General features: G+C 36.8%; 51 protein-coding genes and 1 tRNA gene (1 of these 52 running past the window's edge). 24 read left to right on the top strand and 28 right to left on the bottom strand.

Going from position 1 to position 57,671, the window contains the following annotated elements:
* The 7 genes from HW347_RS20210 to HW347_RS20180 form a co-directional block, all read left to right on the top strand.
* On the top strand, window positions 1-139 hold the 3' end of the coding sequence (locus HW347_RS20210) for a Crp/Fnr family transcriptional regulator (protein ID WP_214613531.1). The gene continues 425 nt to the left of window position 1, outside the view; only the last 139 of its 564 coding nucleotides appear in the window; its start codon lies off the left edge, out of view; it ends in the stop codon at window positions 137-139.
* A gap of 66 nt (window positions 140-205) precedes the next feature.
* Complete coding sequence (locus HW347_RS20205; protein ID WP_155595044.1) at window positions 206-532, top strand: DMT family transporter; 327 nt, start codon at window positions 206-208, stop codon at window positions 530-532.
* A gap of 221 nt (window positions 533-753) precedes the next feature.
* The gene (locus tag HW347_RS20200; RefSeq protein ID WP_214613530.1) at window positions 754-2,214 is read left to right on the top strand and encodes a sulfatase; all 1,461 of its coding nucleotides are present in this window, start codon (window positions 754-756) and stop codon (window positions 2,212-2,214) included.
* 229 nt (window positions 2,215-2,443) lie between these two features.
* On the top strand, window positions 2,444-2,824 hold the full coding sequence (locus tag HW347_RS20195) for a hypothetical protein (protein ID WP_214613529.1): 381 nt from the start codon (window positions 2,444-2,446) through the stop codon (window positions 2,822-2,824).
* Window positions 2,808-3,587: a tetratricopeptide repeat protein gene (locus HW347_RS20190; RefSeq protein ID WP_214613528.1), complete on the top strand. Its 780-nt coding sequence runs from the start codon at window positions 2,808-2,810 to the stop codon at window positions 3,585-3,587. The genes HW347_RS20195 and HW347_RS20190 overlap by 17 nt, the downstream gene beginning before the upstream one ends.
* Before the next feature lie 179 nt (window positions 3,588-3,766).
* A complete protein-coding gene (locus tag HW347_RS20185; RefSeq protein WP_214613527.1) occupies window positions 3,767-4,609 on the top strand; it encodes an alpha/beta fold hydrolase in 843 nt (280 codons plus the stop codon).
* A 54-nt stretch (window positions 4,610-4,663) separates the two neighbouring features.
* The gene (locus HW347_RS20180) at window positions 4,664-4,840 is read left to right on the top strand and encodes a putative signal transducing protein (protein ID WP_214613526.1); all 177 of its coding nucleotides are present in this window, start codon (window positions 4,664-4,666) and stop codon (window positions 4,838-4,840) included.
* Between the two features lie 205 nt (window positions 4,841-5,045).
* Here HW347_RS20180 and HW347_RS20175 read toward each other — a convergent pair whose 3' ends face one another.
* Window positions 5,046-5,771 (bottom strand): energy transducer TonB, encoded by a 726-nt coding sequence (locus tag HW347_RS20175; protein WP_155595047.1) that lies wholly within the window; start codon window positions 5,769-5,771, stop codon window positions 5,046-5,048.
* A gap of 453 nt (window positions 5,772-6,224) precedes the next feature.
* Here HW347_RS20175 and HW347_RS20170 point away from each other — a divergent pair, with 453 nt between their 5' ends.
* Both HW347_RS20170 and HW347_RS20165 read left to right on the top strand, forming a co-directional pair.
* Window positions 6,225-6,842: a chloramphenicol acetyltransferase gene (locus HW347_RS20170; protein WP_214613525.1), complete on the top strand. Its 618-nt coding sequence runs from the start codon at window positions 6,225-6,227 to the stop codon at window positions 6,840-6,842.
* A gap of 89 nt (window positions 6,843-6,931) precedes the next feature.
* Window positions 6,932-8,362, top strand: coding sequence for a sulfatase (locus tag HW347_RS20165; protein ID WP_214613524.1), 1,431 nt, complete (start codon window positions 6,932-6,934; stop codon window positions 8,360-8,362).
* Window positions 8,363-8,497: 135 nt separating this feature from the next.
* Here HW347_RS20165 and HW347_RS20160 read toward each other — a convergent pair whose 3' ends face one another.
* Window positions 8,498-10,147, bottom strand: a complete 1,650-nt coding sequence (locus HW347_RS20160; protein ID WP_214613523.1) for a RagB/SusD family nutrient uptake outer membrane protein — start codon at window positions 10,145-10,147, stop codon at window positions 8,498-8,500.
* Window positions 10,148-10,157: 10 nt separating this feature from the next.
* A complete protein-coding gene (locus tag HW347_RS20155) occupies window positions 10,158-13,142 on the bottom strand; it encodes a SusC/RagA family TonB-linked outer membrane protein (protein ID WP_214613522.1) in 2,985 nt (994 codons plus the stop codon).
* A gap of 322 nt (window positions 13,143-13,464) precedes the next feature.
* Here HW347_RS20155 and HW347_RS20150 point away from each other — a divergent pair, with 322 nt between their 5' ends.
* The 4 genes from HW347_RS20150 (at window position 13,465) to HW347_RS20135 (ending at window position 15,217) form a co-directional block, all read left to right on the top strand.
* Complete coding sequence (locus HW347_RS20150; RefSeq protein WP_214613521.1) at window positions 13,465-13,677, top strand: hypervirulence associated TUDOR domain-containing protein; 213 nt, start codon at window positions 13,465-13,467, stop codon at window positions 13,675-13,677.
* A 58-nt stretch (window positions 13,678-13,735) separates the two neighbouring features.
* Complete coding sequence (locus HW347_RS20145) at window positions 13,736-14,311, top strand: pentapeptide repeat-containing protein (RefSeq protein WP_214613520.1); 576 nt, start codon at window positions 13,736-13,738, stop codon at window positions 14,309-14,311.
* Between the two features lie 62 nt (window positions 14,312-14,373).
* Complete coding sequence (locus tag HW347_RS20140) at window positions 14,374-14,862, top strand: DUF6265 family protein (RefSeq protein WP_214613519.1); 489 nt, start codon at window positions 14,374-14,376, stop codon at window positions 14,860-14,862.
* Window positions 14,863-14,866: 4 nt separating this feature from the next.
* A complete protein-coding gene (locus HW347_RS20135) occupies window positions 14,867-15,217 on the top strand; it encodes a hypothetical protein (protein WP_194532872.1) in 351 nt (116 codons plus the stop codon).
* Between the two features lie 86 nt (window positions 15,218-15,303).
* Here the strand turns inward: HW347_RS20135 and HW347_RS20130 are convergent, their stop codons facing one another.
* On the bottom strand, window positions 15,304-15,771 hold the full coding sequence (locus tag HW347_RS20130; RefSeq protein WP_155595056.1) for a CBS domain-containing protein: 468 nt from the start codon (window positions 15,769-15,771) through the stop codon (window positions 15,304-15,306).
* Window positions 15,772-15,977: 206 nt separating this feature from the next.
* On the opposite strand from HW347_RS20130, the gene HW347_RS20125 reads away from it, so the two are divergent.
* From HW347_RS20125 to HW347_RS20110, 4 genes are all read left to right on the top strand, one after another.
* A complete protein-coding gene (locus tag HW347_RS20125) occupies window positions 15,978-18,263 on the top strand; it encodes a M28 family peptidase (RefSeq protein ID WP_214613518.1) in 2,286 nt (761 codons plus the stop codon).
* Window positions 18,256-19,059, top strand: a complete 804-nt coding sequence (locus HW347_RS20120; protein WP_214613517.1) for an NAD(P)H-binding protein — start codon at window positions 18,256-18,258, stop codon at window positions 19,057-19,059. Before HW347_RS20125 ends, HW347_RS20120 begins: the two co-directional genes overlap by 8 nt.
* Before the next feature lie 117 nt (window positions 19,060-19,176).
* Window positions 19,177-19,548, top strand: coding sequence for a hypothetical protein (locus HW347_RS20115; RefSeq protein WP_214613516.1), 372 nt, complete (start codon window positions 19,177-19,179; stop codon window positions 19,546-19,548).
* A 155-nt stretch (window positions 19,549-19,703) separates the two neighbouring features.
* Window positions 19,704-20,441, top strand: coding sequence for a hypothetical protein (locus tag HW347_RS20110; RefSeq protein WP_214613515.1), 738 nt, complete (start codon window positions 19,704-19,706; stop codon window positions 20,439-20,441).
* Window positions 20,442-20,522: 81 nt separating this feature from the next.
* Here HW347_RS20110 and HW347_RS20105 read toward each other — a convergent pair whose 3' ends face one another.
* On the bottom strand, window positions 20,523-21,017 hold the full coding sequence (locus HW347_RS20105) for a hypothetical protein (RefSeq protein WP_214613514.1): 495 nt from the start codon (window positions 21,015-21,017) through the stop codon (window positions 20,523-20,525).
* Between the two features lie 64 nt (window positions 21,018-21,081).
* Here HW347_RS20105 and HW347_RS20100 point away from each other — a divergent pair, with 64 nt between their 5' ends.
* Window positions 21,082-22,023, top strand: coding sequence for an NAD-dependent epimerase/dehydratase family protein (locus HW347_RS20100; RefSeq protein WP_214613513.1), 942 nt, complete (start codon window positions 21,082-21,084; stop codon window positions 22,021-22,023).
* A gap of 143 nt (window positions 22,024-22,166) precedes the next feature.
* Here the strand turns inward: HW347_RS20100 and HW347_RS20095 are convergent, their stop codons facing one another.
* The 11 genes from HW347_RS20095 to HW347_RS20045 form a co-directional block, all read right to left on the bottom strand.
* A complete protein-coding gene (locus HW347_RS20095; RefSeq protein WP_214613512.1) occupies window positions 22,167-24,119 on the bottom strand; it encodes an OmpA family protein in 1,953 nt (650 codons plus the stop codon).
* Between the two features lie 11 nt (window positions 24,120-24,130).
* The gene (locus tag HW347_RS20090; protein ID WP_214613511.1) at window positions 24,131-25,054 is read right to left on the bottom strand and encodes a PorP/SprF family type IX secretion system membrane protein; all 924 of its coding nucleotides are present in this window, start codon (window positions 25,052-25,054) and stop codon (window positions 24,131-24,133) included.
* Between the two features lie 42 nt (window positions 25,055-25,096).
* On the bottom strand, window positions 25,097-28,120 hold the full coding sequence (locus HW347_RS20085; RefSeq protein WP_214613510.1) for an Ig-like domain-containing protein: 3,024 nt from the start codon (window positions 28,118-28,120) through the stop codon (window positions 25,097-25,099).
* A gap of 321 nt (window positions 28,121-28,441) precedes the next feature.
* On the bottom strand, window positions 28,442-28,936 hold the full coding sequence (locus HW347_RS20080; RefSeq protein ID WP_155595066.1) for a CAP domain-containing protein: 495 nt from the start codon (window positions 28,934-28,936) through the stop codon (window positions 28,442-28,444).
* A 367-nt stretch (window positions 28,937-29,303) separates the two neighbouring features.
* Window positions 29,304-29,711, bottom strand: coding sequence for a nuclear transport factor 2 family protein (locus HW347_RS20075; RefSeq protein ID WP_214613509.1), 408 nt, complete (start codon window positions 29,709-29,711; stop codon window positions 29,304-29,306).
* A 228-nt stretch (window positions 29,712-29,939) separates the two neighbouring features.
* Window positions 29,940-31,310 (bottom strand): 30S ribosomal protein S6--L-glutamate ligase, encoded by a 1,371-nt coding sequence (gene rimK, locus HW347_RS20070; RefSeq protein WP_214613508.1) that lies wholly within the window; start codon window positions 31,308-31,310, stop codon window positions 29,940-29,942.
* A gap of 1 nt (window position 31,311) precedes the next feature.
* Complete coding sequence (locus HW347_RS20065) at window positions 31,312-32,841, bottom strand: bifunctional GNAT family N-acetyltransferase/carbon-nitrogen hydrolase family protein (RefSeq protein WP_155595068.1); 1,530 nt, start codon at window positions 32,839-32,841, stop codon at window positions 31,312-31,314.
* Between the two features lie 114 nt (window positions 32,842-32,955).
* Entirely contained in the window at window positions 32,956-33,285 is a 330-nt protein-coding gene (locus HW347_RS20060; protein ID WP_214613507.1) for a hypothetical protein, read from the bottom strand.
* On the bottom strand, window positions 33,282-34,256 hold the full coding sequence (locus HW347_RS20055; RefSeq protein ID WP_214613506.1) for a deoxyhypusine synthase family protein: 975 nt from the start codon (window positions 34,254-34,256) through the stop codon (window positions 33,282-33,284). Before HW347_RS20055 ends, HW347_RS20060 begins: the two co-directional genes overlap by 4 nt.
* Window positions 34,246-35,187, bottom strand: coding sequence for an agmatinase (speB, locus tag HW347_RS20050; protein ID WP_214613505.1), 942 nt, complete (start codon window positions 35,185-35,187; stop codon window positions 34,246-34,248). The genes HW347_RS20055 and speB overlap by 11 nt, the downstream gene beginning before the upstream one ends.
* 1 nt (window position 35,188) lies before the next feature.
* Complete coding sequence (locus tag HW347_RS20045; RefSeq protein ID WP_214613504.1) at window positions 35,189-36,661, bottom strand: arginine decarboxylase; 1,473 nt, start codon at window positions 36,659-36,661, stop codon at window positions 35,189-35,191.
* A 451-nt stretch (window positions 36,662-37,112) separates the two neighbouring features.
* Here HW347_RS20045 and HW347_RS20040 point away from each other — a divergent pair, with 451 nt between their 5' ends.
* Window positions 37,113-37,844: a DUF4488 domain-containing protein gene (locus HW347_RS20040; protein WP_225902005.1), complete on the top strand. Its 732-nt coding sequence runs from the start codon at window positions 37,113-37,115 to the stop codon at window positions 37,842-37,844.
* Between the two features lie 312 nt (window positions 37,845-38,156).
* Here the strand turns inward: HW347_RS20040 and HW347_RS20035 are convergent.
* The 10 genes from HW347_RS20035 to HW347_RS19990 all read right to left on the bottom strand — a co-directional run bounded on the left by HW347_RS20035 (window position 38,157) and on the right by HW347_RS19990 (window position 48,101).
* Window positions 38,157-38,228: transfer RNA gene (locus tag HW347_RS20035), tRNA-Arg, on the bottom strand.
* 94 nt (window positions 38,229-38,322) lie between these two features.
* The gene (locus HW347_RS20030; RefSeq protein ID WP_214613503.1) at window positions 38,323-39,600 is read right to left on the bottom strand and encodes a TRAP transporter large permease; all 1,278 of its coding nucleotides are present in this window, start codon (window positions 39,598-39,600) and stop codon (window positions 38,323-38,325) included.
* Entirely contained in the window at window positions 39,597-40,058 is a 462-nt protein-coding gene (locus HW347_RS20025; protein ID WP_214613502.1) for a TRAP transporter small permease, read from the bottom strand. The genes HW347_RS20030 and HW347_RS20025 overlap by 4 nt, the downstream gene beginning before the upstream one ends.
* Window positions 40,048-41,058, bottom strand: coding sequence for a TRAP transporter substrate-binding protein (locus tag HW347_RS20020; RefSeq protein WP_214613501.1), 1,011 nt, complete (start codon window positions 41,056-41,058; stop codon window positions 40,048-40,050). The genes HW347_RS20025 and HW347_RS20020 overlap by 11 nt, the downstream gene beginning before the upstream one ends.
* 3 nt (window positions 41,059-41,061) lie before the next feature.
* A complete protein-coding gene (locus tag HW347_RS20015) occupies window positions 41,062-41,598 on the bottom strand; it encodes a RidA family protein (protein ID WP_214613500.1) in 537 nt (178 codons plus the stop codon).
* 218 nt (window positions 41,599-41,816) lie between these two features.
* The gene (araA, locus tag HW347_RS20010; protein ID WP_214613537.1) at window positions 41,817-43,319 is read right to left on the bottom strand and encodes an L-arabinose isomerase; all 1,503 of its coding nucleotides are present in this window, start codon (window positions 43,317-43,319) and stop codon (window positions 41,817-41,819) included.
* A 23-nt stretch (window positions 43,320-43,342) separates the two neighbouring features.
* Window positions 43,343-44,908 carry a solute:sodium symporter family transporter gene (locus HW347_RS20005; protein ID WP_214613499.1) on the bottom strand — a complete coding sequence of 522 codons (1,566 nt, stop codon included), beginning with the start codon at window positions 44,906-44,908 and terminating at the stop codon, window positions 43,343-43,345.
* Window positions 44,909-44,929: 21 nt separating this feature from the next.
* On the bottom strand, window positions 44,930-45,634 hold the full coding sequence (locus HW347_RS20000) for an L-ribulose-5-phosphate 4-epimerase (RefSeq protein WP_214613498.1): 705 nt from the start codon (window positions 45,632-45,634) through the stop codon (window positions 44,930-44,932).
* A complete protein-coding gene (locus HW347_RS19995; RefSeq protein WP_214613497.1) occupies window positions 45,627-47,321 on the bottom strand; it encodes a ribulokinase in 1,695 nt (564 codons plus the stop codon). The genes HW347_RS20000 and HW347_RS19995 overlap by 8 nt, the downstream gene beginning before the upstream one ends.
* Window positions 47,322-47,420: 99 nt before the next feature.
* Window positions 47,421-48,101, bottom strand: a complete 681-nt coding sequence (locus HW347_RS19990) for an NUDIX hydrolase (protein WP_317195333.1) — start codon at window positions 48,099-48,101, stop codon at window positions 47,421-47,423.
* Between the two features lie 390 nt (window positions 48,102-48,491).
* On the opposite strand from HW347_RS19990, the gene HW347_RS19985 reads away from it, so the two are divergent.
* The 5 genes from HW347_RS19985 (at window position 48,492) to HW347_RS19965 (ending at window position 54,344) form a co-directional block, all read left to right on the top strand.
* Window positions 48,492-49,490, top strand: a complete 999-nt coding sequence (locus HW347_RS19985; RefSeq protein ID WP_214613496.1) for an NAD-dependent epimerase/dehydratase family protein — start codon at window positions 48,492-48,494, stop codon at window positions 49,488-49,490.
* 5 nt (window positions 49,491-49,495) lie between these two features.
* A complete protein-coding gene (locus HW347_RS19980) occupies window positions 49,496-50,821 on the top strand; it encodes an NAD(P)/FAD-dependent oxidoreductase (RefSeq protein WP_214613495.1) in 1,326 nt (441 codons plus the stop codon).
* A 1-nt stretch (window position 50,822) separates the two neighbouring features.
* Window positions 50,823-51,788: a polysaccharide deacetylase family protein gene (locus tag HW347_RS19975; protein ID WP_214613494.1), complete on the top strand. Its 966-nt coding sequence runs from the start codon at window positions 50,823-50,825 to the stop codon at window positions 51,786-51,788.
* Between the two features lie 186 nt (window positions 51,789-51,974).
* Window positions 51,975-53,033 carry a glycosyltransferase family 2 protein gene (locus tag HW347_RS19970; protein ID WP_214613493.1) on the top strand — a complete coding sequence of 353 codons (1,059 nt, stop codon included), beginning with the start codon at window positions 51,975-51,977 and terminating at the stop codon, window positions 53,031-53,033.
* 12 nt (window positions 53,034-53,045) lie between these two features.
* Complete coding sequence (locus HW347_RS19965) at window positions 53,046-54,344, top strand: hypothetical protein (protein ID WP_214613492.1); 1,299 nt, start codon at window positions 53,046-53,048, stop codon at window positions 54,342-54,344.
* 34 nt (window positions 54,345-54,378) lie between these two features.
* On the opposite strand, the gene HW347_RS19960 is transcribed toward HW347_RS19965, so the two are convergent.
* Window positions 54,379-55,002 (bottom strand): LbetaH domain-containing protein, encoded by a 624-nt coding sequence (locus HW347_RS19960; RefSeq protein WP_214613491.1) that lies wholly within the window; start codon window positions 55,000-55,002, stop codon window positions 54,379-54,381.
* Between the two features lie 128 nt (window positions 55,003-55,130).
* On the bottom strand, window positions 55,131-57,671 hold a 2,541-nt coding region (locus HW347_RS19955; RefSeq protein ID WP_214613490.1), incomplete at its 5' end, for a PKD domain-containing protein.

Raw genomic sequence — 57,671 nt, 5'->3', positions numbered from 1 at the left:
CCGGACAGCTAAAGAACGTTATATAGAACTTTTAACTAATAACCCTGACTTAATTAAACGTGTTCAATTAGGCCACATCGCCTCTTATTTGGGCATAACTCAAGTAAGTTTAAGCAGAATAAGAGCAGAAGTAAAATAGGTTCGTATTTTTTATCATTTGTAAAATTTTCCTTCGATTCCATTTCTCAACTTTGCAAAAAAAGTTATGAATTGGATTATTTTGGTTATTGCAGGTTTATTTGAAGTAGCATTTGCATTTTGTTTGGGCAAAGCAAAAGAAACCACCGGAAATGAGATGTATTTATGGTATTTGGGGTTTCTTATCACCTGTAGTATTAGTATGATTCTTTTAATTAAGGCAACGCAAGCATTACCTATAGGAACCGCTTATGCTGTTTGGACAGGAATTGGTGCCGTAGGAACCGTTTTAGTGGGCATAGTCGTGTTTAAAGAACCCGCAACATTTTTAAGATTGCTTTTTATATCTACATTAATCTGCTCAATTGTTGGGTTAAAAGTAGTATCTCACTAAAATAGAGAAAGTCACCAACACATAACATAGCATGTAAAAAGTGTCCAAGCCCTTGCTACCAAAAAATTTGCGCGTTTTCTAAAAGTCGCCAAAATTTAGTATTTTTTTTAAGCGCTAGTTTTCATACGCAATTCTTCTCAGTTTTTTAATTAGGTTATATTTGCTATATTAAGTGTATAAAATACTCTTATACTTGCTGTCATAAAACTAACTCTTAGAAGATGTCATTTTTCAAACTAAATATTAGATTACTTACCCTACTTGTTTTTGTTCCTCTCTTTTTATCCAGTCAGGAAAAGAATGACACAAAACCCAACGTACTATTTATTGCAGTAGACGACCTCACCACTAGTTTAGCTTCTTATGGTGATCCTTTAGCCAAGACACCAAACTTTGACCGGCTAGCCAAGATGGGAGTTCAATTTAATAAAGCATATTGCCAGATTCCACTTTGCAACCCTTCCAGAGCTTCGGTCATGACCGGTTTAAGACCAGATGCAATAAAGGTTTATGATCTTGATGCGCACTTTAGAGATGAAGTTCCCAATGTTACTACCCTACCCCAACTTTTTAAAGACCAAGGGTATTGGGTTGGAAGAGTAGGAAAGTTATATCATTACAATGTTCCAGCGGCCATTGGTACAAATGGTCATGATGACCCTGCTTCTTGGCACGAAGTTTTTAATCCTAAAGGACGGGATAAAGACGAGGAACATCTTATTACAAATGCAGAGCCCCACCGTAAGATAAGTGCCGCCTTGAGTTGGCTGAGAGCCGAAGGTGAAGATAGCGAGCAGACAGATGGTATGGTAACTACAGAAGCCATTAAACAAATTGAAAAACATAAAGAGAATCCGTTTTTTCTTGGCGTCGGCTTTTTCAGGCCCCACACTCCTTATATCGCACCTAAAAAGTATTTTGACCTCTATCCTATAGATTCCATAAGTATCCCATACGCACCTGAAGATGACAGAGCTGACATCCCCTATGCTGCTCTTGCCCATAATTGTAAAATAGCGCACTACGGCTTACCAGAATCTGTCTGTTTGGAGGCTAAACAGGCCTATTATGCCACAGTTTCTTTTATAGATGCCCAAGTAGGACTATTATTGGATGCATTGGAAGACAACCAGTTGATGGACAATACTATTATTGTACTATGGAGTGATCACGGTTATCATTTAGGAGAACACCAAGGTATCTGGCAAAAGCGCTGCCTGTTTGAAGAATCATCTAAAGCGCCCTTACTTATCTATGCGCCTGGCGCAGCAGGTAATGGCATCAAATCTGATCAAGTGGTAGAATTTATTGATATCTATCCAACAGTAGCCAAGTTGTGCAATCTAAACCCTCCAAATGAACAGCCCGGAAAGAATCTAATACTCTTATTAAATGACCCCCTCCTGAATTGGGAAGGCCACGCCTATACGCAAGTGCTTAGACCAGGCAATGGAAACCCTGTTATGGGTAGAAGTGTACGTACCAATAAATGGCGCTACACAGATTGGAACGAAGGCAAAGAAGGCGAGGAATTGTATAATCAAATAAAAGACCCTAAAGAGTTCAATAATTTAGAAAGTGACCCCAATTACCAGCAAATAAAGGCTGAACTCAAAACACTTTTAGAAGAAAATGTAAGCGGACAAGTACCAACCACTCCTTTTAATCCTGATAGGCTTTAACAGTAATAGGCAACCTCTCATAAAAACTAGAACTACTTAACACTAGAAAAACTTCGCTTGATTACTAAAAGAAATTGCTTAACCTTTTAAAGGTTTGGGAAGATGCTTTATACGTGTAATTCTTACTTATTCTCCTACAAATATTGGCGATATGTAAGATTTGATTAAATTACTGCTCAAAGAGGCATAAACGTATCTAGTCAGTTTATGCAACTGTTGTCACACCACAATGAAGAACATTTTTATAATAATAGTCATCCTACCATTGTTTGCTCTTTCTCAAGAAAAGGAAACGAATAATTTAGTAGGAGAAAACATACCATTGAGAATAGCATTTCAGGAAATTAAAATGTCTGAATCGGACATTACGCCGCGCAATGGATTTATTACTATTCGCAGGCTTTTATCCAAAAATGGACAATTCTCTGAGATCAAATCCTTTCAAATTGACGAGGATTACAACAATATTGAATTCAATAATGGAGAACTTCTTAAAAAATTAGAAAGTATAACATTAGGGCTGAAAGGATGGAAAAGAGATAGAGATTATGAAAACTTTAGTTTAATTCGGATTAAAATAAAAGACGGAAAAATTGAAGAAATTTTTTAAATATATAGCGGTTTTTATAGGTCTACTGCTTTTATTTTCCGCAATTGGAGCGACTATATGGTGGAATTCCAAAAGTGACAGAAAAAAATCAGATTTGTTTGTTGATTTCATGGATTATGAAAGCGCCATTGAATATGACCCGACTAATAGTAACGCTTGGATGGAGCGTTCTGTGCACTTTAACAAATCTGGGGATTTTCAGCAAGGTTTTGAATATTTGGATAAGGCAGTTGAATTAAATCCAGAATTACATTTAGGCTATCGTGGTTGGATAAGATTGAGAAAACTAAGGGATTTTGATAAAGCATTAGCGGACTTTGAACAGCTTGATAATATGACACAAAATGTAGTTGATGCGCCATGGGGCGAAGACATTGACTTTTTACGAGGGGAATGTTATTTTGGAAACAAAGAGTATGACGAAGCAATTGAATATTTCAACCGTTCCATTAAAAACCAAAAAGAAGATTGGGCAGATGTTCAAACCTTTGTTTATTTGGGCATTTGTGAATTTAAAATGGATAATTTCGAAAAAGCAATCCTTGAATTTAAAAGAGCTTTAGCACAATCAGAAAATGTCTGTGAAGCCCATTTCGGTATGGCGAAAGCATATGATAAAATAGGAGAAGTCAAACTTGCAAAAGTACATATCTTAAAGGCAGAGGGAAACATAACCTATAAACGTGACGATTTTTATAATGAGTATTTAAATGAAATCTATTTGTCCGAAATATTGGATTTTAAAAACTATCTGGAGAAATAACTGTGTAAAATACAACCTATAAACAATACGGGCTTAATCAGAAGGTTTGTGTATTTTTATAAAGTCCGGAAAATCTTAAAGATTTTGCTATATGAGTGGCGGAAAGCAAACGCTAGTTTGTTCCCATAATTTTAATAGCTAAACCGCTGTTTACCAAAAAAAAATCTAATCAAATAAATATGAATTTAAAAAAGGTAGTCGGGGTTCTTCAAAGAATATCCCCGAAATTAACGGCAAAAGTCGCATTTAAGTTCATTTCAAAACCGAAAAACCGAAAAATACGATCTTTTGAAAAATCGATTTTAGGGGAGGCTAGAAAAAGCTCAATTAAATTCAGAAAATTTGACATCAAGGTGTTCAAATGGGGTAATGGAAACAAAAAAGCTCTCGTTATTCACGGATGGGGAGGTAGAGCTGCAAATTTTGGAGCAATTATCCCCAAATTAATCGAAAATGGGTATGAGGTTATTAGTTTTGATGCTCCATGCCATGGAAACAGCACTAGGAGAAGAACAAGCTTTTTTGAAATCTCCGACTTAGTAAAGCTCTTTTTACAAAAAGAAAAATACGACCTAGTAATTACCCATTCAATGGGCAGCGTCTTTGCTTTATTGGCCATGTCCAGTTTAAAATATAAAATCCAGCAATTAATAATCCTCACAACACCAAATAGGTTCTTGGAATTTATTGGAGCTGCAGTTTTACATTTTGGACTTAACCCTAAAACAACCAAATTGCTTATTAATAAAGTCCGGAAAACATCTGAATATGAACCCATAACTCTCAAAGCCAGCCGATTTGTAAAGGACATCGAAACAAAGCTTGTTACATTTATTCACGATAAAGCAGACAAAATAATCCCCATTAATACTTCTAAGAAAGTTAGTGCAAGTATTCAAAATTCGGACTTCATAGAAATAGAGGGTACCGGACATTTTAAAATGTTATGGTCTAAGAAAGTGGTTCAAATAATTGCCGATCTAACTTCAGAAAACTCTAACTTAATAGCAACGTCGGAATAAAAACGTTCACCAACACTAGCTACAGCAAATAGGGAGGTAAGTCCGCTTAATCTTTTGGAAAACGAGCAAATTGAGTCCTATGTGAAAGACGGAATTATGGCGAGTCTAAATACATTTTCTTCGTTACCTGGTGGTGCTATTCAAGTAAAAGTTATGGTTTCAAACAATGATCTAGATAAATCCTTGAAGGTTATTAATGAATATAAAAAGAATGTAGAGGAAGAAAAATAAGTCAATTCTCCTGTAGGTCTTTAAACTAAATACGCTCAATGCCTAGCAATACTAATCTTTGCTCACGCCATTAATTAAGTACAAAATATATTCAAACAAAACAAAGACCATAGTCGCGAATAAGTCTTTGCTTAAAGCTTCTATGGTCTTTGTTGAACTTCTTTGTGTTCTTTAAACTTTAAAAGAACTAAGAGTTCATAATCTACTACATCTCCATTTTAAAATTAATGGGAATACTGTAAGGCACTTTAACATTATTGCCACGTTGTCTGCCAGGTTGCATTTTAGGCAGTGCAGCTACAATACGAGAAGCTTCTTGCTCTAAACTCTTGTCCGGTCCTCTTGTTTTAATACCGGTAATGAAGCCCTTTTGATCTATAACAAAATAGACAAATACCTTACCTTGAATGTGTAATTCTAATGCTCCTGCAGGGTATGTAAACTCTTTTTTTACATGCTCTTGAATCATTTTTTGAAAACAAGCTTTCTTATCTGCATTGGTCACCATGCTTTCGCAACCAGGAAACACAGGTACGTTTTCAATAATAGCGAACGGTACAGAAACATCTTCCTCTTCTTCTGCAACCTCTACATCGTTTACAGCAATTTCTTCTTGAATAACAGTGTTTTGGTTAATCTCGCTGCTTTCTATAATAGTCTCCTCTACTTCAGAAGCATCTTCTACAATCTCTATAATCTCCGGTGCTAATGGTGGTGGAGGTGGTGGAGGCGTATTAAGCGCTTTTGTTATAGGTATATCTTCATTTAACTCGTCTGGAATATCCATAACCTGAACATATTCGGTTTGAGTATCATAAGTTTTATATTCCAAAGCTCTCCAAACAACTAAGAGAACTAGGGTTAGGCCAATTACAAAATACAGGCCACTATTTCGGTTCAAATCTGCTTGTGGGTTTTTTTTGAGTTCCATAATTTATTGATTTAATACCTTAAAAATAAGATACTTACAACGAAGTTTAAATGACATTTATCATGTTTTCAAAAAGCTCTGAAAAAGACTAATGGAGAAAAAGAAGTAGCGATAACTGCTCAGGCCTGAGTTCTATTAAGCGCGCACCCTACTTAAGGTGTAAGATGAAGACTATACCTGTGAACTAACAAAAATCACTTTTTATATAAAATTGAAAGAAAAGTATTGAAGACTTGCTTGAAGCAAGCTAAATCCTTAGGAAATTATAACCTATGTTTTTATTACCCTGCAGAAAAGCTGATCATTTACAGCTAATGAAATAACGGTTCTTCTACATAAATCACTTCTGTAAAATTCCAACTCAAATAAAAAAACAAAGCATCTCTTTACTCAGATTCCTCTACATTGATTATTTTTCCAAAACGAAATATATCTACTCCCCAAAAACGTACTATGCGTAAAGAGATTAATGTTGAGACTTGGTATAGGAAAGACCATTTTGAATTCTTTTCAAAATTTGATGAACCATTTTATGGTATAACTGCTAAAGTAGATTGTACCAAAACCTACAATACAGCAAAAAAAAAGGGAGATTCTTTCTTTTTGTCTTATTTACACAAATCTTTGGTTGCCGTAAACAGAACTGTTCAGTTCAGATACCGTATTGTTGATGGCAAATTGTATGAATATGAAACCGTAGATGCCTCACCAACTATAAATAGAGAAAATGGCACTTTTGGCTTTTCACATTTAAAGTATCGTGAAAATTTTGAAGACTTTCTTGCTTTGGCCCTTGCTGCAATAGAAAAAGTAAGAAACTCAAACCGACTTATGCCTGATGAATCCGGAGAGAATGTTATACACTGCTCTGCTATTCCTTGGATAGATTTCACTTCAATTTCACACGCTAGACATTATGCCCATCCAGATAGTTGCCCAAAAATAGCTTTTGGGAAAATGACTTCCGATAATGGTAAATTATTTATGCCTGTTTCCGTTCACGTGCACCATGCGCTTGTAGATGGTTATCATGTGGGACAATTTATGGAAGAGCTCCAAAAATTAATGTGAGGATAATAGGAAGGTTAGCAAAAAGAAAGATAATTGAAATGAAGTTTCTTTAATTCTCACACCACTCATTATTACTAAGCAAAAATTACATGAAACTATTATTTTCCCACACGGTCTTATTACTATTTGTTTTACAATTTTCATTAGCTCAAGAAAGGCCTAATGTGCTATTTATAGCCATTGATGATTTAAATGATTACGTAAACTGTATGAACGGTACGGTTAGTATACCCACACCCAATATAGATAAGTTGGCAAAAAGTGGATTGCTATTTAACAATGCCCATTCCCAAGCACCTCTTTGCGGTCCTTCCAGAGCAAGTGTCATGACCGGACTTTATCCTTCTACTTCAGGAAACTATTTACAGGTTCACGATGAAAATATAAAAAAGAGCAGCAAAGCAACTAAGAACGCCATATTTATACCAGATTACTTTGAAAAAAACGGTTATAAAACCATGGCGGTTGGTAAAATTTATCATGGTGGTGATGCCGCGCAGACTTTCCAAGAATATGGTGGTTATTTTAATTTAGACGGACTTAGACCACCTGAAAGAATGAATTACGACCCCACTAAGCTACCGCAGAAAAAAGGAACCACTTATACCGATTGGGGCGCCTATCCAGAAAATGATAGTTTAATGGGCGATTATAAAATAGCGCAATGGGCTGTAGATAAATTACAACAAAAACATGATCAGCCATTTTTCTTAGCCGTTGGTTTTAACAAACCTCACGTTCCATGGCATGTGCCGCAGAAGTGGTTTGATATGTTTCCCTTAGAAGATATTGAAACACCTCCATATAATAAGGACGACTTTGATGACATTCCTCTTATGGCTCAAAAAGTTGCCGAGGTACCTATGATGCCTACGACCGAGGAGTTAATAGAATGGAAGCAATGGAAAGAGGTCATACAAGCATATTCGGCAACCGTTGCCTTTGCCGACGCACAAGTAGGAAAGGTGCTTGACGCTCTAGAAAAATCTAATTATAAAAACAATACTATAATTGTTCTGTGGTCCGATCATGGTTACGACCTTGGCGAAAAAAACAGGGTAGCCAAACACGCTTTATGGGAACGAGATACACGGTCTATCTTAATATTCAAAGAAATAGAAGCTAAGGGTGGCAAAATATGTAGCTCTCCAGTTGGTCTTATAGATATTTACCCGACCTTGGTTGATATGTGTAAACTACCCGCTTTAGAACAACTTGATGGACGTTCATTAACCAGATTTATAGAAGAACCCAACCTAACATGGGAACACCCAGCACTTAGTTTCTATGGAAATAAAAATGTAGTGGTTAGAGGCGATCGCTATAGATTAACGCAATATGAAGATGGTTCCCTTGAACTTTATGACATGAAGAAAGACCCCAACGAGTGGTACAATCTAGCAGAGAAAGTAAAATATGATAACGTTGTTAAACGGTTACTAAAACACATCCCACTTAATTGGGCTCCCAATTCTGCATTTTCATCATATGACATAAACGATTACTTTAGAGGGAAATAACGCCTTTAACCCATTTCATATTTCTATATCACAAGAAATTCAGAGTATAAAAACCTTTAGACATAAATAAGGGCTGCAGAAATATTCTGCAACCCTTTTACTACTCACTTACTCAACTAACAAACTTTATAAATACTAATATCCCGGATTCTGTGGGAGTAAATTTGGATTCTTTTCAATCTCGCCTTGAGGAATAGGAAACAGATTAAACTTTTCTGAGTAGATAGTAGCAGGCCTATTGTCTACAGGGAATGGCTCTAGTTCCATCTCACCTGTTACAGGATCTACGCTCAATACTTTCATACCCGTAAAAATCTTATTATTCAATACTTCTACGCCCATATTCCATCGTTTCAAATCCCAAAAACGGTGGCCTTCTAGTGCCAATTCTATTTTTCGTTCGTGTACAATAGCATCGAACATATCTGCTTTAGTAAGTCCCATTGCTAAATCTGGCTGACCAGCTCTAGTACGTACGCTATTCATAGCAGCATATACTGACGCGTCCGGCCCTGAAACTTCATTCTGTGCTTCGGCATAATTAAGTAAAACTTCTGCCAACCTCATCTCTATCCAACTTTGTTTACTTTGTCCAAAATCAACACCAAAAGGTGCGCTTTGATCCATGAACTTTTTAATGTAATAACCGGTTATAGAATGTAAACCTGTTCTTAGAGGAGCATCTACGCCATCAGGAAAGATTACATCCATTTCTCTGCCCATAAATTCAGCCCCTTGAAACAACACCGTGGCATAAAATCTTGAATCTCTTCCTTCATAAGGTTTTAAAGGATTAAAGCCTGATGCAGGATCTGTAATAGCTAGACCATTGGCCATTTCATAACTATCTACAAATTCTTGAGTTGGGTTACACTGTGAACCCCAATCTGCTCTATAGCTAAAAGGCAACATAACCTTATCCATTCCGTGTCCTTTATCGGTTCCATTAAAAAGCACCTCAAAAATAACTTCTGGATCTCCGCCATAAGTTTGGAACAATCCTTCATAGTCTGAAGACAACGTATAACCGCCACCATCAATAACTGCTTTTGACAATTCTGCGGAACGCGCATAGTTCTTAGCGAACAATTGTGCTCTACCGTTAAAAGCCCATGCAGCTTCTTTTGTAGCTCTACCAATTTCCGAATCCGGAAGTTCGGATACGGATGGTAAATCTGCCACTGCAGCAGTAAACTCTTCGTCTACATATGCGTATATCTCATCTACTGGCGTTCTGGCCAACAATAAGTCATCATCTATAGATTGCAACTCTTTGATTAAGGGTACCGCTCCATATCTTCTTGCCAAATCAAAATATTGAAAGGCTTTTACAAATCTTGCCTCCGCTGTGATCCTAGTTTTAACATCGGCATCTAACTCACTCTCTTCAATATTGGAAAGAATAGTATTCGCAAGAAAAATTCCTTTGTACAGTACACCCCAGTTATCTAACGGATTATTGGTAGGATCTATCAGACCCGGACGAATCACTTTCCATGATTCTATCCAACCACTTTTGGTCATGGCTATATCCGTATTGTTATCTAAAATGGATGAAAAACCGTTTGCATCCTTTCCTGGGTGATTTGTTTGCCCTCTTCCAGGGAAACCTACAGGCATATAATTATACAATCTATATAGAACAGATTCTACATAACCTTGATCATTATAGACCACATCTTCACTAATAATATCTAGCGGTTCTCTTTCTAAAAACCCATCTTCACATGAAATCGCAAAAGCAAAAATTACGATCAGAGATGTATATATTTTTATCCTTTTCATTTTTATAATTTTAAAAGTTTACACTAAAACCAAGGTTTACACGTCTTAACTGCGGATAGTAAAGAGAGTTTCCACTTTCCTCAGAAGGTCGTTCTGGATCATAGAAATCATATTTAGAAAATGTCAAAAGGTTGTTTCCAGAAACAAAGAAGCGAATAGATTCAATTCCCAATTTATCCATTACTTCATCAGGTAAATTATAACCTACTTCTACATTTCTCAACTTTAAATAAGAACCATCTATCATCCAAAAAGTAGAGGTACGCTCATTATTTGGTGGTGTGTTAAAATAGGTTCTTGGAAAAGCCGCATTCTCATTTCCTTCTCTGTACGAATCCAAAACCCTTCCGCGAATAGCGTTAGACCCAAGACTAAAAGCTCCTATGTAGGCATAGCTATTAAAATCCGTTGCACCTTGAAAGCTGGCATTTAAATCAAAGCCTTTGTAAGCCATTGACAGGTTTAAACCATATACAATCTCTGGAATAACACTCTTACCGATCTGTTGAACATCAAAACCATCAATAACATCATCATTATTAATGTCTTCATATTTAATATCACCCGTCTTTAGAGATGCGTTGCCTTGACCATCTTGATCTGGCCATGCATTTATTTCTTCTTGAGATTTAAAAAGACCTGCAGAAGTGTACCCATATAATTGATCAAAAGGTCTACCTGTTTTACGGATTCTATCTTCTACATCAGTAGGCTCATCTATAAAAATAACTTCACTAGTAGCCTTGGTCATATTAGGAGATACCTCAAATCTAAAATTCTCTCCAATGGTACCTTTGTATCTCAAAGCCAATTCAAAACCTTTGTTGTCTACAATACCTAAGTTTTCTTTAGGCAAACTGGCACCAAAACTTTCAGGTATAGAGGCGTTTCTAGCTATCAAAATATCTTCGGTTCTTTTACTGAAAATATCGAACTCACCAGAAAGGCGACCTTTCCATAAACTAAAATCCAAACCAAGGTTTTTAGCAGTTGCCGTTTCCCATGTAATATTAGGGTTTGGAATACCAGTATCTTGGATACCCGGTCTATACGCACCAGACGTTCCTATAACTGACCCTGAATTAAAGGTATACCCAGATAAATATTGAAAAGGATCTACTCTATCGTTACCAAACTTACCCCAAGAGGCTCTTATTTTTAGTGTTTCTATAGCATCTACACCAGACAAAAAGCTTTCTTCAGAAATTTTCCATCCCACAGAGAAAGCTGGAAAAGTACCCCATCTCTTATCTTTTGGAAAATTATAAGAACCATCATGTCTTACATTGGCCTGAAATAAATACTTATTTGCATAACTATATGTTAAGCGGCCAATATATCCCTGTCTTGCACTTTCTGAAGAGCCACCATCTGAAGTTTGCCCAGTTGCTCCACCAGCAAACAATTGATCTATGGATGGCGAAACAAAACCTTGACGGCCTGCTTCTATGTTTTTCCTTTCGTTATCTACTTTTTCATAAACAAATAAGGCTCCTAAATTATGTTTCCCAAATTCCCTGTCATAATTAACAAAGAACTGTGTAGTCTCCTGTACGATCTCATCATAACCTTCGGTTAAAGTGATATTGGAAATACTTGTAAACGGTGTGTAAATGTTATTTACTGGATCGGATACGTAAAATGTATAAGGCTCGTTAAATTCCTTTTCATTTTTGAAAGAATGGTCATAGTTATACTTAAAAGTAGTTGATAAGCCTTCTATAGGTATATCATATTTTAATTTAAAGTTTCCTTGAAAAACGTTCCAATTGGTTCTTGTATAACCCGAATTTATGGCCTCACCAATAGGGTTGATATTAACACCATTATAACCTAACCCACCCGGTTCAACACTATCCGGAACATAAGCAGGTGATGTTGGCTGAGAATTTAATAGAGAGTTAAACGGAGAATTACTAGAGTCCCCTATTTTTTCTTTTCTACCTGCCAAATCTATTCCTAACGAAAATCTATCCGTTAAATCAATATCTATATTGGCCCTTACATTATATCTTTTAAAAGAAGAAGTCTCATATAATCCTTTTTGGTCCAACATGGCCAAACTAGTAAAATAGCGTACTCTTTCACCACCACCACTTACAGTAATTCCTTGCTGTTGTATTGGAGCCGATTTACGAATCACTTCTCCCCACCAATCGGTACTAGCTAAAGTTCCGTTTTGGTACTGTTGTACTTGTTGGTCCGTAAAAGCAGGATTGTCTCCACTGTTTAAGCTTGCTTCATTAAAATATTGGGCAAACTCACCAGCATTAAGCATTTCTGGCACCTGAACGGCAGATTGAAAACCAAAAGAACTATTATAGCTTATGCTTGGTGCACCATTTGTACCACGCTTAGTAGTTACCAAAACCACTCCGTTTGCAGCTCGCGCTCCATAAATAGCTGCAGAAGCAGCATCTTTTAAAACCGTAATACTTTCAATAGCATTTGGATCTATCCTATCAATACTACGCTCTACACCATCAACCAAAATAAGGGCGCTGTTGTTTCCAAAAGTACTTTTACCTCTAATTAAAAAGTCTCCCCCATCTGCACCAGGTTTACCCGTTGTTTGTCTGGTGATTACACCCGGTAATTTACCTGATAAGTTTTGCGTTAGACTCGGGGTAGGTGCAATATTCACCTTTTCACCCTTTACAACTGCTACCGCTCCGGTCAAATCACTTTTCTTCTGAGTTCCGTAACCAACTACAACAACCTCATCTAAAGATTCTGCATCTTCTTCTAGGGTGACATTAATTACAGTTTGCCCATTTAAAGCAACTTCTTTAGTCTTGAATCCTACATAACTAAAAGATAAAGAAGCATTATTAGCAACATTCGTCAATGTAAAATTCCCATCAAAATCGGCTTGAGCACCGTTATTGGTTCCTTTTACTATTACATTGGCCCCAGGCAATGGTCCATTAGCATCGGACACCGTACCGCTAATTGAGTTTTGGGCCGCAACGGTGAAGCCTGTTAAAAGTAACATACAACACAGCAAGGCTTTGCTATGTATTAATGTCCTTAATTTAAGTTCGGTTTTTTTCATAATAATTGAGTTATTAGTTTCTGTTTCAAAGAACTACAACTATAAAACAACCGAGGTGGAAAATGAGGTCTTTAAGAGGGGACAAATAAGGCGGCATATTTTTAACATACAGAAAACAACAGGGTTAACGAGTACATGACTTAAAAGAAACTATAAACTTCACACAATTAAAATTTTTGATTGCGTCACAATTTCTTCTTTCTGTTTCCTTAGATATATTTACTTTTTTATTTCTTGTAGGTAATAACTTTATACAAAAGCAATGATTAGAAAAGGAACAGAAGTAAAATGGAAATGGGGTTCTGGCACCGCCAAAGGGAAAGTAGAAAACACCTATGAAAAATCAGTTACCCGGAAAATTGAAGGCAATGAAATTACACGCAACGGATCAAAAGATGATAAGGCACTTTACATCAAACAGGATGATGGTAGCGAGGTATTAAAATTGGAGAGCGAGGTTGAACGTGCGGATTAATTTAGGATATTAAATTTCCTTTCAGGAAATTGCGAACTACTAATTCTAGTACCCTCCTATGGACAAGCCTTTTATTACTGACCAATCCTACATATCCAAAGATTTTACGGGCAGTAAACTGGCCAAAGGAGAGTACGAAAACTGCGTTTTTGAAGGCTGTAATTTTGCTGATGCCTATCTAGACAATCAGAACTTTATGGAGTGTGAGTTTATAGATTGTAATTTAAGCAATGCTAACATTCGACATACCACTTTTAAAGAAGTTTCATTTTCTCATTGTAAAATGATGGGACTTAAATTTGAAGATTGTAATACATTTTTAATAGACTTTAGTTTTAACGATTGCAATTTAAATTACACTTCTTTCTATGGGCTAACGCTGTTAAAGCAGCAATTTATTTCTTGTAAAATGGTTGAAACGGATTTTACAGAGGCAATTCTAAAAAATGCCGTGTTTGATTCTTGTGACTTGCAAGGTGCTATTTTTGGTCGTACAGACCTTGAAAAAGCAGATTTTAGAACTGCTACCAACTTTGTAATAGACCCAGAAGCAAGCAATCTCAAAAAGGCTCGCTTTTCAAAAGATGGGATTATAGGTCTTTTAAAGAAATACAACCTATCTATAGAACCCTAAACCGGCAAATGCGTTTACAAACGGATAAATCAGTATCTTACTGACTTATAAACTTGTAACACATGAACCGCATTATCTTTGCCTTCTTTTTTATTTCTCTGGCTACTCAGGCTCAAAACACCACTACCCTTCCTAAAGATACCACACCACCCCATGCTACTTTGAAAGATATTTCTTGGATGCAAGGATATTGGACTGGTGAAGCTTTTGGCGGAATTACAGAAGAAATTTGGACACCACCACTGGGTGGTTCTATGATGTTCTCTTTTAAGTTGGTAGTTGATGGTGAAGTCTCTTTTTATGAATTAGGACATATTCGTGAGGTAAATAAGACCTTAGTATATGAGCTCAAGCATTTTAATGACGATTTAAAAGGATGGGAAGAAAAAGATGAAGTGCACTCGTTTAAATTGGTGAAAGTAGATGGTGACCGAGTATATTTTGATGGATTTACTTTTGAAAAAGTAAGCGACAACGAAATTAACATCTATGCACAAATTGATAATGAAGATGGTTCTACCGAAGAGGTAGCCTTCAACTTTAAAAAGTAGTAGTTTGAAAAAAAAGTGTTTGGATTGTGGTACTGAGATTAAGGGAAGAGCAGACAAGAAATTTTGTTCTGATTACTGCCGTAATGCCTATCATAACAGTGCCAACAAGGATAGTAACAACCTTATTCGTAATACGAACAACCGTATGCGAAAGAATTACCGCATTCTAGATAGCTTCAACTTAAAGGATGGAAAAACTACAACGACCAAAGCGAAGCTTCTAGACAAAGGCTTTGATTTTGATTTCATCACCAGTCTGTACACCACAAAAAAAGGTTCTGTGTATTTCTTTGTTTATGATCTAGGGTATCTGCCACTAGACAATGATTTTTATATGATTGTGAAACGAGAGTAATTAAAGCTCCCCATAAAAAAAATGCTTCCCTTGTGAGGAAAGCATTGCATGTTTTTTTCAGTAATGTGTTTGGGGTTAACGTGACACTACCAACTATGACCTGTTAATTTTAAAGCAGCAACAACTATATCTTTTCGGCTTATCTGGCCTACCAAAATACCGTCTTGCATTACGGGAAGCCTTCTTCTGTTGTGCTTATCAAAAATACCAGCAGCATCAAAAATTGAGATATCATGGGGAATGGTCTCAACTTCTTTCGTCATAAATTTCTCTACACTCTTATCAAGAATAGGCTGGTTAAAATATCGGCTTTCAGAAATCTGCTTCATACAATCGGCCTCAGAGATAATACCTACTAAGAAACCATTGTCGTCCATGACAGGTCCACCCGAAATATTATACTTGGTAAACTGCTCCATAACTTCTAAAATAGACTGGTCTGGTTTAAAAGTCACCAGTTTTTTAGTCATGTAGTCTGATACCAATATGGGCGCGTCATATTCTTTCTTTACATCTACTTTTGCCCGTGGGCCTTGAAAACTTTTTATTCCCATATAGTTTCGTTTTTATTGCCTAGCGGCGGGTTAGGTTAATTACTAAAGATAGTGAATTTTTTAATGGAATATTTACTTATTCGACGTATTACTAATTGTATTCTTACTATTTTAATAAAAAATATGTAAATATTCATTTAAAACGCTTGCTCAACAAAATAGATTTTCTATTAGAATCCTATGTTTTAATTTGAGAACTTTAACCAATGAAGAGATTTTCCTCCACCATTTCCTTTCTACTTCTATTAGCCGCTATATATTGGGGGTTTCATACATCTATGCCGGTCTATGAAGAAGACGCATCTGCACCTGCTAGTTCATTTTCTACAGATCGTGCGCTAAAACACGTTAAAGAAATCTCTCTAGAACCCCATGCCATTGGCTTCCCCGCCCACAAGAAAGTACAGGCGTATATTGTTTCTGAGCTCGAAAAAATGGGGCTCCAAACTTCACTTCAGACGGGTTATACCATTGGGGATTGGGGAAACATGAGTAAGCCAGAGAATATTATTGCGAAAATAGAAGGTAGCGGAACAGGTAAGGCATTACTTCTTCTTTCTCATTATGATAGTCACCCTCACTCTTCCTTTGGCGCCAGTGATGCCGGTAGCGGTGTTGCTACCGTATTAGAGAGTGTAAGAGCCTATCTATCCGAAGGAAAGCTGCCTAAAAATGATATTATCATTTTATTTACAGATGGGGAAGAGTTAGGTCTGAATGGTGCAGACCTTTTTGTAAACCAACATAAATGGGCCAAAAATATAGGTTTGGTCCTTAATTTTGAAGCTCGTGGTAGCGGTGGACCAAGTTATACTTTCATAGAAACGAACAGAGGAAACCAACACTTGATACGCGAATTTATAAAGGCCAATCCAAAATACCCCATGGCCAATTCTCTCTACTACAGTATTTATAAAATGCTTCCGAACGATACTGATTTGACAGTTTTTAGGGAAGGCAGGGATATTCAAGGGTTTAATTTTGCATTTATAGACGACCATTTTGATTACCACACCGCTCAAGACACCTATGCGCGTCTGGATAAAAAAACATTAGCACACCAAGGCAGTTACTTGGCTCCCTTACTGGAGCATTTTAGTACTATTGAGCTAGATCAATTAGCAAGCCTAAACGACTACGTGTATTTTAATATGCCTCTGTTTGATGTTATCTCTTATCCGTTTGATTGGATTTGGCCCATGTTAGCGCTAGCCTTTCTCCTGTTTGTTTGTATTCTAGTATACGGATTCAGAAAAAAGACCTTAACAGGCAAAGGAGTTTTTATTGGTTTTGTACCACTGTTTCTTTCCATAGGTATTAATGGCCTTATCGGGTATTTCAGTTGGCCCGTTTTAAAATGGATCTACCCAAATTACAATGATATTTTACATGGTTTTACGTACAATGGATACGCTTATATTTTTACGTTCGTATGCCTTTCTTTGGCCATTTGCTTTGGCATATATCATAAATTCAGAAAAATACCCACAACAGATTTAGTTGTAGCTCCCTTAATTTTATGGTTGATACTTTGTGGAGCTGTTGCTCAATATTTACCGGGTGCTAGTTTCTTTGTCATTCCTGTATTCGCATTACTTGCTTCATGGTATGTAATATTGAATCAAAAAGTGCCCAGTGTACTTCTTATGGTGTTTTTAGCATTACCGGCCATATGGTTGTACACGCCTTTAGTTAAAGGCCTTCCTGTAGGATTAGGTCTCAAGATGATGGTAGGCTGCACAGCACTCGTTACCCTAATCTTCTTTCTTCTTCTCCCTATCTTCGGGATGTATAAACGCAAAAAAAAGTGGGCCTATTTTGGGATACTCGCTTTTATAGTTACCATGATATACGCCCATGTGCATTCAGGCTTTAATGCTGAAAATGGTAAACCAAGCAGTTTAGTTTATCTTCTTGACACAGATAAAAATACAGCAAAATGGGCCAGTTACGACCAAGTATTAATTGATTGGAACAAAGCCTTTTTAGAAACGGATAACAAAGCTGAACAGAAACTGAACAAAAACACCATTAGCAGTAAATACAACACCCTATTTAGTCGTTCTGCAGATGCACAAGTAAAGGAACTTGAAGGCCCTAAAATTGAAACCACAAGAGATACAATTATTGGGAACAGCAGAACCATAGAACTTTGCATTACGCCACAACGCGAAGTAAACCGTTTGGATATCTTTACCGAAAGTATACATCTGGAAAAAGTAAAAATTAATCAGATTGAGCTTTCTCCCTATTACTTAAAGGATAGAAAAACCAGCAAGTTGGTTACCCATTACATAACGGACAATGCCTATACCGAGCTTGAAATAACCATACCAAAAGAAAGTGTTCTTGAGCTCACCTTTAACGAAGCTTCCAATAACCTTTTAAACCACCCTCTTTTTACGGTTCCAGAAAGACCAAAAACCAGTATTCCTATGCCGTTTGTGCTGAATGATGCTATTATAACCACTAAAACCATCAAATTTGAATAAAAACATAGCCATTATGGGCTGCGGTTGGCTTGGCCTTCCTTTGGCCCAAAAGTTTATAGAAAAAGGATATAAAGTAAATGGCACAACAACTTCAGAAAATAAAATCTCCCTATTAGCTGCAAAAGGCATTCATCCCTTTCTTATCTCTCTTTCGGAAACGGAAATAACTGGAGATATCAATTCATTTTTAACCCATGCACATGTTTTAATATTAAACGTCCCTCCAAAATTACGAGGTGAGCACAAAGAGAACTACGTTAAGAAAATGCAACTGGTACTGAAGGCTATAAAATCTTCCACAGTTCGTAAGATAGTTTTCGTAAGCAGTACATCTGTATATGGTGATATTGATGGAGATGTAACTGAAGACACCAAACCTGAACCTTCAACCGAATCCGGAAGACAGCTTTTGGAATGTGAAGAGTTATTTCAAAACGAACCTGAACTTGAAACCACCGTCATACGATTTGGAGGTTTGATCGGTCCAAATAGAAATCCGGTTACGATGCTCTCCAAAAGAACAAACTTAAAAAATGGAAATGCCCCTATCAACTTAATTCATTTAAACGATTGTATAAAGGTCATCTATAAATCTGTTAAAGAAAATTGGGGCCAGGATTTATTTAATGCAGTATTTCCCTATCACCCAAGTAAAAAGGAATATTACAGCTTACAGGCAATTAAGAATAAGCTTAAATTACCCGAATATGCTAACGATATAGACAAAAAAGGCAAACTCATACGTTCCTACAACCTTACAAACGTTAAAGATTTCAAGTTTACAACAACATTGTAGGTATTTTTCACCACAGCTATCCGCCATTTCACAACAAACAAATTCTATAATTGTTAATGGACTGTGCATTTCATCGATTAAAAGGTAACTTTGGTATATAAATTAAAACTATTTGCCATGGAAGATTCAGGCCTAAGAAGCCGGATTCTGATAGAAATAAAGAATCTGATTGCTTCAAGCTGTACCAAGCAAAAAGTTCCCCCAAAAATGAAAAAGTTGCATGTATCGATATTAAAAAATCATTACAATGCAGCAAACGTCTCTATGGATTATCATAGACGAAGGGTTGAGATGGACATTGTTATGGACGACAAAGATTATGACCCTAACACGGTAAATCTTTCTATTCCCACGTTACACACCAACCTGTGGTTTAAAAATTTATATGATTTTTTAGTATCATGTATTGATCAAGACCCTAAAAGCTTAGCACTTTATTCTATGCTTTTAAAATCGTATAAAAACAATGAAAGTTCACTTGTTGCTTAGTACAAACAACCAAACCCATATAAAAAGGATGCCCTAGGGCATCCTTTTTTTTTGTTCGTGCTTTTTCATTATGCTTTTATTCACAGATACATACCAATAATATTGCTAATTTTGCAAACCGCAACCAAAACGATAGAATCGTAAAATAGCAACACATGAAAAAATTAATTATCGTACTGCTTTTGAGCATCAGTTTTTCAGCCACAGCACAATCTAAAAGCGACTTGCAAAAGCATTATGAGGCCTTTTATCAGGAAATGAGAGTTCAAGGAGATGTAAACGGCGTTATTAGTGCGCTTACCCATCTTAATGTAATTGACCCTTCTGACCAAAGAAAAGACACCTTGGCATTTGTCTATGCGAACAACAATCAGCATATGCAGGCATTGAATACCATTGGTATTGAGAAGAAAGCAACAGATTCTGATATGGCCGTTCAGGTAAAAGCTATTTCTTTAAAAGCATTGGGCCAACCCAAACGAGCATTAGAGCAATTTGAAGAACTTTTTAAAAGAACTCCTAACCCTTATTTAGCATATGAACTTGCTGATCTAAAGATTCAAACGGGAGCAAATTCTGAGGCTGTTACCAATATTGATTATGGAATGGCCAATGCAAAAGATGATATGAAATATGCTTTCTATGAGAGACAACAACCTTATGAGGTTCCTCTAAAAGCTGCATTTCTTCACTTAAAGGCTCTTACTATATATGATAACAATAGCGGTGATATAGATGCTGCAATAGCAAAAATAGATGAGGCTCTTGCTATAGACCCTAATTTTAACTTGGCTAGCTTGAGTAAGCAAGCGCTTGAATCTAGAAAGAATCCTCCAGCAGCAGCTCCAGCTCCTCCTGTTGAGACCGGAAAAAAGAAAAAGAAAAAGAATTAAAAGTTCAGAATATGAGGTAGTATAACAATTACCTTTTACCCTATAAAAGCCGATCTGTTTAATACAGATCGGCTTTTATTTTTAGAAGTCTAAAATTAAATCTGTATCCAAAGTGTTATTTACCACAACGTTGAACTGATTTCTAAAAGCGTTATACGCTTCCATCATTTGAACAATGGATTCCTCTGGATCTATTCTATAAAATAAATCGCCTTTTACTTTGAGCATGTAGGTTTTGAATACTTTTTGACGACTTTTTACTTGTGGAATATTGAATTCTTTTGGGTAGGTTGATTCCTCCAATTGGTTTTGCTTGGTAATCATTTCCTCAATTACCAAACGTAAATCTTCTCTATTGGCAACCGTATGAAGTGCATCAAAACTAGTTTCAAAAGATGCAAATTCTATCCAATCATCCAGGATTGCTTGGGCTTTTGGCTTAATAGGGAGTTTCTTTGCCCATTTTTCATTACTTAATTCTTGGGCAATAACATCCTCTACAACCAATTCTTGTTTCTGTTCTTTACAGGCTACCGTTAATACTAGCATCAAACTAAAGAAGAAGATTCTTTTCATAAAGCGAATGTACAAATTTTAAGAAGCGCTATCTTTATTCCCCAATTCATTTAACGAGATATTAATGGAAAAATCTATTCTGATTATAGGTGCTTGTGGCCAAATAGGTACTGAGCTAACCATGGCGCTACGCGACACGTACGGCAATGAAAGTGTAATTGCCAGTGATATTCGCGAGGGCAATGAAAATTTGATGGATTCCGGTCCGTTTGAGATTTTAGATGCTACAGACTATGATGCTCTTGAAGAGATTGTAGCCTATTATGAAATTACCGAAATCTACCTAATGGCAGCCATGTTGAGCGCTACGGCAGAAAAGTTTCCTATGCGTGCTTGGAACTTAAATATGAATTCGCTCTTTAATGTCCTTAACCTAGCAAAAGAGAAAAAAATAGATAAAATATTCTGGCCTTCCAGTATTGCCGTTTTTGGACCTAATACACCAAAAGAAAACACTTTACAAAGCACCATAATGGAGCCAAGTACCGTGTACGGAATAAGTAAACAATCTGGTGAACGCTGGTGCGATTATTACTTTCACAAGTTTGGAGTTGATGTACGAAGTATTCGTTACCCCGGACTAATTAGTTGGAAAACCATGCCTGGTGGTGGAACTACAGATTATGCGGTAGAAATCTACCACAAAGCATTATCGGAAAAAGCATATACGTGCTTTTTAAAGGAAGATACCGAGTTACCTATGATGTTTATGGACGATGCTATTAAAGCTACCTTACAGCTCATGGAAACCGATGCCGATAACGTGAAAGTGCGTTCATCATATAATCTATCTGCTATGAACTTTACGCCTTCTCAAATGGCAGAAAGTATTCAAAACCATATTCCTGATTTTAAAATTTCTTATGAACCAGATTTTCGTCAGGCAATAGCTGATTCTTGGCCTAGTAGTATTGATGATCAAGAAGCAAGACGTGATTGGGGTTGGAAAGCAGAATTTGATCTTGAAAAAACCACGAAAGAGATGTTGGAAAATTTGGCTCCCTAAGTCAAAAATCCCAACATTCTATCGTAATAAATTAAAAACCATTTAACCCATAGTACAACCCGTCTACAGGCTAAATAAGTTTTTAAAGTCACATCCCAAAAATGCTAGTTCTACAGCTAGCATTTTTGATATGTTTAATACTATTATCTTTTTGCGTTGCGAACCTCATCGGCTTGTTTGGAAACGATGATGAAATTAGACCGTCTGTTTTCCAAATGTTTTTGGTCGCTACACTTTACGCCATTGAGACATTCATTTTTTAATCGATATTCCCCGTAACCATGGGCACTTTCAATTCTATCGGCATCAATACCTTTTGAAAGCAAGTAACGTCTTGTGGACTTCGCCCGATTATCCGATAGCTCCAAATTATAGGAATCAGAGCCTCTGGCATCTGTGTGTGATTCAATTTTAATCTTTATTTCAGGGAATGTTTCCATGGCAAAAAGTACTTTTTCAAGTTCAATTTCTGCTCTTGTAGTAATATCAGATTTGTCGTATTCAAAATAGATTGGATTTACCTTAATTTTCTCCATATCTCCATCTTTCTCTACCAAACTATCAAAAGGAGTTAAATACACCTTATTGTCCTTAGAAGGAGCTTCAGGGTTTTCACCAGTTTGAATCATTACAGTTTCTTTGGAAAATCCTGCTCTAGAAAAGACCAATGTATTTTTCTTGTTACACGGAAGTATTATTTTATAAAATCCGGACTCATCCGTTCTATAAATAGAAACCAATTCATCTACCGAATTTTTGAGTTCTACATTGGCATCTGCAATAGGTTCGCCTGTTAGCTTGTTCAATACGTATCCTGAATACTCTAAACAATCTGTTGCTTTTACCTTTTCAAATCGATAAATATCGTCATCCCCTTTACCTCCAGCACGGTTGGAAGCAAAATATCCATTACCTTTTTTATTTTCTCGGATGAATGAAAAATCATCCATATTACTATTCAAAGGTTTCCCCATGTTAAGTGGTAAAGAATACTGGGTCTTAGAAGAAATTATTGAACCAAAAATATCCAATCCTCCTAGTCCGTAATGACTATCCGATGAAAAATACAACACCTCATTATTTACAAAAGGAAACATTTCTCTACCGCGTGTGTTTATTGTAGAACCCAAGTTCATAGGGTCTGACAGCACATCTCCATCATTATTTAAATCAACCACATAAATATCGCTTTCCCCAAACCCGCCGGGCATATTAGAGGTGAAATATAAATGTCTGCCATCAGGGCTTAATGCCGGATGTCCACAAGAATATTCTTTGCTATTAAAGCTCAACGAGGTTACGTTGATAAGTTCATTATTATGTATCGTTCCCCTTAAGATTTGCATGTTAGACAAACCATCATCATTGGCACTTAACTTGTTTTTCTTCTTTAGATAATTCCGCGTAAAGTATACCGTTTGTCCATCCCAAGAGAACGTCAAAGTTGCATCATGATAAGAAGACTCTAAATTTTCTAAGTATTTTTCCGGGATGTAATTTGAATTATTTGGTTTAGTAACATAGAGGTCCAAATAAGGCTGTTTGTTCCATGGATACAATTCTCCGTTAGACTTTACAGTGTCTCTAGCCGAAGCGAAGATTAATCCGTCATTAAAAAACATAGGTCCAAAATCTGATTTTCTACTGTTAAAAGGCAGATTCATGGTGGTATATTTCTCTTGCTGACCTAAGGTGCTATCCAAATGTTTCTTTTGAGACAACATCATGTTTAACCTATCTTCATCTGTATAAAAATCTCTCAGCAATTCGTCGGCTTTTTCATTTTGCATACTTGCTTTAAGGCTTTGCACTAGTTTAATAATGTTGCCTTCACCAACTTCCTTGCCTTTTATGCTGTATAATTTTTCATACCACTTAACCGCTTCTTGATACCTGTTCATGTTGAAATAGCTATCTGCCAAATGCTGAATAACGTCAAGAGATGGCCTTCTTTTTTCAGACGCTAAATCGCGGTACAAATCAATTGCCTTATCAAATTTAAAATCCTCAAAATAGGCATTGGCTTTTTCTTCCTTACTTTGGGCAGTAACCATAAGGCATGTGCCCATAAATATGTATAGTACTAGTTTTTTCATGATAGTAAGTTTTAGAAGAATCTAGGTGACAATGCTCTTTTCTTAGCATCAAATAGATTGTATTTGAGAATGATTTCGTGAGAGCCGTCATTATAACTTTCCAAGCCCGTTATAGAATAATCATAAGAGTACCCTAAAAAGAAGCTTTTAGCAATATGAAGACCTGCCAAAGCACTAATGGCATCATTGTAACGGTACGCCAAGCCCAAAGCCAAGGTTTCCTTTATCAAGAAATTACCCGATACGTCTACAGTTATTGGTGCTCCCGCCACATGTTTGGTTAAAATAGCCGGTTTAAATTTTAAATTATCAGAAAGGTCCATAACATAACCTGCCATTAAATAATACTGACTTTTTCTATTGGTCACTATTTCTTCATCATCACTATAAATCTGAGAATTCAAAAAATTGTGGGTAGAAACCCCAACGTACCAATTGCTACTATGAAAGTAAGCTCCGGCGCCAAAAACTGGTCTGACTTTGTTCAGGTTTTCAGCAAATATTGGATCTTGACCGTCTTGGTAAGTCCCTTTGGACCAGTCCACTTTTAAAACATTTATTCCCGCATTGATTCCCAAAGAAAGCTTTGTAAAATACCCAGTTGGTATCTCATACGAAAAAGTACCATTTACATCAAGGTCGTTTGCAGCCCCAATATTATCATTGATAATGGTAAGTCCTAGACCTACTCTCTCTCGCAATCTTCCCTGAACGGATAAAGATTGCGTCTCTGGAGCACCATCTATACCCACCCATTGTGAACGGTGCAAAACAGTAGCCTCCAGAATACCTCTAGCCGAATAACCTGAATTTAATACTGCCGTATTATACATGTATTGTGTATACTGCGGAGGTTGTTGGCCATAAGCCGTACTCATATTAAAAGTAAGATAGCAGAGCATAACTATCTTTATAGTAGTGCAAAGTAATTTCATAATTGATAAAGGTTTGGTATGAATAGTTTAAAGCACAATGTATTATCTGGCCAATTGTAACCAGCCAACTAGGTTTCTTTCTAATTCGGGTATTTGAATAGAATAGTAGTATGTTCCTGATGGTAAATGGTCTCCGTTATTTAAAACGCCTTTTACATTTGCCATACCATCCCAAGTATTGCGGTAGTCTGCCGTTTTGTAAACAAGGTTTCCATTACGATTATATATTTCTACAGTATTTGAATAATCTTCAATACACTGAACAGTAAAAACATCATTGAAACCATCATTATTAGGAGAGAATTCATTGAAAACCTTTAGACAGAATTCTTCGCCCAAAACCATTCCACAAGTAGTTACCTCAACTTCAAGAAACATCATTTTATTTGGGCTACAGGTTGAATCATCTACGTAAGAGACATTAATATCTGTATTGGTTAACTCCGTCCATGATACGGTTACAAAATCATCTGTAGAAGTACCGCCTTCTGTAATTGTACCACCTACTACGGTCCAAGAGTAATCTTGTTTACCGCTATTGGTAACGTAGGTGTACGAGCGGTTTTGACAAACTTTTACAGACTCTCCCGTTAAAGTTATAGGAGAAGAACCATCATCAACTAAAGTAGTGGTTATCATTAAGCGCTCACTACTTTCACAACCATTTTCAACAGCTGCTACATAATAACTACGTCCGTTTTCTATAGGTGAAGAAGGATCAATTGCATCTCCCCCGGAAGCGCTATCATAGAACATAACATTTGTTTGATCAGTCTGAATATCTGCCACAACTGGTGTATCGCTATTACAAAAAGTCTGATCTGTAGAATTGGTAGTCGGTGTAGGAACATCAACAATAGTAACTTCTATCTGTACTCTTGCCAATATAGATGTAGGTATATCTAAAATTCCTGCAAAATAAATTTGACCATTCACCAAAGGTGTCTCAGCAGTTAATTGCAACCCATCTGTTAGGGCATCAAATAGAATTATATCTCCTAGGCCTACTTGTAAATCTGCTATTGTAGGAAAATCAGCAGCGCAAAATACCTGTAGCACATCATCTATTAACAAATCAGGAAGGTCTACTAAAATCTCATCAGACACGGTACAAAGGACACCTTGTAGAAAAGCTTCGAGTGTATTATCTAAATCGGAAACTAAATCTAAAGCATCTACCTCTACGCTAAAAGAAGAATCTGCCGCTACTACGCCATCATATAGTTTTCCGTTTACGGCTAAAGATATAGGCTCTCCTGGAATAACATCACCAGAAACAGTTCCGGTTACATCTACCGTATTGGTACCGTTAAAAATATCTAGCAAACCATCTAAACTAATCATAGGGTTTGAATCAATAGATATTGTTTTTGCAACGTCTACCACATTTACTTCAACAGATTGTAAATCTCCAGAAACGTTCTCGCAACCTGCTAAATCATCTTTTACGGCCACATAATAATTATAAGGTCCACCTGCTTCGGTAAGTCCGGTTATGGTCATTACACCATTGTCATCTATCTCATAGGTAACATCGCCAGACACCATACCGTCCGTAATTTCAGTGGTCTTATTTGCATCTAAATACCATGAAAAAGTACCATTAATAGAACTTGACGGAACGAGCACTACATTGTTTGATGAACAAATAGCATTCTCATTTCCTAAAACAGTAATATCTGCGGCAGTTGGTATAGGTTCAACATTCACTTCAACTTCAGTTCGTGGTGATTCCTGAGCGCATCCTATTTCAGCAGAAGCTACATAATAGGTAGTATCTGAATTTAAAATTGGCGTAGCAAAAGCATCACCTGAATTTGTAGTTGCTAATAAATTGCCATTATCCGCGGCATCATACCATCTTAACTCAGCGTTGTTGGCGTTTTGAACTTCTGCTGTAATAGTAGTACTTGAGCCTGCACAGATATTCAAATCTTCTGCTATAGAAGTGATTACTGGTGTTGCAGGTGCCCTATAAACATCAAAAATTCTAATATTTTGATCAATACCAACACCCACTAAAGATGATAACTGCACGGTTACTCTATCAACAGGAGTTACGGGGTCAAAACCTATTATGACCGTTTCGCCACTCTGTAATAAAGTTAAAAGGTCTAAATCTAATAAATTGGCCAGATTCTCCGAATATACAGGTGCGTCAGCCCCATTTTGACCAATCACCTCAATTGAATTAGCAATATCCAATTGCGTTAAAGACGGGTCTATTCCAATCTCTATGTAATAATTATCATTTGTATCATCGGCACTATTAAAATAGATAGTCTGCTCTATATCTGCTGCAACATCTATAATTCCAAGACCTAGCTTAGAAAAGGTGCTTCTGTCTCCATCTATGGCTAAATCCGGATTTGTTACCCCAGCTCCACCTAAGTCCAGTAAATCTAACGAAATACCGTTACCACTATAAGACGTGTAATTAGGTGCACCGCAGGTTGTATCTCCATCCCCATAAAAAGCTCCATAGACATCTAAGTCACGCTCTTGGCTTAGTCCTATTAATGACCCCATGCTATTCGTTAAGCGTACTCTGTCATACGGACTAGACGGAGTTAAGGCAAGAAAGTAATCTCCGTTTTTATCTATAATAACTCGTGCCTCATCAGATGAAAAAGCATCTGCAGCACTAGAACTTGCCTGCTGTACTACATTGGTATTATTAAGAGCTTCTACAGAAAATTCTTGATTACCAATTAGCACAACACCAGTAATATCAGAAAGTAAGCCGACTAAGCTGCCTCCCAATAAACTAGAAAGTATATCCTCTTCAGATTCAATCTTCAGATAACTTGTGGTATTTGCCGGTAACGTAGTTGGGTAAGTTAATTCTAAATGACCATCATAAGCACCAAGACCCAAAGCTAAACCAGAACTGGCTCGGATGGTTGCACTGGTCGTTAAATCAGAATCGATAGCATTGTTGGATAAGGTAACTTCGTCTTCACTAGAAATAGCATTAACATAGACCTTATCTTGTGCGTGCGTGAAAGCGCAAAAAAACAGCAATAAACATATAAAGTTTTGCTTTAGAATAGTTTTACGTATCATAGGCAAGTAATTGTAGGTTAAGTCCTATAAAAAACAGGGCTCACCTACTAATTATTGTCTATGCTATTATATACCTTCGATAAAAAGTATATATTTTCGACGAACGGTAACATTATTGGCAAAATGCAGCTTTAGACTACATTTCATCGATTAAAATCAAACAATAGTATATAGTTATAACCTACATTATATATTCCAATACTTATTCCTTGAAAAATCTGGTGTTATAAATTATATACGAATAGAAAAAGCCTCTTATTTCTTTTGGGAAATAGGAGGCTTTTTCTGCACTGAACTAAAATCTAGTTCAATTATAAAATCTTATTGAAAGAACAACTGAGTAAAATAAAGAACACCGTTTTCATCTGCAGTAACACTAACGGCAGTATAATTAAAATTACCTTCCATTACTTTCTTGTGCGTTGGGCTATTTTTCCAAGCTTCAAGAATATCATTAGCATTTGTATAATCCATACCTAAATTTTCAGAAACGAAATCGGCATTTGCTTCTTCAGATAATTTAGAAGCTCTTTTATCAAAATTATCATGGCTGATAATACCTTCAGAAATCATATACTCGTTATGAGCATTTGCATAACCGTAAGCTACACTACTAAACTCTACTGCATTAAGACCAACTGATACTCTATAGTCATTAACAACATCTATAACTTCTTGCTCTATAGCAGAAATCGTTACTTCTTTATTGGTAGTTGCAACAGCCTTGTACAAATCATCTTCTTCAGTAGTAGAAGTTGAACATGAAGTCATTAAAGTTGCAAGTGCAATAAGAATTAAAATGTTGAATCGTACCATAGTTGAAATCTGTTTTTGTAATTCGTTTCCTCTATTTCTGAACGGTACATTGTAGGGTGCCTGAGGAAATTCTCTTAAACGGTACGTTTTACTCGTTGAAGTGTAAAAAACTGTAAGTCAGTTATATAAAAACAAAAATGACTGATTTTACATCGGAGAAACGATGTGCTATACCGATGATTTAACCCTTAAACGGAAAAAGGGATGCATTAGGCGGTAGCCCTAAAACCGGAGTATCGGTAAAGCACTAGAAAAGAAGGATGAAAGACACTTATTCTCAAAATAACTGGAGAACAGGAAAACTTTAATAGACATATTCCATAAAGCATTTGTAGGATAAATCTAATTTTGTAGTATAATGTTACTGCTAGATTTCACCATATACTTCTTTAAAAAATACATCAACTATCTTCTGGTTCTCTGGGAAATTATGAACTTCCTTAATCTTGTTGTTTTCAATTCTCCACAATAGACAGGACATATTATCCAAATTCTCTACATTTTTAAGATTACTCCAGTTTCTATGACAATCAATTACGTGTGTATCATTTACTCCCATTATAATGGGTTCTGCTTTAAACGCTCCTTTTCCCAACTGCTTGAAATACTCTAGCACTTCTTCAATACCCCTTTTTGTTCCACTCAAAGGATGCTCTCCTGGTATATGCCATTTAATATTTTCATCTAACACCTTTTCTATACCAAGAGGGTCATTATTGCCATAGGCAGTAAAAAAGTCATGAATCAAATCTAAATTGGGATGTTGTTGTTGCATGAATTGGATTTTATAATATTCGTTTTAACCTCTAATAAAAAAGAGCTTTAATGAATAAAATAAATTGATTTTGTTTACAATCAAATAGACTTCCAATAGAATTATACGATGCCCAAAAGATGAGCTCCAATAAAAAAGCCAGTAAACATTCCTTAAAAGGATATTTACTGGCATTTCATAAGAAGTGGACGTATTAGATTTAATTTACTTGAAATCTTTATGATAGAACTAAAGACTAAACCTCAACTTTTTCTCAATAGCCACAATCATTTCGTTAGCTATATCTTTACCTGTAGCATTTTCAATTCCCTCAAGGCCAGGTGAAGAGTTGACCTCTAATAATAACGGGCCTTTGTTTGAACGAATGATATCTACACCTGCTACTGCAAGGTTAAGAACCTTTGCGGCTTTCTGTGCTAGTTTACGCTCTTCTGAAGTAATTCTAATGATAGAAGCCTTACCACCTTGGTGAATATTAGCTCTAAACTCACCTTTTTCTGCCTGACGTTGCATAGAAGCTACTACTTTTCCGTTTACCACGAAACAGCGAATATCCTGCCCGTTTGCTTCCTTAATGAACTCTTGCACCAAGATGTTAGTATTCACACTTTTGAATGCATTAATTACACTCTCTGCAGCCTTATTGGTCTCTGCGAGTACAACACCTTTACCTTGGGTACTTTCCAACAACTTAATAATAAGTGGAGCACCGTTTACCATTTTAATAAGGTCTTTGGTATCCATTGGAGATTTTGCAAAACCTGTTATAGGTATATGTATATCATTCTTGGAGAACAACTGCGATGCAAAAAGCTTGTCTCTAGATTGTGTAATAGCTTCGGCGGTATTTTGGCAATACACCCCAAGATTATCAAACTGCCTGATCAAAGCACAACCATAGAAAGTAACCGATGGCTTAATTCTTGGAATGACGGCATCAAAAGCATTTAGAATATTACCCCCTCTGTACCGTATTTCAGGTGAGTGGGCATCTAACTTCATATACGCATGTTCTACATTAAGGAAAACAATTTCATGTCCGCGAGCTTCAGCTGCTTCTATAATACGTTTATTACTATATAGGTTAGGATTACTAGCAAGCAAAGCTATTTTAAGGCCTGTTTTTTCTTTAAAATAAGGCGCGTACAGTTTATTGACTAAATTATCATCAAAATCCTGCATTTGGTAATTCAAAGCCGAGTTTACAATATACCGCTCATTGATAGCTTCTCTACCTAAAAGCATACGAAACTCCATTGTATCTCTATTGGCCAAGGTAACTTCTATCTCAAAAGTATCCTCCCCTATGGTAACAGGCGTACGTACCACCAAACGTTCTTCAGAAATACCAGAAGAACTTTTTACCATTCTACGGTCTACTAATCTAGCTTGGCAAGGTATAGCTATACTCCTATTCTCTTGTAAAGGGCTCACCTCAAACTTTACCCATTCTTGGGTGCCCTTCATAATAATTTTAATATTGGTTGCTTGTATAGAGGATGTTTTAGCTCCTGAATCTACCCTCGCCTTTATGGCTGGAATACCCAAGTTCTCAAACACACACCATTCTTCACTACCTATAATCTTCAAGTCAGTCAAACTATACTTTTTTTCTAAGTTCAAATATATCTTTTCTTCTATCTTTTAAATTGCGTACTGCCCCAAATTGATTGAGTTCTCGCAATAAATCGATATCTACATCGGCAATTAAAATCATCTCCGTATTTGGTGTGGCCTCTGCCTTTATACCATTTGTTGGAAACGAAAAATCGCAAGGTGTAAATACCATGGATTGAGCAAATTGAATGTCCATGTTCTGAACATTTGGCAAATTGCCTACACTACCTGCGATAGCCACGTAGCACTCATTTTCTATTGCTCTTGCCTGAGCGCAATGTCGTACTCTTGAGTACCCGTTTTGAGTATCGGTCAAGAAAGGAACGAATAATATGTCCATTCCTTCATCTGCCAATAAACGGCTTAACTCTGGAAATTCCGAATCGTAACAGATTAAAATTCCGATTTTACCGCAATCGGTATCAAAAGCCTTTAACTGATTACCGCCTTGCATACCCCAAACTTTAGCTTCGTCTGGTGTTACATGCAGCTTTTCGTAACGCTCCATACTACCATCTCTTCTACACAAGTAACCAACATTGTACAAACGTCCATCAATCATTTCAGGCATACTTCCTGTAATGATGTTAATGTTGTACGAAATGGAGAACTCCGAGAATTTCTGTACGATAGCATCTGTGTGTTTAGCCAACTCACGAATAGCATCTGGCGTGGACAAATGATTGTCCTTTGCCATCAACGGGGCATTAAAAAACTCCGGAAACAACGCAAAATCTGACCGATAACCAGATACGGCATCAATAAAGTACTCTGCTTGTTGCAGCAATTCTTCTAAGTCCTTATACGGCCGCATCTGCCATTGTATAAGCCCTAAACGAATAACCGTTTTCTTTGCCGATGCTTTTTTAGAGGGTTTTTGGTAATAAATATTATCCCACTCCATTAAAATAGCAAAGTCACTTGAAGCTTTATCACCTTCCAAATAACCCTTCATAACCTTGGCAGGGTGAAAATCGTTGCTAATCTGAAAGTTTAATACAGGATCGGCAATCTCTTTTCTACGCACTTTGGCTATATACTCTTTTGGAGTAAGCTCATCCATATATTTATGGAAATTGGGCATTCTACCTCCAAAAGCAATACTCTTAAGGTTTAGCTTTTCACACAATTCCTTTCTATAATCGTACAAACGCCTTCCTAACCTAAGACCGCGGAACTGTGGCTTTATAAAAACCTCAACACCATAAAGCACATCTCCTTCATCATTATGCGTGGAAAAAGAATAGTTACCAGTAATCTGCTCATACGTATGCTCATCATCAAAACTATCATAGTCTACGATAATGGACAGGGCCACACCGGCCAACTGTCCATTAATCTTAATAACTACCTGACCCTCTGGAAATTTATCGATTAGCGATTTTATATGCTCCTCTTTCCAATACGATCCGGGCATATTAGTATATGCAGAAATCATGGCGCTTTTAAGCTCTTGATAATCATCAAGGTCTAAAAACTTTAACTCTATATTTTCTATTTCTTCTATTTTCATTGAATGGACATTGAATAATTAGTATCTCTATCAACAAAACCTTGGAATAGAACAAGGGGTTTCTTAGCCTGAATACCAAGCATAGAAAGGTTCATTACAAACCTGATAACAATATTATTCATCGTCATCTTGAGCCATATCTTCTGGGTCTGGCTCTGCTACTGCTGCTGGATCATCATCTTCAAAATCTTCATAATCATCCTCATCATAATTCTCCATGGTGTACTCAAGCTTAGCACTGATCTTTACCAAATATTTGGTGTCTTCGGTCAATACTTCAACTGCTTCAACACGTTCTCCATTGGCGTTTCTGAACGAAATAATATTTCTATCATCATACCCGTCTGGGTAAGCTGCTACCAAAAGTTTTAATACTTCTGGCGTCAATTTTTTAAAGTCTACTATGACGCGCTTTAAATTTGAGGTGTCTCGTTTATTGCTCATAAGTCAAGAAGATATGCAAATATTAATGGTGCAACAATGGTTGCATCGCTTTCTATAATAAACTTAGGGGTATCAATATCTAGTTTTCCCCAAGTAATTTTTTCATTTGGTACAGCACCTGAGTACGAACCATAACTTGTAGTTGAATCACTGATCTGGCAGAAATAGCTCCAGAAAGGCGTATCGGTTCTTTCCATATCTTGGTAAAGCATTGGCACTACACAGATAGGAAAATCTCCTGCTATACCACCACCAATTTGAAAGAAACCAATTCCGTTCTCAGAATTATCTGTGTACCAATCTGCTAAAAAGGTCATATACTCAATACCAGATTTAACGGTACTAGCTTTCAACTCGTCTTTTAACACGTATGATGCAAAAATATTACCCATAGTACTGTCTTCCCAACCTGGGCAAACAATAGGAAGGTTTTTTTCCGCGGCAGCGTACATCCAAGAGTCTTTTAAATCAATCTCATAATGCTCTTCGAGAACACCAGAAAGTAACATCTTGTACATATACTCATGCGGTAAATAGCGCTCTCCTTTTGCCTCGGCATCTTTCCAGATTTTAACAATATGCTCTTGTAACCTTCTAAAAGCTTCCTCTTCAGGAATACAAGTATCTGTTACACGGTTAAGTCCTTTTTCAAGTAAAGCCCACTCATCTTTAGGAGTTAAATCACGGTAATTAGGCACACGTTTGTAATGTGAATGCGCAACCAAATTCATGATATCTTCCTCAAGGTTGGCACCAGTACATGATATAATCTGCACCTTATCTTGGCGAATCATTTCAGCAAAAATCTTGCCTAATTCAGCCGTACTCATAGCACCTGCCAATGAAACAAGCATTTTAGAACCTTTGTTCAATTGTGCTTCGTATCCTTTTGCGGCATCTACCAAAGCAGCTGCATTAAAATGCAAGTAATACTTTTCTATAAATTCGGAAATAGCTCCTTTAGTCTTCATCGTCTTCAAATTTTGATCCTTTATTACCTGGTTTACTGTCTACATCGTATGTGTTATCATACTCTTCATCTACCGCTTTACCCATAAATTTATAGCTAAGCATTTTATAATACAATTTTGCCGCTAGAAAATCTGAAGATTTCTCTGATGGATTTGGACAAAGCTCTACAATATCAAAACCTACTACGTTCTTCTCTTCAAAGACCTGTTTCAAAAACTCTAAAGTCTCATACCACAATAAACCACCTGGTTCAGGAGTACCTGTAGAAGGCATTATAGAAGGGTCAAAAGCATCAAGATCGAATGTAATCAACACATTATCTGTCATTGCTTCAATTACTTTATCCATCCAATACTCATCTTGGGCCATGTCATGAGCGAAGAATGTTTTTTCTTCATCCATAAATGTCTTCTCAATAGCATCCATAGAACGAATACCTACTTGAATAAGATTCGTGGTCTGGCTTGCTTCATGAACTGCACAAGCATGATTGTATTTGGTTCCTTCATACGACTCACGCAAATCTGCATGAGCATCAATCTGCAAAACAGTCAAATTATCAAAACACTCATTAAAGGCACGAATGGTACCAATAGAAATGGAATGCTCACCACCAAACAAGGTAACAAACTTGTTACGCTTAATATACTTTTTGGTTCTTTTATGAACAGCATTTACTACTGCTTCTGGCGAACTATTTTCGGTAATGGCTTCGGCTAAATGAATGCCTTGCTCATAAACCTCGGTATTGGTCTCAATATCATAAAGCTCCATATTCTCCGAAGCTTCTAGAAATGCCTGAGGACCTTTATCGGCTCCTTTACCCCAAGTACTTGTTCCATCGTAAGGCACAGGTATCAAAATTACCTTTGCCGTTTCTAACTGTGCGAATTTATCGGGGATACCCGCATAATTCTTTGTTGTGCTCATCTTAATTAAGTGAATTTGATACGTTTGATGTAATTGTATTTGCGACAATATTATCGCTGCCGTCATTGGCTGGTTTTTTCTTTTCGTAACCCAAAATGCTTAGTAAATCTTCTGCCTTTTGTTGCTGACTAAAAACCTCGTAAGTAAGATTGCCATTGGCATCCTTATCTATTAAGATATGTTTGGGCTGAGGAATCAAACAGTGCTGCAAACCGCCAAAACCACCTATGGTCTCTTGGTAAGCTCCTGTGTTAAAAAAGCCTATGTACAAAGGTTTGTCACGTCTGTATTTTGGCAGGTAAATAGCGTTCATGTTTTGCTCACTATTGTAATAATCATCACTATCGCAAGTTAACCCTCCTAATAAAACACGCTCGTACTCATCGTTCCAACGGTTTATAGGTAGCATGATGAAACGCTTGTTAATAGCCCAAGTATCTGGCAAAGTGGTAATGAAAGATGAATCAATCATATTCCATTTTTCACGATCGTTCTGTTGTTTTTGGTAAAGGATTTCATAAATGGCACCACCACTTTCTCCTACGGTAAAACTTCCGAACTCAGTAAAAATATGTGGTACAGGTACATCTGCCTCTTGACACGTAATATTGATTTGATTTAAAATCTCGTCAATCATATATTGATAATCGTATTCAAAAGCCAAAGAGTTCTTGATAGGAAAACCTCCACCAATATTTAAGCTATCTAAAGATGGGCACACTTTCTTTAAACGAGTATACACCTTTAAACACTTAACAAGCTCGTTCCAGTAATATGCATTATCACGAATACCGGTATTAATGAAGAAGTGAAGCATCTTAAGCTCTACCTTGTCATTATCCTTTATCTGGTTTTCGTAAAAAGGAACGATGTTTTTATAACCAATACCCAAACGAGAGGTATAGAATTCAAATTTTGGCTCTTCTTCCGAAGCTATACGAATACCAATCTTATAAGTGTCTTCTATGACATTTGATAATAGGTCTATTTCTTCGTAATTATCAATTATTGGAATACAGTTGCGATGGCCGTTATTGATAAGCCTTGCAATATTCTCTATGTATTGGTCGCGCTTAAAGCCGTTGCAAATAACATAAGCATCATCTTTTAACTTGCCGTCTTTTTTCAGTTGCTCTACTATGTTAATATCAAAAGCAGAAGAAGTTTCAATATGAATATCGTTCTTAAGCGTTTCATGTAATATATGCTGAAAGTGAGAACTTTTAGTACAGTAGCAATAGTGATACTTGCCCTTATACTCGTTCTTAACTATAGAATTTGCAAACCAATTCTTTGCCTTGGCAATATTCTCAGATATTTTAGGCAAATAGGTGAATTTCAACGGGCTACCATATTTCTCTACCAACTCTTGAAGTGGTATGTTGTGAAATTTTAAGTGCTCATTATCAAGAGTAAACTCTTCTTGAGGGAAAAAGTAAGTCTGATCGATTAGATCGATATATTTATTGTTCATCGTGAATTCTTGTGAATGAAAATCGGAATATTTTTTAACTAATGTGTGCTCTATAAGTTATGAAATTGTTACCGATGGTATCATATAAGAATTTGTTCCTGAGTAGTAGGAATGAAAAAGTATATGTGCTGGCTTTGCACAATAGATGTAGAAAAATCGGAAGTTAGCTTTAAAATTCGGCGGCCCATCTGATGGGTTGCTATGAGATTTGACTTCCTAATCTCCCATAGCCCGAACATAGAAACACATTGCATGTTGTTCAGCTAAAAGCTCAAAATGCCTTTAGTTTTATACTGCTAAAGACAGGACAAATGAAAACAAAAAAAATGTAAAAACAAGCGTTTTCAGAGAAATTACGATAAAACGCAAAAAAAAGTTTTCCCACTAAAAATAATAACACAATATATCCTGTAATTACCTTATTTTTAAGGTATTAAAATACAAATAAAAAATGAAAAACTACATCACAACTTTCCAAAAAAGCATCATTATAGGCCTCATTTTAATCGTAACAAACCTGATGCAAGCTCAACTAACGTCAGAAACTTACTTTTCTGAAGAGAATGTTGATGAAAAAAGTGTCATTCACGAGCTTCATATAATTGATGATTATCTAACTCATACTATTTACGAAAAAAATCCTACTAAGTTTATTATGGCTCGTGGTGGTTTTGTGAAAATTGAAGAAAACCGACTAGTCGTTCTTTTAGAATTCAATTCTAATTATGAAAATGACCAACTGAAGACTCTAAATATTCCATTTGAACAAAAAGAAGATGACCTTATTCTTACTATGAGCTCTAAAAAAACATTTAAACCAGCTCCTTCCCTTGCTCAAGACTTAGATGGTAAATGGCTTTTTGCCACCCGCGGACCAGATGAAGGCCAAGAAAGAAGAGGAGAAGAAAACCCTAGAAAAACACTGAAAATACTAAAGGATGGTCGTTTTCAATGGATTGCCTACCAAACGGAAACAATGAAATTTTCGGGAACCGGAGGAGGTTCATTTACATCAGAAGATGGAAAATACACAGAACATATTGAATTTTTCTCTAAAGATAATTCACGGGTTGGGGCTACTTTAAAATTCAACTACGAACTAAAAGATAACGATTGGCATCACACCGGAAAAAACAGCAAAGGGGAGCCCATGTACGAGATTTGGACCAAGAGGAAAGATTGAAATCATTAAGGGTGAAAATTGCTTAATAATTCAAGTTATCAACAATATATATGATAAAAATTTTATAATTGATAAAAAAACACACAATGTAAGCCTTCATGCGCCGTTATAAACGGACAAGCATAATAATGATGCCATGAACCCCCTTACGAAAGAACAGAAAGAACAGATCGAGAAACTTAAAGCTAAACTAGAAGAGAATAAAAAAAGGATAAACGAATTGGTCAAAAAATTCGATGTCTATGAAATCTAGATTTCCTTTAGTACAACGTATTTCTCATTTCCCAACAATACTATGTTGTATAAGCAAAGTGACCTCGGCAAGAATCGAACTTGCATCTAAAGTTTAGGAAACTTCTATTCTATCCATTGAACTACGAGGCCATTTAACTAAGGGGCAAAAGTAAAGTTTTTTTGGATTTCTCAGAAAAACAGAACAACTAATTTCACCTTGTTTACAGGCAAATTTGTTGAACTATTAATCAATAAACAAATTAGGAAGTGCCAACGAAAACCAAGGAAACAAAGTAACCAGAATCAACACCACAAAACTTACCAGCAAAAAGGGCAAACCGGCCTTACTTACCTCGCCAATAGATATTTTACCAATACTAGATGCTACAAAAAGACATACTCCCACAGGTGGCGTAGTTAATCCAATAATTAAGTTCAATACTGCTATTACTGCAAAGTGAACGGGATCAACGTCTACAGCCAAAGCTACTTTCAGTAAAATTGGAAACAGAATTAAAAGTGCTGCAACGGTCTCCATAAAAGTGCCTACTACAATCAACAAGAGATTAATTAATAGCAATACAACATACTTGTTGTCCGTAAAACCTAGAATTTCACTGGATATACTTTGCGGAATCTGTTCTGTAATTAATATATAACCAAAAAGGTTGGCAAAACCCACCAAAACCATAAGGGAAGCAGAGGTTTTCATACTGTCCAAAAACACAACCTGAATGTTCTTGAAATTCAATTTTTTATAAACAAACTTACCAATGATCAAAGCATAAACCACTGCAATTATAGATGCTTCGGTAGGAGTAAAAAGCCCTCCAATAATACCATACAGAATAATAAATGTCATTAAAAGCGACCAAAACGTATCAACAAAACCAAGAGTTACCTGCTTTAGCGTACTTCTAGCGTGTTTGGGATAATTGCGCTTTCTAGATATTACATAGGCAGTAATCAATAACCCTATACCTAAAAGTAAGCCTGGCAAAGCACCTGCAAGAAATAATTTACCAACTGAGAGTCCACTTAATGTGGCCGCAATAATCATAGGCACACTGGGGGGGATAATAGGACCAATAGTTGAAGAAGCCGCCGTAACAGCACATGAAAAACCAGTGTCGTAACCTTCCTTTTTCATTGCAGGAATCATAATAGAACCCATACTTGCCGTATCAGAAATAGCCGTACCAGAAATACCTGCAAACAACATAGATGCTCCAATATTAACCAATGCAAGTCCGCCTCTAATGTGCCCCAACAAATGATTACAGAATGTGATTATTTTCTCCGTCAGACCACCTTGGTTCATGAGATTACCCGCCATAATAAAGCCTGGAACACTGAGTAAAACGAATACATCAATACCCGAATACATTTTCATTGGAATAATAATCAACGGAATACCCTTTACCAAAATGTAACTCAAGCACGAGAGTCCAAGCGCAAAAGCTATAGGAAAACGCAAAACGAGACATACCACAAATACTAGAACAAGAACCCAAATCATCATTTAGAATTTTTATAGTTTTTTTGGATTTTTTTCCAGAGGTAATAACTTATAGAAGCCGACATGATGAACATGCTAAAAAAAGCAACTCCCATATTAAAACCCATACTGGGTGATTTTTCCGGAATACCCAAAAGCACAAATTGTATGGAATAGATTGCCATGATAGCAAATAAAAATAATACGATTACGGGAATAACCTTGACCAACAAGCGCTGCAGTTTTACAGGAAAATTACTAAAGAACATATCTAAATGAACATAATACTCATTTTTCATAGCAAGCCCTGCACCAAAAGACATGGCATAAATAAAGAATAGACGCGAAGCTTCCTCTGTCCACGTTGGCGTATCCAATGGCGTAAATCTGCAGAAAATCTGTAATAATACTGTAAATATGAGTCCCCAAGTGCTCAATAATACGCCAACTTTTAAAATGCGCCCAATAGTTTTATGAAGCATCCTTTTCCGTTTTAAGTTGATCGTATATTTTCTTCATTTCTGGAGAAAGACTGTTGTAAATAGCAGCTTCGCACTTTTCTTGAAAAGCATCTTTATCAACCTCAATAAACTCCATTCCCTTTGCCTTTAATTCATCTTGAACCATCTTTTCATTATCTAAAAAAAGACGATGCTCATAGGCTTGCATATCATCTGCCGCTAACAAAAATATTTTCTGTAAATCTGGTGGAAGTCGCTGAAACTGCTTTTCGCCAATAACCGGATAAACCCAACTTATGACATGACCTGTTAGGTTCAAATATTTTTGCACCTCAGCAAAACCAGCATTGTTAATCAATGCAAACGGATTCTCTTGCGCCTCTATAGTACCTTGTTGCAAAGAAGTAAAAACCTCCGAAAAGGCCATAGGTGTGGGTTTTGCCCCAAGAGCTTTCCAAAGGGTTACGAATGATGGCACGTTTGGCACTCGAACAATGAGTCCGTCTAAATCATCGGGGTGTCTTATGGGTCTGTTTGATGTTAAATGTCTTGGGCCTCTCTCAAAGTGACCTAAAGACCTCAAGCCGGATTTAGTAATCATTTCCTCCTCCATCAATGTCCCTATAGGTCCATTTATATACCGATTCATATCGGTTGAATCTTGCATCAGGAAAGGAAGTTCACAGAAAGTGGCCACTTCAAACCAATTGGTAAGAGTAGAACCTGTAGTGGTCATATCAATAACATCTGCTTGAATAAGCCTTATGGCTTCAATCTCTTTGGCCAATTGCTCGGAGGGATAAACTTCTACCTTGATACGGCCTTTGGAGCGTTCTTCAAGAATTTGCCCAAAATAGACAAAGGCTTTATACCAAGTATGTTCCTCATTTACCAAAAGCGCAGCACGTAACAGAAACTCAGGTTCCTCTTGTTCAGGTTTACAGCTATTAAAGCTGAAGAGAATAAAAAAACAAAGAAGTGTATTTTGAAAAATAGGATTAAATAAAAATCTTTTGCTCATGATTTAGTCTTCTACCTCAACTATCATCTCAATTTCCACGGCAATATTACCGGGTAAAGAACCCATCCCTACAGCAGCTCTAGCATGTTTACCACGTTCACCAAAAACTTGAACCATTAAATCTGAACACCCATTAATTACTTTGGGCTGATCGGTAAAATCTGGAACGGCATTGACCATCCCACGAACCTTAACAATACGCTTTACTTTTTTAAGGTCTCCCAATTCCATTTTCAAGACCGAGATTTGATTGATAGCTGTAATTCTTGCCGCTTCATACCCTTCTTCAATAGTAAGATCAGCACCTAGTTTACCCGTTATATTTTCTCCGTCTGCTTTGGTAGGGCCTTTACCCGCCAAGAAAATAAGATTTCCTGAACGCACAGCATTGACATAGTTGGCCATTGGGGCTGAAGGTTGCGAAAGTTCTATTCCCAGTTCTAGAAGTTTAGCCTCTGGGTCATAGTCGGTTTCATTTTGGGCAAGTACGTTGAATGAAGTAAAAGTAAAAACTAAGGCAATTAAAATTAAGTTTTTCATATAGTCTAAGTTCTATCTTAAAAGTACAATATAAGGATTTATTATATTCCCTAATACCTTAAAAAACAGAAAACAAACTATTAAAAAAAACGCACTTATTTCAAATATGGAACTAGTTTCAAAAAGATAAAGGTTTATAAAGAGTAATTCTATTTTTTGAAAAGCCTATATCCACTATTATAATTTAATGAAAAATTAGAGCCAGAAAAACAACTTAGTTAAATTCCTTTCATACCATAAGCAGCATCGTTCCAGCGTAGTTCTTGTTTAAAGCGATAGAGATCTGTTTTTTCATCGATCAACAAAAATTCTATATCCATGATTTCGGCAAAGTCCTCAAGGGATTCTGCAGAAATATTCTGACTGTAACAGGTGTGATGTGCGCCTCCTCCGTAAATCCACGCTGCAGCAGCAGTTTGAAGGTCTGGTTTGGCATCCCATAGCACTCTGGCAACAGGAAGATTTGGCATATCATTTTCGATTTCTAAAGCCTCGACTTTATTGACCAACATTCTAAACCGATTGCCCATATCTACAACCGATGCATTTAAGGCTTTACCAGCCCCGGCATTAAAGACCAAACGAACAGGGTCTTCTTTACCCCCAATACCCAACGTATGAATTTCGCAGGAAACATCTCCTTTGGCAATTGATGGACAAATCTCCAACATGTGCGAACCTAAAACTGTAGTGTTTTCAGGATCAAAATGATAGGTGTAATCTTCCATAAAACTGTTTCCGCCTTCAAGACCTGCGCCCATAACTTTCATGGTGCGTACCAATGCGGCGGTCTTCCAGTCGCCTTCCCCCCCAAAACCATAACCACTGGCCATTAGCCTTTGTGTAGCGATACCCGGCAATTGCTTCATTCCGTGTAAATCTTCAAAAGTATCGGTAAAAGCGGTATAACCACCCTCCTCTAGAAAAGCACGCATACCCAATTCTATTTTGGCCGCATCCTTTAAAGAATTGCGCATACTTCCGTCGGTCTTAATTTTAGCTGCCATAGTATACGAATCTTCATACTCTTGAATTAGCGTATTTATTTGAGCATCGGAAACCCCATCTATATATTTAACTAGGTCACCTACTCCATATCCGTTTACTTCGTAGCCGAACTTTAATTGAGCAGAAACCTTATTACCTTCTGTGACTGCTACTTGGCGCATATTATCACCAAAGCGAGCCACTTTCATTTCCTTAGAATCAGCAACGGCACACGCTACACGACACCAATTACCCACTTTCTGCAAAACGGATTCATTTTTCCAATGACCAACTATCACTTTTCGGTTCAATCGCATTCTTGACGCTAAAAAACCAAATTCCCGTCCACCGTGTGCTGACTGATTTAGATTCATGAAATCCATATCAATCGCATTCCACGGAATATCGCGATTATACTGTGTATGTAGGTGTAAAAATGGTTTTTGAAGTGCTTGCAGACCAGCAATCCACATTTTAGCCGGAGAGAAAGTATGCATCCATAAAATTAAACCTACGCAGGCATCCGTATTGTTGGCCTCTTTACATAAAGCACTTATTTCACCCGCAGTTTTAACCACTGGTTTAAAAATAACGCTTACCGGAATTGTCTTGTTTCCATCATAATATTGGGCTATCTCAGCAGAATGCTGCGCTACCTGTGCTAAAGTTTCCGGTCCGTATAGATGTTGACTACCTGTTACAAACCAAATTTCATTCTTATTTAAATCAATCATCATTTATCAAAATAAATTTATCCTTAAGAAAAATAGACGTACATACCCACTACAATGGAGCATATTACAAAACCTACAGGTTTGGCAAATTTCCATGGTGTAATATCAACTTGTTCGGTGTATACTTCTACATATTCCGTTTCTCTAGGCCAGAATTTTCCAATAATAAACATTAGCATTACCACCAAAACAAACAAGACACCCATGACATGTAAAAAGCTAATGTCTGGCTTAACAATATAAAGAGTTACTAAGTAAGTGACTACTGCGAAAACAATACCAATATTTGCTGCAATGCCCGGTATTCTTTTAGTTAAATAACCTACTAAGATTATTGCCAAAATAGGTACACTATACGATCCGTTCAATTCTTGTAGATAATTGAATATACCACCTTCCACACCGAATAATAGCGGTGCGATAATCATAGAAATTATAGCAAGAAAAATACCGAATATCTTACCAGCCTTCACAATTTGCTTCTCAGAAGCTTCTTTATTAATATATTCTTTATAAAAGTCGAGTCCAAATAAGGTAACAGAACTATTAAGCGCACTATTGAAAGAGCTTAATATGGCTCCAAAAAGAACCGCTGCAAAAAAGCCTATAAATGCAGTGGGCAGTACTTTTTTAACCACCATAGGATACGCTTGATCGGCATTGGTCAATTCCCCATTAAAAATTTGATAGGCAATAATACCTGGTAACACCACAATGAAAGGCCCTAATATTTTTACGAATGCGGCAAGGCTCAATCCTATTTGACCTTCACGTAAGTTCTTGGCACCAAGAGCCCTTTGAATGATAGCCTGATTTGTTCCCCAATAATAGAAATTTACAATAACCATACCTGTGAAAAGTGTCCAAAAAGGCACTGAGGAATCAGGTCCGCCCAAAATATCGAATTTCTCAGGAAAATTCGTTGTTAGGACATCCATACCAGCAGTAAGACTTCCATCACCCACGTACAGCAATCCGAATATAGGTATAAGCGAACCTCCAATGATTAAACCTACAGCATTAATAGAATCCGATACCGCAACTGCTTTCAATCCACCGAAAATAGCATAGATACTTCCGATTATACCAATACCCCAAACGGTAACCCATAAAGCACTTTCTTCGCCCATGCCCATTGCCTCGGGCAAATCGAACATGGTATTTATTGCCAAAGCACCTGAATATAGTACGGTAGGAAGCATTGAAATGGCATACCCTCCTAAAAATAGAAGGGACACTAGGGTTTTTGTGGATTTTCCGTATCGTTTTTCCAAAAATTGAGGAATGGTAGCGATACCTCCTTTTAAATATCTAGGTAATAATACCAAAGCGGTAAAGACCATAGCTATAGCAGCCAAAACCTCGTAAGCCATAATGAGAATACCCTCACTGTAGGCAATACCGTTCATACCAACAATCTGCTCTGTAGAGAGATTTGTTAAAAGCAACGACCCTGCTATTACCGGCCCAGTAAGGCTACGCCCCCCTAAAAAATAACCGTCCGAAGATGTTTCATCCGTTTTTCTAGTTGATAAATATGCAATGATTGCTACCAGTAACGTAAACCCGATGAATGTTGCTATTCCCATAAAATATATTTCAATTAAAACTTAACATCCTTGTCCGTAATAGGCATCTTTACCATGCTTGCGCTCAAAATGCTTCTTTTTCAAAGCCTCTTTTAAGGTAGCTGCGTTAGGGTTTATCTGCAAGGTTAGATGTGCCATTCTAGCTACTTCTTCACATACAGCACTATTATATACCGCCTTGGCTGCGGTTGCCCCCCAAGTAAAGGGTGCATGGCTACCAACCAGTATCATACCTATTTCGTTATAATTTAAACCCCTTTCTTTCAAACAATCAATTATTTGATAGCCCGTCATATACTCATAATCGCCTTGAATATACTCATCTTTCATAGGAGGTGCACATGGAATATCAGCAATCAAATGATCGGCATGAGTAGTTCCGAAGATAGGAATATCTTTTATTGCTTGTGCCCATGCCGTACCATAAGTTGAGTGCGTATGAACTACTCCCCCAATTTTATCCCATTCCTTATAAAGAACAGCATGAGTTTTTGTGTCGGATGAAGGTCTCATCTTTCCTTCTACAATCTTTGCATCAAAATCGCAAATAACAATATCTTCTACTTTTAATGTAGCGTAAGGGACACCACTTGGTTTAATGGCAAACACTCCTTTATCTCTATCTACCGCACTTGCATTACCGAATGTAAACAATACCAGTCCCAATTCCGGAAGCTGCATATTTGCCTCAAAGGCCTCTTCTTTTAATGATGTATACTTACCCATTTCTTCTGGTTTCGTTCATGATATGTTTCTCCATCGTATCGCCTAGCCTACTGTAGTTCTCATATACTTTTTCATAGGCTATTGCATCTATTTCATTCGGTTGATAAACAGTCTCAAAAGGACTACCCATCTTATCCATTGCTTCGGGAACATTGGTATAAACCTCCGCAGCTACAGCACCAAAAACTGCCGCACCTAATGCACAGGCTTGTTCTGACGCCACTACTTTAATAGGCATATTAAGCACATCGGCCATCATTTGCATAATAAATGGAGATTTCTTAGCCACTCCTCCCAAAGCTATCACTCCTTTAATTGGTATACCTTCGGATAAGAATCGGTCAACTATTTTTTTAGCTCCAAAACAAGAAGCTTCTACTAAAGCTCTAAATATTTTAGGTGATGTACTCCCTAAATTGATACCGGCAATAACACCTTTCAAATTCTGATTGGCATCTGGTGTTCTTCTTCCATTCATCCAATCTAGCGCCAACTCTCCCGAAGCACCAATTGGCTCTTTGCTTGCGGCATTACTAAGTTCGGGAATCAGGTTTTTAAGTGCCTCAGCAATTAGTTTATGCTTGGTATCTTCATCAATTAAAGAAGATTTAGATATCAACTCCTCAATTGGCCACGCCAAAACTCTACTGTACCACGCATAAATATCCCCAAAAGCAGACTGACCGGCTTCCAGCCCTAACATGTTTGGTATGACGGAACCATCTACTTGCCCGCATATACCTTTTATCAATTTTTCTTCACCTTCTACTGGAGCAACTAGAACATCGCAGGTAGAAGTACCCATTATTTTTGTTAGATAATATGGCTCAATCTTAGCACCTACGGCACCCATATGAGCATCAAAAGCACCTACGGAAACAATCGTCTTCTTAGAAAGACCCAATTTTTCAGCCCACTCCCCATCTAAAGTACCCACTGGAACATCAGAAGTATAGGTTTTATCAAAAAGACGTTCTCTTAGTCCGTCCAAAAGCGGATCTAATGCTACAAAAAAATCATTGGAAGGCAATCCGTTATAGCTTTCATGCCAGAGGGCTTTATGTCCGGCAGCACATCTGCTACGTTTCATTGTATGGATATCATTACCGCCAGTTAGTAGAAACGGAATCCAATCACAATGCTCTACCCAAGAGTAGGCAGCTTTATACACCTTGTTATCTGCTCTTGAAACATGAAGTATTTTACTCCAAAACCACTCTGAAGAATAAATTCCGCCTTCATATTGCGAGTAGTCAATATCCCATTTAGCACATAATGCATTAATTTCATTAGCTTCTTGAATACCAGTATGGTCTTTCCAAAGCACGAACATTGCGTTCGGGTTCTCTTTGAATGCATCCAAAAGTGCCAATGGAGTTCCATTAGCATCTACCGCAACGGGTGTACTTCCCGTAGTATCTACGCCTATGCTAACAATTTGTGCTGCAACCTCAGGACCTACTTCAGCAACAACTGACTTTACCGTAGATTCTATACCTTCTATATAGTCTAATGGATGTTGACGAAAACGATTTTCGGAGGGATCACAGTATTTGCCTTTTTTCCACCGTGCATAATAATGTACCGCAGTGGAAAGCTCTTGACCAGTTTGTGTATTGACCAAAACAGCCCGAACAGAATCTGACCCAAAATCCAAGCCTAGGCTATAGGCGGTTTGTGAACTCATATGTAAAAACTTTAAATTTAAGGTAACGTGTTAACAGAAATACCTTGTAAAAGAAACTAATATAGAACTTTTTACAAGTGTTTCAAAAACACTTAATGCTTAAATTGTAAAGTTTTTTGTTTTGTTATATTTTTTCTCATCAAATCGATACAAAAAAGCGCCTTTTTTAGACTCAGACATATCTTTTTCATTCAACTTGATTAAAAAATCCATCGTAGCAAGTTTCTTTCGGAAGTTACGTTTATCCATTTCCTCCTGAAAAATACCTTCATATAGCTTTTGTAGTTGTGGTAAGGTAAATTTATCGGGAAGAAGATTAAAGACTATAGGAAAAGTACGTACTCTTCTCTGAAGCCTTCTTATTGCCGAATCAACCATATCCTTATGATCAAAAATTAAATCAGGAAGTTCATCTATAGGAAACCACTTGGCTCTATACTCCTCAATAAGCTCCTTATTATACTTGTCTTTAAGAATTAATGCACTATAAGTGGTAGAAACTACGCGTTCGTATGGGTCACGTTTGGCTTTACCAAAAGTGCGGACCTGCTCCATATAAACATCTTCTAGACCTGATAGGTCTTTTAAAACCCTATTTGCAGCATCATCAAGATCTTCATGATTACCTACGAAGCCACCCATAAGAGACCACCTATCCTTTTCAGGCGCAAAACCCCTGTGAACCAACAATACCTCTAACCTATTATCATTGAACCCAAATATGATACAATCTACGGCAAGCGTAATTTGTTGTATATCCTTATATGTTCTGTCCATCATAAACTAAAGTATTGTTAACGGTTTCATCAAAAATACGGAAAGAATCCGGTTGTAAGTGTATATATAACATTTTCGACTTTATCTAAGAGAAAATTCACTTATTGATGCTTATTTTGCTCTTCAAATAGCACAAAAGCTTATAATTTTCCACTTTAAAAAACCAAGTTTATAATAATTGTTTTGCTTAGTCTCACATAATCATAAAACAAACACTTATTACTAGATATTTTCGCAAAACAGTTAATAAAACACTACCCTTCTCCGAATTTTCGACATGAGTCCCTTTTTTCTCTATGAAACACAGTTTCCACATTTTATAAAATTGTTTTATTGCGGTATCTTGTGCCCCCAAAACAATTACCAATTTGTTTGTAAATCAAACCTAACCACATGATTATAGAGAAAAAGAAAATTCTCATTACCGGAGTAGCCGGATTCTTAGGCTCCAATTTTTTAGTTAAAACTTTGAACGAAGGACACCGCGTTGTCGGGATAGATAATTTATCTATGGGCTCCCTTCAAAATATTAAAAATAGCCTTGACCACGAAAATTTTGAATTTATAGAAGGTGATGTTCTAGACACCACATTAATAGACCGACTAGATGAAGACTTTGACGTTATAGTTCATCTAGCTGCTTTTAAAATACCAAGATACGGCAATGCTGTTGATACCTTAAAAATCAACTCCAAGGGAAGCGAAAATATGCTTGAACTTGCCCGAAAACTCAAATGTAAATTTGTTCTCGCATCAACATCTGATGTATATGGCATGAGTCCTGATATTCCTTTTAAGGAAGATGGCAACTGCCTTATAGGAGATTCAAAAGTACCACGTTGGGCTTATGCTGTTTCAAAACTTTTTGATGAGCATTTAGCCTTGGCTTATATGGAAGATTATGATTTTCCTGTTGTTATCCTAAGATTCTTTGGTTCTTATGGACCAAACCAAAATCTTTCATGGTGGGGAGGCCCACAATCTGTTTTCATAGATTGTATTTTGAATAATAAGGAAATTCCTATTCATGGTGATGGGCAGCAAACTAGAACCTTTACTTACGTAAACGACACTATAGAGGGCATCTACGCAGCAACTATGAAGCCAGAAGCGAACGGTGAGGTTTTTAATATTGGAGCAAATGAAGAAATTACTATTCTTGACCTTGCCACTTTACTTAAGGAAATCTCTGGCGAACCAACAACTTCAGAAGTTAAACTTATTCCTTATAACGAAATATCTGCTGGAAGAAAGTACCAAGACGTCATGAGACGAGTACCTGATAATACCAAAGCTGAACGTATTTTAGGTATAAAAGCACAAACTTCTCTTAAAGAAGGCCTTCGAATTACCTTTGAATGGCAGAAAAAAGTTTCTTTGCAAAAAGCATAATTTATATGAAAATAGCCATAGTCGGAGGAGGTTTCATGGGTCTAGTTTTAGCTCAAAAAATTTCATCCACCACTAACGCCACCGTTAAAGTATTAGAACAAGGTTCCTTACCCGGTGGCTTATCTACTTATCACAATTACGGAGCATTTACTTGGGATAAATTTTACCATGTTATAACCCCCACAGATACAGACCTCATTGATTTTATTGATGAAATAGGTCTTGCTGATCAGCTGCAATGGCGTCGATCACTTACGGGGTATTATGAAAACAAAAGATTTCATTCCATCAGTAGTTCAAAAGAATTTCTAATGTTCCCGCTTCTAGGACTTGTTGACAAAATGAGACTTGGCTACACCATTTTTAGAGGGTCTAGAATTAACGACTGGAAGTCTCTTGAAAAAATCCATGTTACTGATTGGCTTATTAAGCTTGGTGGTAAAAGAACTTATGAGAAATTCTGGGCTCCAATGCTTCAAGCAAAATTAGGTGAAAACCATAAAAAAGTTTCTGCAGTTTTTATTTGGACCTACATTAAACGGTTGTTCAAAGCTAGAAGCTCAGCGGCGCAAAAAGAACACATGGCCTATGTAAACGGAGGTTATAAGACAATTTTTGACCGTCTGGAACAAAACTTAAAACAATCTGGTTCTGATGTGATGCTCAATACAGAGGTACAACACATTTCCCCTTCACCAGAGGGTGGTATTAATATTACCCACAACGGCGCTACTGAACATTTTGACAAGGTTATTTTTACTTCGCCGCTGAATGTTATGGAAAAAGTAACGGCGCCACAGTTATATGATATTTCAAAAAGTACCAAACCTATTGACTACCTTGGAGTTATCTGTCTTATTTTAGTTACTAAAAAGACTCTTACTCCTTTCTATGTACTTAACATAGGTGACAATGACACACCATTTACCGGTGTAATAGGTATGAGTTCACTTGTTGACCTTGAGGAAACCGCAAATCAGCATGTAACATATTTTCCAAAATATATTAGTCAAGATGATGAACTTTGGTCAAAATCTGATGAAGAAATAACTGCAACCTTTTTAAAAGGCGTCAAATATCTTTATCCAGATTTTAATGAGGCAGATATGATATCATCTCACGTACACAGGGCATTTAAGGTGCAACCAATGCAAGTTTTAAATTATTCTGAAATCGTTCCAAAGGTGAACACACCTCACCCAGATTTCTATGTCCTTAATACTTCTCAGTTTGTAAGTGAGTCCGTAAATAACAATTCGGTCGTTACCCATGTTGAAAAATTTGTTAAAGGTTTTAAGGGTGATTTACAGAATAACACAACGGCTAACTAATATGAGTAAACCCTATTTAAGTCTTTCACTAGATATGGACAACCAGTGGTCTTATATGAAGATACACGGTGAAGAAGGATGGGAAGAATACCCTTCTTATCTAGACATTTTTGTACCGCATGCGCTTCAAGTTTTAGAAGAGTTAGACCTGAAAATTACATTTTTCATTGTTGGACAAGATGCAGCATTTGAAAAAAATCGTCAGTATCTAAGACAGATTGCAGATGCTGGGCATGATATTGCCAACCACTCTTTTAAACATGAAACATGGCTTCATCTTTATACGAAGGATGAGATGAAAGCAGAAATTGATTCTGCCCACGATATCATTCACGAGGTAACCGGCAAAGCACCTAGCGGATTTAGAGGGCCTGGTTTTAGCTGGAGCGGTACTTTATTAGAGGTACTGGCCGAAAAAGGCTATAAATATGATGCTTCTACATTGCCAACTGTAATAGGCCCATTAGCTAGATTATACTACTTCAGTACGTCTAATCTAACTAAAGAAGAAAAAGAAGATAGAAAAGAAATTTTTGGTAAATTTTCCGATGGATTTAAAAAATTAAAACCATATTTCTGGAATACGAAAAAAAACCAGCAGTTGTTAGAATTACCAGTTACAACTATGCCTGTATTTAGAATACCTTTTCACCTTAGTTACCTTATTTACATTAGCAATATCTCATCTAATCTGATGATGTTATATCTTAATATAGCAATTTTCTTATGTAAAATAACGAAGACGGAACCTAGCTTTTTGTTACATCCATTGGATTTAATTGGGGGAGACCAGATTACTAGTTTGGCCTTTTTTCCAGGAATGAATGTTACAAGCGAAAGAAAAGTGTTCATATTTAAAAAAGTCATGAAGAAACTAGGGAAACATTTCACCTTAACCGACATGAACGGGCACGTAGATGCCATAATCTATAAGAAGGGCTTAAAAACAGTGCAAGTGCCAAACTAACCGACAGAAAATTATACTTTATTCTCCCTTTTTTGAAGAATCACAGTGATTTAACGTTTTGATACTCCTCTTTGTCGGTGTCTACATACGTACCCTCATAATTTTTCATAATTTCGAAGCAAATTACCTCCACATACTATTATGTAAGTTTGTATGGATTTTCTTATTACCAAACAAAATACCAATATGCCAACCCTATCCGACAAGATTGATTTAAAAAAACCCCTTGTTTCTATTATTTTACCTGCATTTAATGAAGAAGCGATACTCAAAAAAAATGTATCCCTTCTGTATGATTATTTGAGTACGCTAAATAATTTATATAACTGGGAAGTCCTGATTATAAACGATGGTAGTACGGATAACACAAAATCAATTGCTGATTCTTTAGTAGAATCAAAAACTAACTTACGAGCTTACCACCACATTGTAAACAGAAACCTAGGGACTGCCTTGAGAACAGGCTTTAAGCATAGTAAAGGTGACTATGTTATTGTCTTAGATATTGACCTGAGCTATTCACCAAATCATATTGGAGAACTTCTTTCGGAAATTGAGACTACAGAGGCTGATATGGTAATTGCATCACCTTATATGAAAGGTGGAAAAAATACCGCAGTTCCCCGTTTAAGGTTACTATTAAGTAAGACAGTAAATTTCATGATGCGAAAAGCATCAAGACTTGACATCTATACTTTCACAGGAATGGTGAGGGCTTATCATGGTGACTTCATACGCTCATTGAACACGAAATCAAGCACCTTTGACATCAATACTGAGATTTTACTAAAAGCATATATTCTAAGAGCAAGAGTAGTAGAAATACCAGCTCATTTGGATTGGTCAGAACAACAAAAACTAGGCAATACACGTACTTCTAGCCTCCGCATTGTAATGGGAATATTCAACGGTTTGGCAAACAGTTTTATGTTCAGACCTTATATGTTTTTCTGGATTTTAGGGTTAATAATTTTCATACTATCTTTCTATATTATTTTATGGATTTTCATTAATACTTATAACGTTTATCCAATGACGGCAGAATTAGCTCATGGTTTTGAAGACCGTTTTTCTTACGCTGTGTCAGAAGTATTCAGGCAAAGACCATATTCTTTTATTGTTGGAGGCACAACTATGATAATATCTATTCAATTACTTGGCTTAGGCTTTATATCTTTGCAGAAGAAACGATATTTTGATGAACTGTTCCATCTTAATTCCCAAATTCTAAAAAACCAAAAATAATTCTGCGTTTACATGTCAAAATTGTCATTCCCTAAGAGCCTTATTTCTTTATTACCTCTATTAGCTCTTTATATAGGGGTTGTTTTATTGTTCTCATCAAATAATTTTTTTGGTGATGAGAGCAGACACTTCCATTATGCCCAAAATTTAACGCAAGGTTTTTACGAAAATACGGAAAACCCAAATTTAAGAAACGGCCCAGGATATCCCTTAGTACTTGCGCCATTTGTGGCTTTAGAGACTGCGTTTATATTTCCTAAATTATTTAATGCGCTATTACTTTTCTTTGCTATAGTTTATTTCAAAAAAACTATTGATTTATTTACAAATAATAAATACAGCATATTACTTGTATACATGTTAGGGCTTTACCCCCCAATCATTCGTTATGTTCCTCTATTATATTCCGAACCATTGGCCTATTTTCTCTTTTGCGGAATGGCTTATCACTTCTGTAAACTATTTTTAAAGGAACAAATAAACTGGAAGCAAGTCTTTATAGCTTCATTTTTTTTAGCTTTTCTAGTATTGACCAAAATAATATACCTACAAGTTATCTTTGTAAGCTTTCTATTTCTGGCGGTTATTTTAATCTGGAAAAAGAACAATGAATCTAAAAAATCTCTTTTAGTACTTCTTGGAGGGCTTATACTAATTGCACCCTATCTTTTTTACACTTATTCCCTCACAGGAAAAGCCTTTTATGTTGGCACAGGAGGAGGGGAAATACTCTATCATAGATCCACTCCATTTGAAAATGAATTTGGAAGTTGGTTTTCTAAAGAAGATGTACTCTACGGCCAGGATAAAGGTTACGTACCTACTTCGGACGTTTATGATGACTTAAGTCAGCTCTCAAAAAATCATAGAGAGTTTTACTTGTCTTTAGAATCTATGAGCCATATGGAACGAGACAGTGCTTTTAAAGCGGCTGCCATACAAAACATGAAAGACCATCCTGTAAAGTATTTTAAAAATACTATAGCGAATATAGGGAGATTTGTCTTTCATTATCCTTTTTCCTATAGATCTCAAACTCTCAACACTTATGGCTTTATGCTACCTAATGTAATCTTATTATTTCTATGGGTATTGAGCTTATATCCGTTTTTCTTAGCGCGAAAACAATTTCCATATGCTATTCAAGCACTAATGGTTTTCAGTCTAATCTATGCCGGAGGAATTATATTACTAGATGCCAGGGCACGTCATTCTTTAATCATGGCTCCCGCACTAATACTTTTCTTTGGCTATGTATACACGCGCATCGTGACAATTAAAATCGATAAGGAAGTAAAAGGAACGGTATAAGTAGATAATCTTACCTCTTAAAAACAATTTACCCTTAATTAAGATTCAATTCTTTTCTGAGTTCTTTAATTCGTTCTATCCTTGTTTCGTAAGTTTCACCGTCTCTCTTATACCACGGCAAGGACTCTTTCCTAAGAGTAGCTGGCAATCCAGCCAAAAGTATGTTAGACTCTTTAAAAGACTTATTCACCATAGAGCTAGCTGATATAGAAACATTATTTCCCAACTCAACATTTCCTCCCATTATCTGAGCACCTGAAGCCAAGTATAACCCATTGCCGATACGCTTTCCCGAACCACCTATACATGTAGAAGTATGCAATACGCAGAAATTACCTGCGCTAGTACCAGAGTTGATCACAATTGTACCATAATGCGGAATTAATAAACCATAACCGAAAACATTATATCCTATACTAAAACCTAGCTTTGCACCAAGTTTATTAAATACCCTTAGATTATAATAATATAAAAATGTTTTTTTCTTCTTGGAATTAACACAATAGGCCACCGTACGCATGGCTTTTAGGTATTTTAAGATATCGTTAGGGCTAACTATATTCTGTAACCGTTCTTTGATACTTTTTTTGGGTGTAGAACCTGAAATTATTCTGTCCGCCGCTATATAAAAAGAAAGTTGCTTTTTTGATGTAATCATAAAACGAGTCATTACAAATTTGCCCAATAACCGATAGTAAGGAATGCCGGACGGGTGGCTAAATTAACCACCTTATCCGAGTTTACAAAAACAATAGTTTAAATGATTCTTTAGATTTACAATAAAACTTAATCTGGAGCAACTAAAGAATAGGCATCTGTTCCGTAATTTGCGTCTCCCGGTTTTCTAGTAATCATTCTTAAGGTACCCATAGAGGTTTCTATATGATTCACACCAGCATCCAATGATTTTTGTACATCTTCTGCATTTGCCCAGGGCCATTTATAAATACCCCATTTGGCATTTCCACCCCAAGGATATTTAGAGTAGACCGTAGCAACCTGCTTATCATAAACCTTACTCCCATTAATCCAAACCTGAAGATGGCCTTTTGAAGCATCGTCCCATATGGCGTGTACTACAATTTTCAACTTTTGACCTGCACGTGGGGTAATACCAGTAGGATGGTAATCCTTACCATTAGCTGCATTTATCACAAAAATTTCTCCTGCATCATGACCAATAGACTGATCATCTTTAATTACCAATAGCTCCATTTGCGGAGATTCTCCTGTGATACCTGGATGTACTTGAAAAAACAGCCATTGGTTATTCTTGTCTATGACATAGTCATTACCAAAACTATAATCCCAACCAAACCACTCTTCAGTACCTTTTGGATGGTTAATTTTCCACGGCAATGTGCTTATTTCCGCACGCATATTAAAGTCTCTAGAACACCAACTGCCTGTTTTTGGATTGACTGGATCTACACGAAAATTTAAACGACTACCCTCTTGGGTTACCTGTTTTTCATAACATTCACTATCTATTTTAAGCTCATTGTTGCTAATAGGAGGTCCATTTTGACCAGAATAATCTGGTATTGAGACATTGTTCCAACACCAAATTTTCTCACCTGACTCATTTGCCTTACCTCCTCCGACACTACAATCAATATTACCAATTGGCTCTTGTGTTACTTCTACCGTAAGATTGTCCGTACTTGTTAGACCTTCATCATCCGTTACGGTAAAGGTTACATTATATACACCAGGGTTATTAAACGTGTGGCTGTTATTTGCTTCTGATGAGGAACCTTCTGTAAAATCCCAATAGTAACTGCTTATGGCTAGATCGTCTGTAGAAGAGCTGCCGTTAAAATCAACTTTTAAAGGAGCATAACCAGAAAGTAGACTTGCCGATGCCTTAGCAACAGGTGCTGTGTTCTGTCTTGCTAAAACAGTAACACTGGTTGTTTTTGTATCTCTAAGGCCTGCCGCATCTTCAACTGTAAGCTCAACGTCATAAGTTCCTTGCTCATTAAATGTGTGCTCAGAATTTGCTTTGTCAGAAAAAGACCCATCCTTAAAGTCCCAAGCGTATTTAGTAATACCATTATCATCCGCAGAACCGTTACTTGTAAAGTTTACCGTGAGCGGAGCCGTTCCATTATCTAAATTGGTTGTCAATTTTGCAGAAGGCGGATCATTTGTGGGAGCCTGAGCACTAATATTAAGAGTAGTTTTATTGGTCTGACCTTTACTATCAGTAACTGTAAGTTGTACCACATAGTCCCCTGCAGATTCAAAAGTATGAGACGCTGTTACCTTATCTGATGAATTACCATCCTTAAAATCCCATGCATAACCAGCAACACCTTTGTCATCAGTAGAGTTAGCCGCCGTAAAATCTATTTGCAACGGAATAACACCAGACATCTTAGATGCACTGGCCTTAGCCACTGGCGTTTCATCTACAGTAGATTCTACCGTTATAGTGACAACGTCTTTATGAGTCAACCCGGCTATATCTTCTACAGTAAGTTCTGCTATATAGCTTCCTTCTTCTTCAAATGTATGCCTAGGATTAGTTTCATTGGAAGAACCGCCATCCTTAAAATCCCATGAATATTTAACGATACCGGTATCATCGGTAGAACTGCTTCCATTAAAACTAACTTCAAGTGGCGCATTCCCGCTTTTCACGTCTGCACTTAGTTTAGCCACAGGGGCTATATTATCTTTAGATTCCACAGTAATTGTTACCATATCACTATGGGAAAGGCCTTTTTCATCTGTTACTGTTAGCTTAGCATTATAACTTCCAACTTCATCCAAGGTTAAGACAGGGTTTATTTCATTTGAGGTTTTACCATCTTCAAAATCCCACCTATAACTAACAATAGATACGTCATCCGTAGAATTGCTTCCCGTAAAAGTAACTCTAAGAGGTGATTGCCCTTTAGATGGCGTTGCTTCTGCTGAAGCAATAGGATTCATATTTGGAATTCCAATTGGTGTAATAACGGGATTAGAGGGCGCAGGAGTTTCTTCCTCAACTACCTCCTCTTCAACAACTTCCTCTTCAATAACCTCCTCTTCAATAACCTCTTCCTCGATTACCTCTTCTTCAACTACCTCTTCTTCAATAACCTCTTCTTCAATAACCTCTTCCTCGATTACCTCTTCTTCAACTACTTCCTCTTCAATAACCTCTTCCTCGATTACCTCTTCTTCAACTACTTCCTCTTCAATAACCTCCTCCTCAATTATTTCTTCTTCAATAACCTCTTCCTCGATTACCTCTTCTTCAACTACTTCCTCTTCAATAACCTCTTCCTCGATTACCTCTTCTTCAACTACTTCCTCTTCAATAACCTCCTCCTC

The organism is Zobellia barbeyronii (genome assembly GCF_018603515.1).
In the GTDB taxonomy this organism is placed as follows: domain Bacteria; phylum Bacteroidota; class Bacteroidia; order Flavobacteriales; family Flavobacteriaceae; genus Zobellia; species Zobellia barbeyronii.
Note: the sequence above shows the minus strand (reverse complement) of the source record. Positions and strands in the feature narration are given on the sequence as shown.

Bases quoted from the DNA above. Each gene is read 5' to 3' on its own strand.
- HW347_RS20170 (WP_214613525.1), top strand. From the start codon at position 6,225: ATGCGTAAAGAGATTAATGTTGAGACTTGGTATAGGAAAGACCATTTT.
- HW347_RS19975 (WP_214613494.1), top strand. From the start codon at position 50,823: ATGAGTAAACCCTATTTAAGTCTTTCACTAGATATGGACAACCAGTGG.
- HW347_RS20100 (WP_214613513.1), top strand. From the start codon at position 21,082: ATGGAAAAATCTATTCTGATTATAGGTGCTTGTGGCCAAATAGGTACT.
- HW347_RS20130 (WP_155595056.1), bottom strand. From the start codon at position 15,771: ATGGGAATAAAAAGTTTTCAAGGCCCACGGGCAAAAGTAGATGTAAAG.
- HW347_RS20125 (WP_214613518.1), top strand. From the start codon at position 15,978: ATGAAGAGATTTTCCTCCACCATTTCCTTTCTACTTCTATTAGCCGCT.
- HW347_RS20015 (WP_214613500.1), bottom strand. From the start codon at position 41,598: ATGAAAAACTTAATTTTAATTGCCTTAGTTTTTACTTTTACTTCATTC.
- HW347_RS19990 (WP_317195333.1), bottom strand. From the start codon at position 48,101: ATGATGGACAGAACATATAAGGATATACAACAAATTACGCTTGCCGTA.
- HW347_RS20095 (WP_214613512.1), bottom strand. From the start codon at position 24,119: ATGAAAAAACTAGTACTATACATATTTATGGGCACATGCCTTATGGTT.
- HW347_RS20090 (WP_214613511.1), bottom strand. From the start codon at position 25,054: ATGAAATTACTTTGCACTACTATAAAGATAGTTATGCTCTGCTATCTT.
- HW347_RS20160 (WP_214613523.1), bottom strand. From the start codon at position 10,147: ATGAAAAGGATAAAAATATATACATCTCTGATCGTAATTTTTGCTTTT.
- HW347_RS20165 (WP_214613524.1), top strand. From the start codon at position 6,932: ATGAAACTATTATTTTCCCACACGGTCTTATTACTATTTGTTTTACAA.
- HW347_RS20025 (WP_214613502.1), bottom strand. From the start codon at position 40,058: ATGCTTCATAAAACTATTGGGCGCATTTTAAAAGTTGGCGTATTATTG.
- HW347_RS20075 (WP_214613509.1), bottom strand. From the start codon at position 29,711: ATGCAACAACAACATCCCAATTTAGATTTGATTCATGACTTTTTTACT.
- HW347_RS20085 (WP_214613510.1), bottom strand. From the start codon at position 28,120: ATGATACGTAAAACTATTCTAAAGCAAAACTTTATATGTTTATTGCTG.
- HW347_RS20110 (WP_214613515.1), top strand. From the start codon at position 19,704: ATGAAAAAATTAATTATCGTACTGCTTTTGAGCATCAGTTTTTCAGCC.
- HW347_RS20080 (WP_155595066.1), bottom strand. From the start codon at position 28,936: ATGGTACGATTCAACATTTTAATTCTTATTGCACTTGCAACTTTAATG.
- HW347_RS20185 (WP_214613527.1), top strand. From the start codon at position 3,767: ATGAATTTAAAAAAGGTAGTCGGGGTTCTTCAAAGAATATCCCCGAAA.
- HW347_RS20005 (WP_214613499.1), bottom strand. From the start codon at position 44,908: ATGGGAATAGCAACATTCATCGGGTTTACGTTACTGGTAGCAATCATT.
- HW347_RS19995 (WP_214613497.1), bottom strand. From the start codon at position 47,321: ATGAGTTCACAAACCGCCTATAGCCTAGGCTTGGATTTTGGGTCAGAT.
- HW347_RS20045 (WP_214613504.1), bottom strand. From the start codon at position 36,661: ATGAACAATAAATATATCGATCTAATCGATCAGACTTACTTTTTCCCT.
- HW347_RS20175 (WP_155595047.1), bottom strand. From the start codon at position 5,771: ATGGAACTCAAAAAAAACCCACAAGCAGATTTGAACCGAAATAGTGGC.
- HW347_RS19970 (WP_214613493.1), top strand. From the start codon at position 51,975: ATGCCAACCCTATCCGACAAGATTGATTTAAAAAAACCCCTTGTTTCT.
- HW347_RS19985 (WP_214613496.1), top strand. From the start codon at position 48,492: ATGATTATAGAGAAAAAGAAAATTCTCATTACCGGAGTAGCCGGATTC.
- HW347_RS20200 (WP_214613530.1), top strand. From the start codon at position 754: ATGTCATTTTTCAAACTAAATATTAGATTACTTACCCTACTTGTTTTT.
- araA (WP_214613537.1), bottom strand. From the start codon at position 43,319: ATGATTGATTTAAATAAGAATGAAATTTGGTTTGTAACAGGTAGTCAA.
- HW347_RS20205 (WP_155595044.1), top strand. From the start codon at position 206: ATGAATTGGATTATTTTGGTTATTGCAGGTTTATTTGAAGTAGCATTT.
- HW347_RS20155 (WP_214613522.1), bottom strand. From the start codon at position 13,142: ATGTTACTTTTAACAGGCTTCACCGTTGCGGCCCAAAACTCAATTAGC.
- HW347_RS19965 (WP_214613492.1), top strand. From the start codon at position 53,046: ATGTCAAAATTGTCATTCCCTAAGAGCCTTATTTCTTTATTACCTCTA.
- speB (WP_214613505.1), bottom strand. From the start codon at position 35,187: ATGAGCACAACAAAGAATTATGCGGGTATCCCCGATAAATTCGCACAG.
- HW347_RS20150 (WP_214613521.1), top strand. From the start codon at position 13,465: ATGATTAGAAAAGGAACAGAAGTAAAATGGAAATGGGGTTCTGGCACC.
- HW347_RS20040 (WP_225902005.1), top strand. From the start codon at position 37,113: ATGAAAAACTACATCACAACTTTCCAAAAAAGCATCATTATAGGCCTC.
- HW347_RS20105 (WP_214613514.1), bottom strand. From the start codon at position 21,017: ATGAAAAGAATCTTCTTCTTTAGTTTGATGCTAGTATTAACGGTAGCC.
- HW347_RS20060 (WP_214613507.1), bottom strand. From the start codon at position 33,285: ATGAGCAATAAACGAGACACCTCAAATTTAAAGCGCGTCATAGTAGAC.
- HW347_RS20065 (WP_155595068.1), bottom strand. From the start codon at position 32,841: ATGAAAATAGAAGAAATAGAAAATATAGAGTTAAAGTTTTTAGACCTT.
- HW347_RS20030 (WP_214613503.1), bottom strand. From the start codon at position 39,600: ATGATGATTTGGGTTCTTGTTCTAGTATTTGTGGTATGTCTCGTTTTG.
- HW347_RS20115 (WP_214613516.1), top strand. From the start codon at position 19,177: ATGGAAGATTCAGGCCTAAGAAGCCGGATTCTGATAGAAATAAAGAAT.
- HW347_RS20140 (WP_214613519.1), top strand. From the start codon at position 14,374: ATGAACCGCATTATCTTTGCCTTCTTTTTTATTTCTCTGGCTACTCAG.
- HW347_RS19960 (WP_214613491.1), bottom strand. From the start codon at position 55,002: ATGATTACATCAAAAAAGCAACTTTCTTTTTATATAGCGGCGGACAGA.
- HW347_RS20020 (WP_214613501.1), bottom strand. From the start codon at position 41,058: ATGAGCAAAAGATTTTTATTTAATCCTATTTTTCAAAATACACTTCTT.
- HW347_RS20000 (WP_214613498.1), bottom strand. From the start codon at position 45,634: ATGGGTAAGTATACATCATTAAAAGAAGAGGCCTTTGAGGCAAATATG.
- HW347_RS19980 (WP_214613495.1), top strand. From the start codon at position 49,496: ATGAAAATAGCCATAGTCGGAGGAGGTTTCATGGGTCTAGTTTTAGCT.
- HW347_RS20145 (WP_214613520.1), top strand. From the start codon at position 13,736: ATGGACAAGCCTTTTATTACTGACCAATCCTACATATCCAAAGATTTT.
- HW347_RS20055 (WP_214613506.1), bottom strand. From the start codon at position 34,256: ATGAAGACTAAAGGAGCTATTTCCGAATTTATAGAAAAGTATTACTTG.
- HW347_RS20195 (WP_214613529.1), top strand. From the start codon at position 2,444: ATGAAGAACATTTTTATAATAATAGTCATCCTACCATTGTTTGCTCTT.